The 57,671-nt window shown below is 59.2% G+C and carries 48 protein-coding genes and 1 riboswitch (2 of these 49 running past the window's edge); of the genes, 31 read left to right on the top strand and 17 right to left on the bottom strand.

The window, feature by feature from the left end:
• Together AB9K35_RS14835 and AB9K35_RS14830 are read left to right on the top strand one after the other, a co-directional pair.
• Positions 1-341, top strand: partial view of an EamA family transporter gene (locus tag AB9K35_RS14835; protein WP_369927209.1) — the 3' end only. Its footprint begins 562 nt before the window's first position; only the last 341 of its 903 coding nucleotides appear in the window; its start codon lies beyond the left edge, outside the window; the stop codon is at positions 339-341.
• 37 nt (positions 342-378) lie between these two features.
• Complete coding sequence (locus AB9K35_RS14830; RefSeq protein WP_369927207.1) at positions 379-999, top strand: inner membrane-spanning protein YciB; 621 nt, start codon at positions 379-381, stop codon at positions 997-999.
• Positions 1,000-1,129: 130 nt separating this feature from the next.
• Here the strand turns inward: AB9K35_RS14830 and AB9K35_RS14825 are convergent, their stop codons facing one another.
• Both AB9K35_RS14825 and AB9K35_RS14820 read right to left on the bottom strand, forming a co-directional pair.
• Positions 1,130-1,813: a glutathione S-transferase N-terminal domain-containing protein gene (locus tag AB9K35_RS14825; protein WP_369927205.1), complete on the bottom strand. Its 684-nt coding sequence runs from the start codon at positions 1,811-1,813 to the stop codon at positions 1,130-1,132.
• Complete coding sequence (locus tag AB9K35_RS14820) at positions 1,714-2,781, bottom strand: DUF726 domain-containing protein (protein ID WP_369927203.1); 1,068 nt, start codon at positions 2,779-2,781, stop codon at positions 1,714-1,716. The genes AB9K35_RS14825 and AB9K35_RS14820 overlap by 100 nt, the downstream gene beginning before the upstream one ends.
• Before the next feature lie 137 nt (positions 2,782-2,918).
• Positions 2,919-2,997: riboswitch (SAM riboswitch) on the top strand.
• A gap of 59 nt (positions 2,998-3,056) precedes the next feature.
• Here AB9K35_RS14820 and metZ point away from each other — a divergent pair.
• The 18 genes from metZ (at position 3,057) to AB9K35_RS14730 (ending at position 24,788) form a co-directional block, all read left to right on the top strand.
• Complete coding sequence (gene metZ, locus AB9K35_RS14815) at positions 3,057-4,247, top strand: O-succinylhomoserine sulfhydrylase (RefSeq protein WP_369927201.1); 1,191 nt, start codon at positions 3,057-3,059, stop codon at positions 4,245-4,247.
• Positions 4,248-4,375: 128 nt separating this feature from the next.
• The gene (gene folE2, locus AB9K35_RS14810; protein ID WP_369927199.1) at positions 4,376-5,479 is read left to right on the top strand and encodes a GTP cyclohydrolase FolE2; all 1,104 of its coding nucleotides are present in this window, start codon (positions 4,376-4,378) and stop codon (positions 5,477-5,479) included.
• A gap of 231 nt (positions 5,480-5,710) precedes the next feature.
• Positions 5,711-6,499 carry a hypothetical protein gene (locus AB9K35_RS14805; protein WP_369927197.1) on the top strand — a complete coding sequence of 263 codons (789 nt, stop codon included), beginning with the start codon at positions 5,711-5,713 and terminating at the stop codon, positions 6,497-6,499.
• A gap of 47 nt (positions 6,500-6,546) precedes the next feature.
• Positions 6,547-7,995: a TrkH family potassium uptake protein gene (locus AB9K35_RS14800; RefSeq protein ID WP_369927195.1), complete on the top strand. Its 1,449-nt coding sequence runs from the start codon at positions 6,547-6,549 to the stop codon at positions 7,993-7,995.
• 168 nt (positions 7,996-8,163) lie between these two features.
• Positions 8,164-9,402 carry an aspartate kinase gene (locus AB9K35_RS14795; RefSeq protein WP_222454013.1) on the top strand — a complete coding sequence of 413 codons (1,239 nt, stop codon included), beginning with the start codon at positions 8,164-8,166 and terminating at the stop codon, positions 9,400-9,402.
• A gap of 301 nt (positions 9,403-9,703) precedes the next feature.
• Positions 9,704-11,944, top strand: coding sequence for a phosphoenolpyruvate--protein phosphotransferase (gene ptsP, locus AB9K35_RS14790; protein WP_222454012.1), 2,241 nt, complete (start codon positions 9,704-9,706; stop codon positions 11,942-11,944).
• 148 nt (positions 11,945-12,092) lie between these two features.
• Positions 12,093-14,387, top strand: coding sequence for a bifunctional salicylyl-CoA 5-hydroxylase/oxidoreductase (locus AB9K35_RS14785; RefSeq protein ID WP_369927192.1), 2,295 nt, complete (start codon positions 12,093-12,095; stop codon positions 14,385-14,387).
• Complete coding sequence (locus tag AB9K35_RS14780; RefSeq protein ID WP_369927190.1) at positions 14,384-15,109, top strand: SDR family NAD(P)-dependent oxidoreductase; 726 nt, start codon at positions 14,384-14,386, stop codon at positions 15,107-15,109. Before AB9K35_RS14785 ends, AB9K35_RS14780 begins: the two co-directional genes overlap by 4 nt.
• On the top strand, positions 15,106-15,558 hold the full coding sequence (locus AB9K35_RS14775; RefSeq protein ID WP_222454009.1) for a MarR family transcriptional regulator: 453 nt from the start codon (positions 15,106-15,108) through the stop codon (positions 15,556-15,558). Before AB9K35_RS14780 ends, AB9K35_RS14775 begins: the two co-directional genes overlap by 4 nt.
• Positions 15,555-16,361, top strand: a complete 807-nt coding sequence (locus AB9K35_RS14770) for an enoyl-CoA hydratase family protein (RefSeq protein WP_369927188.1) — start codon at positions 15,555-15,557, stop codon at positions 16,359-16,361. Before AB9K35_RS14775 ends, AB9K35_RS14770 begins: the two co-directional genes overlap by 4 nt.
• 110 nt (positions 16,362-16,471) lie before the next feature.
• Positions 16,472-17,632 (top strand): acyl-CoA dehydrogenase family protein, encoded by a 1,161-nt coding sequence (locus AB9K35_RS14765; RefSeq protein WP_369927186.1) that lies wholly within the window; start codon positions 16,472-16,474, stop codon positions 17,630-17,632.
• A gap of 1 nt (position 17,633) precedes the next feature.
• Positions 17,634-19,247: an AMP-binding protein gene (locus AB9K35_RS14760; protein ID WP_369927184.1), complete on the top strand. Its 1,614-nt coding sequence runs from the start codon at positions 17,634-17,636 to the stop codon at positions 19,245-19,247.
• Between the two features lie 579 nt (positions 19,248-19,826).
• Entirely contained in the window at positions 19,827-20,690 is an 864-nt protein-coding gene (locus AB9K35_RS14755; RefSeq protein WP_369927182.1) for a hypothetical protein, read from the top strand.
• Positions 20,691-20,925: 235 nt separating this feature from the next.
• The gene (locus AB9K35_RS14750) at positions 20,926-21,228 is read left to right on the top strand and encodes a helix-turn-helix domain-containing protein (RefSeq protein WP_058260762.1); all 303 of its coding nucleotides are present in this window, start codon (positions 20,926-20,928) and stop codon (positions 21,226-21,228) included.
• The gene (locus AB9K35_RS14745; RefSeq protein ID WP_369927180.1) at positions 21,221-22,441 is read left to right on the top strand and encodes a type II toxin-antitoxin system HipA family toxin; all 1,221 of its coding nucleotides are present in this window, start codon (positions 21,221-21,223) and stop codon (positions 22,439-22,441) included. Before AB9K35_RS14750 ends, AB9K35_RS14745 begins: the two co-directional genes overlap by 8 nt.
• Before the next feature lie 87 nt (positions 22,442-22,528).
• A complete protein-coding gene (locus AB9K35_RS14740; protein ID WP_369927178.1) occupies positions 22,529-23,602 on the top strand; it encodes a hypothetical protein in 1,074 nt (357 codons plus the stop codon).
• A 251-nt stretch (positions 23,603-23,853) separates the two neighbouring features.
• On the top strand, positions 23,854-24,051 hold the full coding sequence (locus tag AB9K35_RS14735) for a hypothetical protein (protein ID WP_091845792.1): 198 nt from the start codon (positions 23,854-23,856) through the stop codon (positions 24,049-24,051).
• A 206-nt stretch (positions 24,052-24,257) separates the two neighbouring features.
• Positions 24,258-24,788: a uracil-DNA glycosylase family protein gene (locus AB9K35_RS14730; RefSeq protein WP_369927176.1), complete on the top strand. Its 531-nt coding sequence runs from the start codon at positions 24,258-24,260 to the stop codon at positions 24,786-24,788.
• A 186-nt stretch (positions 24,789-24,974) separates the two neighbouring features.
• Here AB9K35_RS14730 and AB9K35_RS14725 read toward each other — a convergent pair whose 3' ends face one another.
• From AB9K35_RS14725 to AB9K35_RS14690, 8 genes are read right to left on the bottom strand one after another with little or no spacing between them, the layout of a single operon-like run.
• Positions 24,975-26,111 (bottom strand): DUF4268 domain-containing protein, encoded by a 1,137-nt coding sequence (locus tag AB9K35_RS14725; RefSeq protein WP_369927174.1) that lies wholly within the window; start codon positions 26,109-26,111, stop codon positions 24,975-24,977.
• A gap of 39 nt (positions 26,112-26,150) precedes the next feature.
• Positions 26,151-28,226, bottom strand: coding sequence for a BREX system Lon protease-like protein BrxL (gene brxL / locus AB9K35_RS14720; RefSeq protein ID WP_369927172.1), 2,076 nt, complete (start codon positions 28,224-28,226; stop codon positions 26,151-26,153).
• A 9-nt stretch (positions 28,227-28,235) separates the two neighbouring features.
• Complete coding sequence (pglZ, locus tag AB9K35_RS14715; RefSeq protein ID WP_369927170.1) at positions 28,236-30,731, bottom strand: BREX-1 system phosphatase PglZ type A; 2,496 nt, start codon at positions 30,729-30,731, stop codon at positions 28,236-28,238.
• A complete protein-coding gene (gene pglX, locus AB9K35_RS14710; RefSeq protein WP_369927168.1) occupies positions 30,728-34,165 on the bottom strand; it encodes a BREX-1 system adenine-specific DNA-methyltransferase PglX in 3,438 nt (1,145 codons plus the stop codon). The genes pglZ and pglX overlap by 4 nt, the downstream gene beginning before the upstream one ends.
• Positions 34,165-37,683, bottom strand: a complete 3,519-nt coding sequence (gene brxC, locus AB9K35_RS14705; RefSeq protein ID WP_369927167.1) for a BREX system P-loop protein BrxC — start codon at positions 37,681-37,683, stop codon at positions 34,165-34,167. Before brxC ends, pglX begins: the two co-directional genes overlap by 1 nt.
• A gap of 4 nt (positions 37,684-37,687) precedes the next feature.
• A complete protein-coding gene (locus tag AB9K35_RS14700) occupies positions 37,688-38,290 on the bottom strand; it encodes a BREX protein BrxB domain-containing protein (RefSeq protein ID WP_168577143.1) in 603 nt (200 codons plus the stop codon).
• A gap of 1 nt (position 38,291) precedes the next feature.
• The gene (locus AB9K35_RS14695; RefSeq protein WP_027259559.1) at positions 38,292-38,906 is read right to left on the bottom strand and encodes a DUF1819 family protein; all 615 of its coding nucleotides are present in this window, start codon (positions 38,904-38,906) and stop codon (positions 38,292-38,294) included.
• The gene (locus AB9K35_RS14690; RefSeq protein ID WP_369927164.1) at positions 38,903-39,775 is read right to left on the bottom strand and encodes a WYL domain-containing protein; all 873 of its coding nucleotides are present in this window, start codon (positions 39,773-39,775) and stop codon (positions 38,903-38,905) included. The genes AB9K35_RS14695 and AB9K35_RS14690 overlap by 4 nt, the downstream gene beginning before the upstream one ends.
• 570 nt (positions 39,776-40,345) lie before the next feature.
• Between AB9K35_RS14690 and AB9K35_RS14685 the strand changes: the two genes are divergently transcribed.
• The 11 genes from AB9K35_RS14685 (at position 40,346) to AB9K35_RS14635 (ending at position 52,254) form a co-directional block, all read left to right on the top strand.
• Positions 40,346-41,224, top strand: a complete 879-nt coding sequence (locus tag AB9K35_RS14685) for an ArdC family protein (protein WP_369927163.1) — start codon at positions 40,346-40,348, stop codon at positions 41,222-41,224.
• Positions 41,225-41,847: 623 nt separating this feature from the next.
• Complete coding sequence (locus AB9K35_RS14680; protein ID WP_170349233.1) at positions 41,848-42,156, top strand: hypothetical protein; 309 nt, start codon at positions 41,848-41,850, stop codon at positions 42,154-42,156.
• Entirely contained in the window at positions 42,153-42,356 is a 204-nt protein-coding gene (locus tag AB9K35_RS14675; protein WP_282094172.1) for a hypothetical protein, read from the top strand. The genes AB9K35_RS14680 and AB9K35_RS14675 overlap by 4 nt, the downstream gene beginning before the upstream one ends.
• On the top strand, positions 42,353-42,577 hold the full coding sequence (locus tag AB9K35_RS14670) for a hypothetical protein (protein ID WP_369927160.1): 225 nt from the start codon (positions 42,353-42,355) through the stop codon (positions 42,575-42,577). Before AB9K35_RS14675 ends, AB9K35_RS14670 begins: the two co-directional genes overlap by 4 nt.
• Positions 42,564-42,845, top strand: coding sequence for a hypothetical protein (locus AB9K35_RS14665; RefSeq protein WP_369927158.1), 282 nt, complete (start codon positions 42,564-42,566; stop codon positions 42,843-42,845). Before AB9K35_RS14670 ends, AB9K35_RS14665 begins: the two co-directional genes overlap by 14 nt.
• Positions 42,846-43,019: 174 nt before the next feature.
• Positions 43,020-43,610 carry a hypothetical protein gene (locus tag AB9K35_RS14660; RefSeq protein WP_369927156.1) on the top strand — a complete coding sequence of 197 codons (591 nt, stop codon included), beginning with the start codon at positions 43,020-43,022 and terminating at the stop codon, positions 43,608-43,610.
• Positions 43,597-45,405 carry a relaxase/mobilization nuclease domain-containing protein gene (locus tag AB9K35_RS14655; RefSeq protein WP_369927154.1) on the top strand — a complete coding sequence of 603 codons (1,809 nt, stop codon included), beginning with the start codon at positions 43,597-43,599 and terminating at the stop codon, positions 45,403-45,405. The genes AB9K35_RS14660 and AB9K35_RS14655 overlap by 14 nt, the downstream gene beginning before the upstream one ends.
• Positions 45,398-47,290, top strand: a complete 1,893-nt coding sequence (locus AB9K35_RS14650; RefSeq protein ID WP_369927153.1) for a type IV secretory system conjugative DNA transfer family protein — start codon at positions 45,398-45,400, stop codon at positions 47,288-47,290. Before AB9K35_RS14655 ends, AB9K35_RS14650 begins: the two co-directional genes overlap by 8 nt.
• Positions 47,291-47,574: 284 nt before the next feature.
• Entirely contained in the window at positions 47,575-48,384 is an 810-nt protein-coding gene (locus AB9K35_RS14645) for a Hachiman antiphage defense system protein HamA (protein ID WP_369927151.1), read from the top strand.
• 46 nt (positions 48,385-48,430) lie between these two features.
• Positions 48,431-51,490, top strand: coding sequence for a DEAD/DEAH box helicase (locus tag AB9K35_RS14640; protein ID WP_369927149.1), 3,060 nt, complete (start codon positions 48,431-48,433; stop codon positions 51,488-51,490).
• Positions 51,491-51,792: 302 nt separating this feature from the next.
• The gene (locus AB9K35_RS14635) at positions 51,793-52,254 is read left to right on the top strand and encodes a hypothetical protein (RefSeq protein ID WP_369927148.1); all 462 of its coding nucleotides are present in this window, start codon (positions 51,793-51,795) and stop codon (positions 52,252-52,254) included.
• A gap of 70 nt (positions 52,255-52,324) precedes the next feature.
• Here AB9K35_RS14635 and AB9K35_RS14630 read toward each other — a convergent pair whose 3' ends face one another.
• The 7 genes in view from AB9K35_RS14630 to AB9K35_RS14600 are tightly spaced (at most 20 nt apart) and all read right to left on the bottom strand, a layout consistent with a single transcriptional unit that may run on beyond the window.
• On the bottom strand, positions 52,325-53,323 hold the full coding sequence (locus tag AB9K35_RS14630; protein WP_369927146.1) for a type IV secretion system protein: 999 nt from the start codon (positions 53,321-53,323) through the stop codon (positions 52,325-52,327).
• Positions 53,324-53,343: 20 nt separating this feature from the next.
• A complete protein-coding gene (locus tag AB9K35_RS14625) occupies positions 53,344-53,520 on the bottom strand; it encodes a DUF4177 domain-containing protein (RefSeq protein WP_369927144.1) in 177 nt (58 codons plus the stop codon).
• A complete protein-coding gene (locus AB9K35_RS14620; protein ID WP_369927142.1) occupies positions 53,513-54,508 on the bottom strand; it encodes an ATPase, T2SS/T4P/T4SS family in 996 nt (331 codons plus the stop codon). Before AB9K35_RS14620 ends, AB9K35_RS14625 begins: the two co-directional genes overlap by 8 nt.
• 2 nt (positions 54,509-54,510) lie before the next feature.
• Positions 54,511-55,824, bottom strand: a complete 1,314-nt coding sequence (locus AB9K35_RS14615; RefSeq protein ID WP_369927140.1) for a TrbI/VirB10 family protein — start codon at positions 55,822-55,824, stop codon at positions 54,511-54,513.
• Positions 55,817-56,512, bottom strand: a complete 696-nt coding sequence (locus tag AB9K35_RS14610) for a TrbG/VirB9 family P-type conjugative transfer protein (RefSeq protein ID WP_369927138.1) — start codon at positions 56,510-56,512, stop codon at positions 55,817-55,819. The genes AB9K35_RS14615 and AB9K35_RS14610 overlap by 8 nt, the downstream gene beginning before the upstream one ends.
• Before the next feature lie 3 nt (positions 56,513-56,515).
• Positions 56,516-57,166 (bottom strand): virB8 family protein, encoded by a 651-nt coding sequence (locus AB9K35_RS14605; protein ID WP_369927136.1) that lies wholly within the window; start codon positions 57,164-57,166, stop codon positions 56,516-56,518.
• Positions 57,167-57,170: 4 nt separating this feature from the next.
• On the bottom strand, positions 57,171-57,671 hold the 3' portion of the coding sequence (locus tag AB9K35_RS14600) for a type IV secretion system protein (protein WP_369927134.1). 279 nt of this gene lie beyond the right edge of the window; 501 of the gene's 780 nt are visible here — the last part of the coding sequence; its start codon lies beyond the right edge, outside the window; it ends in the stop codon at positions 57,171-57,173.

The raw sequence follows: 57,671 nt of genomic DNA, 5'->3' as shown, positions 1-57,671 counted from the left end.
CGGATCCTTTCACCTTCCTTGCCTGGTTCTTCATGATCGACGGGCTGGTGTTTCCCGTCATCGCGCTGGTCCGCTGGCGGGGCATGGCTGCGCCGCCGGTGCCGGGGCCGCTTCTGGTCAAGGGTTTCTTCGGCGGGCTGGTGGCCTTTGCCTCCTTTGGCTCGGTGATGCTGGCGACGCGGCTGGACAAGGTGGGCGAGGCGGCCGTGCTGCGCGAGACCTCCACCGTGTTTGCCGCCCTGATCGGCTGGCTGGTGCTGAAGGAGACCGTCGGGCCGCGCCGGATTGCGCTGATGGCTTTGATCGCGCTGGGCGCCGTGATAGTGGAAATGGGCGGCTGAGCGCCGCCGCCGCAACAGACACAGGACAGGACGCCAGATGGCTGAAAAGAAGATCAACCCGACGCTGAAGATGATACTGGAATTCGGTCCGGTTGTGCTGTTCTTCGTTGGCTATCTGAAGCTCAAGGACGAGATCTTTTTGATCGGCGGCGAGGAGTACAATGGCTTCATCGTCATCACCGCCGCTTTCATCCCGCTGATGGTGGCCTCAACGCTGGCGCTGTGGAAGCTGACCGGGCATCTGTCGCGGATGCAGTTTGCGACGCTGGTGCTGGTGGTCCTGTTCGGCGGCATGTCGGTTTGGTTCAACGACGACCGTTTCATCAAGATGAAGCCGACGATGCTGTATCTGTTGTTCGGCGGCCTTCTGGGCATCGGGCTGTTGCGCGGCCAAAGCTGGCTGAAGGTGGTGATGGAAGAGGTGATGCCGCTGGAGCAGGAAGGCTGGATGATCCTGACCCGCCGCCTCTGCGCCTTCTTCTTTGCGCTGGCGGTGGCGAATGAGCTGATCTGGCGCTTCCAGAGCGAAGAGGCCTGGGTCTATTTCAAGACCTTCGGTCTGCCGATTGCGATGTTCGGCTTCTTCATGTTCCAGGGGCCGCTGTTTCAGAAATACGGGCCGGACGAGGACGAGGAAAACACCGGTCCGGCGGAGTAACCCGCAACAGGGGAGCGCTCCCGCGCCCTGGCCTCATCGGGGATGAGGCCACAGGCCTTGGGCGTGGCAGCCCGCCTGCGGCGGGCTGCGCCAGCGCGTGCCGCAGGCGGGGGGCGATGACCCTAATCGGTCACTTGCCGAACAGCACCTGCTGCGCCCTGGTGTCGGAGCGGTCGCCGCGCAGATCGGCATGCAGCGCCCGCCCGGCGATGACACCGGGGCGGGACCACATCTGCTCCAGCCAGCGGGCCATGTTCGGCTTGTCGTCGAGGGTCTGCTGCTGGCCTTCCCACAAAGAGGCCCAGGGCCAGATTGCCATGTCGGCAATGGTGATGTCCGGCCCGACGACATATTCGTTGTCCGCCAATTGCCGGTCCAGCACGCCGTACAGCCGCGCCACCTCGTCCCGGTAGCGGTCCTGGGCATAGGGCAGCGGCTCGGGCGCGTATTTCAGGAAATGATGCGCCTGGCCCGCCATCGGCCCGAGCCCGCCCATCTGCCACATCAGCCATTGCTCCACCGCCAGCCGCGTGCGGTCGTCGCTGCCGTAGAAACGCCCGGTCTTGCGGGCGAGATACATCAGGATCGCGCCGCTTTCGAACAGTGACACCGGGCGGCCGCCGGGGCCGTCCGGGTCGGTGATCGCGGGCATCTTGTTGTTGGGCGACAGCGCCAGGAACGCGGGGGCGAACTGGTCGCCCTTGGCGATATCGATCAGCGTGGTGTCATAGGGCAGGCCCATTTCCTCCAGCGCGATGGAGATCTTCCAGCCGTTGGGGGTGGGCCAGTAGTAGAGTTGAATGGCTGACTGCATCTGGGCGCTCCTGCTCGTTGCCGTGCGCCTAGAGGATCACAGCTGGTGCCAGGCGGGCAAGGGGGCGGCGAAGGGGCGCAGCGCAAACAGCCGTGACCAGCGGCGTGCCGAGCGCGGCGGGCAGGCCGGGCGCAGGCGTTGCAGGGGCGTCTCCTGTGGTTGGCGCAGCAGGTGGCGGTAAACCGCAGCGTGCCGGGGCGCGTGAAGGACGACCAGTGGCAGATCCGATGTTGTGGCTGGGCGATGGCATAGCCCAGCGTGCGCAGATGGCTCAGCGTGTCCGCGTCGTCCAGCGGCAGCGTGACGGCATTGGCCGCATTGAGACCATGGCCGATGGCGTGGTCGCCACGCGTCGGCAGCCGGGTCAGCCGTTCGAACAGAAAATCGAACGGGTCGTTCTCGCGGCTGGTGATGTTGATGAACTCGGCCGAGCGCCCGGCGGGCGTGTCTAGGGCGGTTGCGGTGCGGCTTTGAAAGCTGGCCCCGAACAGCGAGATGATGCGGCCGATGGCGCCCTGCGGCAGATGGTGCAGCATTTCCAGGGCGACCTCGATCCCCAGCGAATGCCCGATCACATGCACCGGCCGCCGCGGATCCTGCCGGTGCAGCAGGGCGCAGACCTGTGCCAGGGCCTGCCCGGCGCGGGCCGCGCTGGCCTGGGCCTGTCGCAGGGTACCGCAGGCGTTCCAGCCAAAGGCAATGCCAAGGCCTTCGTCGGCATGGCCGAGCCCGAAGCCCAGCTGGCGCGGCCAGGAGGGTGCGCGCCAAGGCAGATGCGCAGGCTCGAGCGAGAGCAGGTGGCGGTGGGGGCAGTTGCTGCGGCCGCCGGGGCGATAGTTGTAGCCGTGAATCATCACGATCACCGGCCCGTCACCCGCTGTGGCGCGCTGCAGCAGGCTCTCGAGCGGTGCGGGAGAGCCGTGCAGCTCGGCTGTCTGCCCGCGGGCATTTATGCGGATCAAGGCCATCTTCGGCTCCCGGCTCCTGAATTTTGCCGAACCCTAACCCCGGGGCGTGACCGGCAGGTGACGATCCGGTAACGGTCGTATGACGCACGGCGCAGCTGCTACAGCTTGACTGGTTGCGCCTGCGCGCGTACATGCGGGCCATCTATCGTGGCGATTTGTTACCGGATTGCGGGCCACGTAAAACATACCCGCTAAAGAGGTCAGGACGTGAAGGACCCCCTTTCGCTTGGCCGAACGGGGGTTTTTTATGCGCCGCGGGCGCGAGGAGACAGAAGATGAGCGACAACTGGAACACCCGCACCAAGCTGGTCCATGGCGGTAGTCGCCGCAGCCAGTACAACGAGGTGAGCGAGGCGATCTTCCTGACGCAGGGCTTTGTCTACGACAACGCCGAACAGGCCGAGGCGCGGTTTGTCGAAACCGGCCCGGACGAGTTCATCTATGCCCGCTACGGCAACCCGACCGTCGACATGTTCGAAAAGCGCATCGCGGCGCTTGAGGGGGCGGAGGACGCCTTTGCCACGGCCTCGGGCATGGCGGCGGTCAATGGCGCGCTGACCTCGGTACTGAAGGCGGGGGATCACGTGGTCTCGGCCCGGGCGCTGTTCGGGTCCTGCCTGTATATCCTGGAAAATATCCTGGCGCGGTATGGTGTCGAGGTGACCTTCGTCGATGGCACCGATCTGGAGCAGTGGCGTGCGGCGGTGCGGCCCGACACCAAGGCGGTGTTCTTTGAATCGATGTCGAACCCGACGCTGGAAGTGATCGACATCGCCGCGGTGGCCGAGATCGCCCATGCCGTGGGCGCACTGGTGATCGTCGACAACGTGTTCTCGACCCCGGTGTTCTCGCGCGCGATCGAACAGGGCGCCGATGTGGTGGTCTATTCCGCGACCAAGCATATCGACGGCCAGGGCCGGGTGCTGGGCGGCGTGGTGCTGGGCACCAAGGACTTCATCCGCGGCACGCTGGAACCCTACATGAAGCACACCGGCGGCTCGCTGAGCCCGTTCAACGCCTGGGTGCTGCTGAAGGGGCTGGAGACGATCTCCCTGCGGGTGAACGCCCAGGCCGACAGCGCGCTGAAGATTGCCGAGGCGTTGGAGGGGCATCCGGCCCTGGCGCGCACGATCTATCCGGGGCTGCCGGGCCATGCGCAAAACGCGCTGGTGCAGACCCAGCTGGGCGGCAAGGGCGGCACAGTGCTGTCGCTGGATCTGAAGGGCGGCAAGGAGGCGGCCTTCCGCTTTCTGAACGCGATGACGATCCCGGTGATCTCCAACAACCTTGGCGATGCGAAATCCATCGCCACCCATCCCGCGACCACCACCCACCAGCGGCTCAGCGATGAGCTGAAGGCCGAACTGGGGATCACGCCGGGGCTGGTGCGCCTGTCGGTCGGGCTGGAGGATGCAGCCGACCTGATTGCCGACCTCACGCAGGCGCTTGAGGCGGCGCAGGGGTGAGCCGAACGTCCGTTCAGGCGCAGGTTTTGCCGCATTTGACTGATCCGTTTTGAGTTTTGCGGCGTAAAGGTATAATTGCATTGTCTGCAGGCGCCGCCGGGCGCCTGCCAGAGTAGGGAAACGCGCCGATGAACATTCACACCCGCGACAACGCACAAACCCCGGATCGTGAGGCCGCCGCCGCCGCGCTGGACGTGCTGCGCGCCTGGGCCGGGACCGCGACCGAAACCGAGATCGCCCAGCTGGATCCGGCGGTGGCCCGGCTGCTGCCCGAGCGCGCGACGGCCAACTACCCGGATCTGTCGCGGCACTATCCTGAGGATTTCAACGCGGACGACATCTATCGCGCGTCCTTGCCGGATCTGCAGAACGGGCCAACCAGCCTGATCCGTGGCGCGCAGGAGCAGATCCAGCACGTTGGCATTTCCAACTTTCGCCTGCCGATCCGGTTCCACACCCGCGACAATGGCGATCTGATGCTCGAAACCAGCGTGACCGGCACAGTGTCTCTGGACGCCAGCAAGAAGGGCATCAACATGTCCCGGATCATGCGCAGTTTTTACAAGCACGCCGAGCGCACCTTCAGCTTCGAGGTGATGGCAGCGGCGTTGGACGACTACCTGAGCGATCTCGACAGCCCGGATGCGCGGTTGCAGATGCGGTTTTCCTTCCCGGTCAAGGTGCAGAGCCTGCGGTCGGGGCTCAGCGGGTATCAGTATTACGATTTCGCGCTGGAGCTGGTGGACCATGACGGCGTGCGCGAAAAGATCATTCACCTCGACTACGTCTATTCCTCGACGTGCCCCTGTTCGCTGGAACTGTCTGAGCATGCCCGACAGGCCCGCGGGCAGCTGGCAACGCCGCATTCTCAGCGCTCTGTTGCGCGGATCTCGGTGCAGGTCGAGCCGGACGCGGGCTGCCTGTGGTTCGAGGATCTCATCGAGCTGTGCCGCCAGGCGGTGCCCACCGAGACGCAGGTGATGGTCAAGCGCGAGGACGAGCAGGCCTTTGCAGAGTTGAACGCCGCCAACCCGATCTTTGTCGAGGATGCCGCGCGGCTGTTCTGCGAGGCCCTGCAGGGCGATGCGCGGATCGGCGATTTCCGGGTCATTGCCAGCCACCAGGAAAGCTTGCACAGCCATGACGCCGTCAGCGTCCTGACGCAGGGCGCACTGTTCAAGGCAACCAGCATGGACCCGCGGTTGTTTGCCAGCCTGATCCACAAGGGCTGACCGTCGGCGGTCGGCCCTTGCGGTGATTATCAGGGCGTAGGCAGGACACTGCCACGTCCAATGCTGCGCTGCCGCATTTTTTATGCTGCCGTGCAGAATATCATGTTAGCCTTGTGAGCGAATCCCCTGAAACGACCTTTGGGGGAGGGCGCCTGTGCGCCCAGCCGGGCTGGTGGACCGGATGCCTGAGGGGCCGGTTCTTCAGCTGACGCCGCAAGCGAGGAGTATCAGATGACAGGTTTTCACCAGATGGCCGGGATGGCGATGCGAGCGCATGAATGGGCCGGTACCGCGGCGGGTTTCCAGTTGAAACTGTGGCGGCAGGCCACGGAACTGGCGGTACAGGCACCGTTTCATCAGCTGCGCGTGGCGCAGAGCCTGATGGCGGCGCAGCAGCGGTTGCTGCAAGGTGGCCCGGCTGCCGCGCCGCAAGAGGAGACGACGGCCCCGACGCCGACCGAGGCTGGCCGCGCCGCCGAGACCAGCGTGGAGCCGTCGGACCGGCCGAAGGCCGAGACAGCCAAGGCCGCTGAAGTAAAGCGCGCGCCCCGCAAAACTGCGTCCTCCAAAACTGCGACCAATAAAACCGCAACCACCAAAACCGCGACCGGCACGTCCGCGACCAGCGAGTCCACCACGGCAAAGCCCGCTCGGCGCAAGGCACCCGCTCGCCCGACCAGCAGCAAACCCGCCACCGCCGCCGCGGAACAGGCGCCTGCGGTCACACCCAAAGACGCGGCAAAACCCGCGGCGTCGACGCCGCCGTCTGGCAAGTCAGAGCCAGCAGCCAAGGCACCGGTGACGACCCCGCGCGCATCGGCGACGACGTCCGAGGCGAAGGCTACGGGACCGGCAACCTTTCCGCCCTCGCGTCGCACGGGTGGCCACAGCGAAGGTGGCGAGTCGGCGACCGCTGCGAAGCGTCCGCGCCAACCGGCCAAGCCGCCGCAAATGCCGCAGAGCACGGGCCGCGCCACACGATCCGGCGAGTCTGACGACAAGGGGGGCAGCGGCAAATAACGCCGCAGTCTTGACACTTAGCGCGTGGGAGGCCAACGCTTCGCCGCATGTTGGATTTCCGCCCGGTCGGGTATGTCATTGGCCTGTTGGTCGTAATTTTGGGAGCCATGATGCTGTTCCCGCTGCTGGTCGATCTGATGGACGGCCGCGGGGAATGGCATGTGTTCCTGGAGAGCGCCATCTTCACCATCCTGGTGGGGGGGCTGCTGTCGCTGAGCTGCGCCAATGGCGTGCGCGAGGGACTGAGCATCCGCCAGACCTTCTTGTTGACCACGACGGTCTGGGTGGCGCTGCCCTTGTTCGGGGCGATCCCGCTGATGCTGGGCGCGACCGATCTGCGGTTCGTTGACGCCTTCTTCGAGGCGATGTCGGGGCTGACCACCACCGGATCCACGGTGATCTCCGGGCTTGATGGGCTGCCGCGCGGCCTGCTGCTGTGGCGGGGCATCCTGCAATGGCTGGGCGGTATCGGCATCATCGTCGTGGCGATGGTCTTCCTGCCCGAGCTGCGGGTCGGCGGCATGCAGATTTTCCGCTCCGAAGCCTTTGACACGATGGGGAAGATCCTGCCGCGTGCGCAGGCGATCGCCAAGCAGATCTCGCTGATCTACGTGTCGCTGACGATGGCCTGCGTGCTGGTTTACATGGTGCTGGGGATGAGCGCCTTCGACGCGCTGGTGCATGCGCTGACCACGATGTCGACGGGCGGGTTTTCGAATTACGATGCCTCCTTCGGCACGTTTTCGGGCCCGGCGGAATATGCGGCCTCCTTTTTCATGATCGCGGCGGCGCTGCCCTTTGTGCGCTATGTGCAGCTGATCAACGGCCATGGGCAGCCGCTGTTGCGCGACAGCCAGATCCGCGTGTTCATGGCAACCATCGCGATCCTGGTGGTGGTGACCACCGGCGTGCTGCTCACCGTGTTTCCGCACCATCCGGAACAGGCGTTCCGCGAGGCGCTGTTCAACATTACCTCGATCATCTCGGGGACGGGATATGCCAGCGTGGACTACATGCAGTGGGGCAATTTCCTGATCATGGTGTTCTTCTTCATCGGGCTGATCGGTGGCTGCGCGGGCTCGACCGCCTGTTCGGTGAAGATCTTCCGCTACCAGCTGCTGTTTGCCTCGATCCGGGCGCAGATCCAGCGCATCCGCTCGCCGCATGGGGTGTTCCCGACCCGGTATGACGGGCGGGTGGTGGACGCCGAGGTGCTGAGTTCGGTGATCTCGTTTTTCATGTTCTTCGTCGTCACGGTAGGGCTGGTCGCCTGGGGGCTGGCGCTGACGGGGCTGGATTTCGTGACCTCCGTATCCGGCGCGGCGACGGCCGTGGCCAATATCGGACCGGGCCTCGGTGACACCATCGGGCCTGCCGGAAATTTCTCGACCCTGAACGATCCGGCCAAGTGGCTCCTGATCGCGGCGATGCTGATCGGGCGGCTGGAGCTGATGGCGGTCTACGCGATGCTGACGGTGCGCTTCTGGCGCAGCTGATTTGCGGAAATTGCGCAAGGCTGCCGTTGTGGCGGTTTGCCGCGGTGCAAAACGCGCTGTTGCGCGCAGCTTCCTTGCCCTCGGGGGCTGCCCGCTCTTGCCCTTGGGCGGGGGGTCGCATATGAGGCTCGGGATCGAAACCCGCAAGCGCAGGGAGACCCGTTCCGCATGCCCGTACTTGTGATGAAATTCGGCGGCACATCCGTCGCCAACCTGGACCGAATTCGACGTGCCGCCAAACGCGTCGGCGTCGAGGTGGCCAAGGGCTATGACGTGATCGTCATCGTCTCTGCCATGTCCGGCAAGACCAACGAGCTGGTGGGCTGGGTCGACGAGACCTCGCCGCTGTATGACGCCCGCGAATATGACGCCGTGGTGTCCTCGGGCGAGAATGTCACCGCCGGCCTGATGGCGCTGACGCTGCAGGAGATGGATATCCCGGCGCGCAGCTGGCAGGGCTGGCAGGTGCCGCTCAAGACCAACTCCGCCCACAGCCAGGCCCGGATCGAGGAGATCCCGCCGGAGAACATCAACGCCAAGTTTGCCGAGGGCATGAAGGTGGCGGTGGTTGCGGGCTTTCAGGGCATCAGCCCCGAAGGGCGCATCACCACCTTGGGGCGCGGCGGTTCCGACACCACGGCCGTGGCGTTCGCGGCGGCTTTTGACGCGGAGCGCTGTGACATCTACACCGATGTGGACGGGGTCTACACCACCGACCCGCGGATTTGCGACAAGGCGCGCAAGCTGGACAAGATCGCCTTTGAAGAGATGCTGGAGCTGGCCTCGCTGGGGGCCAAGGTGCTGCAAACCCGCTCGGTTGAACTGGCAATGCGCTACAAGGTGAAATTGCGCGTGCTGTCGAGCTTTGAGGAACAGTCCGACGAGGCCGGAACCCTGGTCTGCGACGAGGAGGAAATCATGGAATCCAATGTTGTGGCCGGTGTGGCCTATTCCCGTGACGAAGCCAAGCTGACCGTGCAGTCGGTGGCGGACCGTCCCGGCATCGCGGCAACCATCTTCACCACGCTGTCCGACGCGGGTGTGAACGTTGACATGATCGTGCAGGACATCTCCGAAGAGGGCCGCACCGACATGACCTTCTCCTGCCCCACCGACCAGGTGGCGCGCGCTGAGCAAGCGCTGCTGGCGATCAAGGAAAAGGGCGAGCTGAACTATGCCGAGCTGCTGGCCGACAAGGATGTCGCCAAGGTGTCGGTGGTGGGCATCGGCATGCGCTCGCAATCCGGTGTCGCGGCCAAGATGTTCAAGGTGCTGTCGGACGAAGGCATCAACATCAAGGTCATCACCACCTCCGAGATCAAGATTTCGGTGCTGATCGACCGCAAGTACATGGAGCTGGCCGTCCAGGCGCTGCATGATGCGTTCGAGCTGGACAAGGCTGCCTAAGTTTCGGCACGCAAACGATTTTTCGTACAAAGCAAAGGCGTCCTGGGGGCGCCTTTGCCGTTTCAAGGGGCGCTTGCCCTGCCGCGTGCCCATTTTTCCGGCGGACCGTGATGTTAGCGGGCAAAGGGATAAAAACGCTTGGACTTTTCCCGTCAGGGTGGGAGAAGAGGGGGGAGGAGAGTGCGCTGGCGCACGTCTTTGGGCTGCGTGGCTGTAAACCTGTCCGCTCCTGAGGAGGTGATGATGCGCCGACGCGCAGGGATTATGCCCGGGAAAAGGGTGGGCCCGAGAAAGGGTGAGAATGGCTGATACGATGGAATCCGAAAGCCGGAAACTTCTGGTGCGTCTGCGTGAGGCGATGGCCGGCGATGATGCCGGGCAGGCGCGGCTTGACAAGATAACCCATCTGATTGCCGACAGCATGGGCACCGAGGTCTGCTCGGTCTACCTGTTTCGCGATGAGGAAACGCTGGAGCTCTGCGCGACCGAGGGTCTGCTGGCCGAATCCGTCCACCAGACCCGCATGCGCATCGGCGAAGGGCTGGTGGGGCGCGTGGCCAAATACGGCAAGGTGGTGAACACGCCGGATGCGCCCAACGCCAAAGGCTTTCGCTACATGCCGGAAACCGGTGAGGAGCGGTATTCCTCGTTCCTTGGCGTGCCGATCCAGCGGCTGGGCGAAATGCTGGGCGTGCTGGTCGTGCAGTCGAAGGAGGCGCGGGAGTTTTCGTCCGACGCGGTCTATGCGCTGGAGGTGGTGGCGATGGTCATCGCCGAGATGACCGAGCTGGGCGCCTTTGTCGGTGAGGGCGCGGCGTTGTCGCCCTTGCACCAGCAGGCGGTCCTGATTCACGGCACCTCGGCGCAGGAGGGAGCGGCCGAGGGCCATGTCTGGCTGCATGAGCCGCGCGTCATCGTGACCAACCCGATTGCCGACGATCCCAAGCGCGAGCTGGAGCGGCTCAACGAGGCCGTCGAAGAACTGCGCGTCGGGGTCGACAAGATGCTGGAGGTGTCGCGCAACGGCGACAAGGAACAGCTGCAAGTGCTTGAGGCCTATCGGATGTTTGCCAACTCCAAGGGTTGGATGCGGCGCATGGAAGAGGACATCGCCCGCGGGCTCAGCGCCGAGGCCGCGGTGGAAAAGGAACAGTCGCAGGCGCGGTCGAGAATGGCGCAGGTGCAGGATGCCTACCTGCGGGAGCGGTTGAGCGACCTTGATGACCTGTCCAACCGCCTGCTGCGGATCCTGACCGGGCAGGGCGCGGATACTGGTGCCGAGCTGCCGGAAAACCCGATCCTGATTGCCCGCAACATCGGCCCCGGCGACCTGTTGGAATACGGTCGGTCCCTGCGTGGGATCGTGCTGGAGGAGGGGTCTGTCGGCTCCCACGCGGCGATCGTGGCGCGGGCGCTGGCGATCCCGCTGGTGGTCAACGCCAAGCGGATCACCACCGAGGCGCTGAATGGCGACCACATCATGGTCGACGGCGATCAGGGCGTGGTGCATCTGCGTCCGGATGACACGGTGGTGGGGGCGTTTCGCGACAAGATCGCGATGCACACCAAGGCGCAGGAGCGTTACGCCTCGATCCGCAACACCCCGGCGATCACCACCGATGGTCAGCATATCAACATGGTGATGAACGCCGGTCTGATGGCGGACCTGCCGTCGCTCGAGGGCTCCGGCGCCGAGGGCGTGGGGCTGTTCCGCACCGAGTTGCAATTCCTGGTGCGCAACCAGATGCCGAAGCGTTCGGAGCTGGTGGCCCTGTACAAGCGGGTCCTGGATGCGGCGCATGGCAAGCCGGTGGTGTTCCGGACACTCGACATCGGGTCGGACAAGGTGCTGCCCTACATGAAGCCAACGGATGAGCCGAACCCGGCGTTGGGCTGGCGGGCGATCCGGGTCGGGCTGGACAAGCCCGGCGTGATGCGGATGCAGCTGCAGGCGCTGTTTCGCGCGGCCGAGGGGCGGCCGCTGTCGATCATGTTCCCCTTCGTGGCCCAGTTCGAGGAATACCGTGCCGCCAAGGCCGAGGTCGACAAGACCATCGAGCGCGAGCGGATTCTCGGCCATGCGCTGCCTTCGGAGCTGAAGGTGGGCGCGATGCTGGAAACCCCGTCGCTGGCCTATGCGCCGCAAAAGTTCTTTGACGAGGTGAGCTTCCTGTCGATTGGCGGCAATGACCTCAAACAGTTCTTCTTTGCGGCCGACCGCGAGAACGAGCGGGTGCGCAAACGGTATGACACGCTGAACGTCAGCTTTCTGAGCTTCATCGAACAGATCGTCGAACGCTGCGCGATTTCGGGAACCCCGCTGAGCTTCTGCGGCGAGGATGCGGGACGCCCGGTCGAAGCCGTCTGCCTGGCGGCCATGGGTATCCGCACGCTGTCGATGCGCCCGGCGTCGATCGGGCCGGTAAAATCGCTGTTGCTGCGGGTCGACCTGGAGAAGATCCGCAAGATCATCGCCGAAGCCCGTCAGCGCGGAGAGCAATCCGTGCGTCCTGCGGTGATGCAGTACCTGCGCGAGCTTTAAGCAATGACCCTTGTGCGCGGCTGCTTTTCAGGCAGCCGTGGCAGCCCCGTGCGCGCATATTTCAAACCTAAAACTTTAGGCTTGAAATTTATTTCCGCAGCGGCCTATCCTCTGGGAAACGGTTTAAGGCTGAGCGGGAGGGATGCGCATGAAAGTCGCCTGTCTGGGAGGCGGTCCTGCGGGGCTGTATTTTGCGATCTCATTGAAACTTCGCCAGCCCGAGGCGGAGGTGACGGTGATCGAGCGCAACCGCGCCGATGACACCTTTGGCTGGGGTGTGGTGCTGTCGGATGACGCGCTGGAGAACCTGCGGGCCAACGATCCGCAAAGCGCCGAGGCGATCCGCGCGAATTTTGCCTATTGGGATGACATCGCGGTGGTGCACAACGGCACGCGCACGGTCTCCGGGGGGCACGGTTTTGCCGGCATCGGGCGCAAGAAGATGCTGCTGCTGTTGCAGGAGCGGGCGCGCGAGCTGGGGGTGGACCTGCAGTATGAAACCATCGCCAAGCCCGCGTCGGAGTATCAGAAAGACTATGATCTGGTGGTCGGCTGCGACGGGCTGAATTCCAGCGTTCGCAATGAGTTCGCGGAGCACTTTAAACCGCAGATCGACGTGCGCCCCTGCAAGTTCATCTGGCTGGGTACGCATCAGAAATTCGACGATGCCTTCACCTTCATCTTCGAGAAGACCAAGCACGGCTGGATGTGGATCCATGCCTACCAGTTCGACGACGACACCGCGACGGTGATCGTCGAATGCTCGGCCCAGACCTGGCAGAACTGGGGGTTCGAGGGGATGAGCAAGGAAGAGATCATCCGCACCTGCGAGGAGATCTTTGCCGATCATCTGGACGGCCATGCGCTGATGTCTAACGCGGCGCATCTGCGCGGGGCGGCTGTCTGGATCAACTTCCCGCGGGTGCTGTGCGAGAAGTGGTACCATGAAAACGTGGTGCTGCTGGGCGATGCCTCGGCCACGGCGCATTTCTCGATCGGGTCGGGCACGCGGCTGGCCTTTGACAGCGCGATTGCCCTGGCGGAGCTGGTCAGCACCGAACCCACGCTGGAGCGCGCCTTTGAGCGCTATCAGGACGAACGGCGGCTGGACGTGCTGCGGCTGCAGTCGGCGGCGCGCAACTCGCTGGAGTGGTTCGAGGAGGTGGAGCGCTACCTGGACATGGATCCGGTGCAGTTCAACTATTCGCTGCTGACCCGCTCGCAGCGGATTTCCCATGAAAACCTGCGCCTGCGCGATGCGGATTGGCTGCAAAGCGCCGAGAAGTGGTTCCAGACCAAGGCAGGTGCGCCCGCCGATGCGCCGGTGCGGCCGCCGATGTTCGCGCCGTTTAAACTGCGTGATATGGATCTGAAGAACCGCATCGTGGTTTCGCCCATGGCGCAGTACAAGGCCGTCGACGGCTGCCCGACCGACTGGCACCTGATCCACTATGGCGAGCGCGCCAAGGGTGGCGCCGGGCTGGTCTACACCGAGATGACCTGCGTGTCGGCGGAGGGGCGGATCACGCCGGGCTGTCCGGGGCTCTACGCGCCGGAGCATGAAGCCGCCTGGACCCGGCTGGTGGATTTCGTGCACGGAGAGACCAGCGCCAGGATCTGCTGCCAGATCGGCCATTCCGGGCGCAAGGGATCGACCCAGCTGGGCTGGGAGGAAATGGACGCGCCGCTGCCTGAGGGTAACTGGGAGACGGTTTCGGCCTCGGCGATCCCGTGGTCGGACAACAATCCCGCGCCGCGCGAGATTTCGCGGGCGGAGATGGACCAGATCCGCGATGAATTTGTTGCGGCCGCACAGATGGCAGAGCGCGCGGGCTTCGACATGATCGAACTCCACGCCGCGCACGGCTATCTGATCTCGTCCTTCATTTCGCCCAAATCCAACATCCGACAGGATGCCTACGGCGGCTCGCTGGAAAACCGGCTGCGCTACCCGCTGGAGGTGTTCCAGGCGATGCGCGCGGTCTGGCCAGAGGGCAAGCCGATGTCGGTGCGGATCTCTGCCAACGACTGGGTCGGCGACGAAGGCGTGACCCCGGAGGAAGCAGTCGAGATTGCGAAGGCCTTCACTGTCGCCGGTGCGGATATCATCGACGTCTCCGCCGGGCAGACCTCGGTTGATGCGCAGCCGGTCTACGGGCGCATGTTCCAGACGCCGTTCTCCGACCGCATCCGCAATGAGGCGGAAATTGCCACCATGGCGGTCGGCAACATCTATGAGGCGGACCACGCCAACTCGATCCTGATGGCGGGGCGGGCGGATCTGGTCTGCGTCGGGCGGCCGCATCTGGCCGACCCCTATTGGACGCTGCACGAGGCCGCGCGCATCGGCGACCGGCACGGGGACTGGCCGCTGCCCTATCACGCCGGGCGCGATCAGGCCTGGCGGCTGGCGGACCGCGAAGCGGAGGTGATCCGGGCATGACACGACGGGTTCTAGTGACAGGCGGCGGCACCGGCATCGGCCGGGCAATCGCTCATGCCTTTGCCGCCGAGGGGTGCGACGTCACCATCACCGGCCGCCGCCGCGCGCCGCTGGAAGCGGCGGCAGCGGGCCATCAGATGGAGATCCGCGAGGCGGATGTGACTGACGAGGCGCAGGTCAAGGCGCTGTTCGAAAATCCTTTCGACGTGGTCGTGGCCAATGCGGGCACGGGCGTGGCAGGGCGGATCGAGGATGTCGAGCTGGCGGATTGGCAGCACACGCTGACGGTAAACATGACCGGCACCTTCCTGACCTTCCGCGAGGCCTTGCGGGCGGGAATGGGGACAGGCGGGCGGCTGATCGCCATCGCCTCGACCGCGTCCTTGCAGGGCGGGGCGCAGATCCCGGCCTATGCGGCGTCGAAACACGGGGTGCTGGGGCTGGTGCGCTCGGTCGCGCAGGGGGTGGCCAAGCGGGGCATCACCTGCAACGCGATCTGTCCCGGATTTGTCAATACCGAAATGGCGGAAAGCGCGATCGCCGGGCTGATGGCCCGGCATGACATCCCGCGGGAGAAGGCGGTGAGAATGGTGGTTGGCGGCAACCCGATGCAGCGGCTGATCATGCCCGAAGAGGTCGCGGCCACGGCGGTGTTCCTGGCCTCGCCCGGTGCGTCCTCGGTCAACGGGCACGCGATGAGCGTGTCGGGAGGTGAGATTTGAGCACCACGTCCAAGGATCGGCTGCGGCTGTGGCTGAAAGTGCTGAAGGCGACCAAGGCGGTCGAGAGCAATGTGCGCGAGAACCTGCGGCGCGAGTTCGCCACCACGCTGCCGCGTTTTGACGTGATGGCAGCCTTGGTGCAGCACGAAAAAGGCTTGAAAATGAGTGAGCTGTCGGGGGTTCTGAAAGTCTCCAACGGCAATGTGACCGGCATCGTGGAGCGGCTGGTCGAAGATGGCCATGTGCAGCGCGAGAAGGTCGAAGGGGACCGCCGCGCCAACCTGGTGCGGCTGACGCCTGCGGGGCGGGCCGAGTTCGCCCGCCAGGCCGAGGCGCATGAAGGCTGGATCAACGCCGCCTTTGACGGGCTGACCGCAGATGAGGCGCAGGCGATTGCCGAGAGCCTGGACGCGGTTGCCCGGCGGCTGGAGAACGGAGAGAGAGCATGAAGGTAGACCGCACCCCGGAGCATTTCCTGTGCCGGATCGAGGATGGCATCGCCACCGTCTCGCTGAACCGGCCGGAGCGCAAGAACCCGCTGACGTTCGACAGCTATGCTGAGCTGCGCGACTGGTTCCGCGATCTGCATTATGATGACAGCGTCAATGCGGTGGTCTTTGCCTCCAATGGTGGCAATTTCTGCTCGGGCGGGGATGTGCATGACATCATCGGCCCGCTGACCAAGATGAGCATGAAGGAGCTTCTGGCCTTTACCCGCATGACCGGCGATCTGGTCAAGGCGATCGTGAACTGCGGCAAGCCGGTGATTGCGGCGATTGACGGCATCTGCGTGGGCGCAGGCGCGATCATCGCCATGGCGTCGGATATCCGCATTGCCACGCCCGAGGCCAAGACCGCGTTCCTGTTCACCCGGGTGGGGCTGGCGGGCTGCGACATGGGCGCCTGCGCGATCCTGCCGCGCATCATCGGCCAGGGCCGGGCTGCGGAGCTTCTGTACACCGGCCGCTCGATGAGTGCCGAGGAGGGCCATGCCTGGGGGTTCCACAACAAACTGGTGGCGGCGGATGAGCTGGAGGGTGAGGCGCAGAGCTGGGCCGCACGGATCGCGGCCGGGCCCAACTTTGGTCACATGATGACCAAGACGATGCTGGCGCAGGAATGGTCGATGTCGATCGAACAGGCGATCGAGGCCGAGGCGCAGGCGCAGGCGATCTGCATGCAGACGGCGGATTTCGAGCGCGCCTATCATGCCTTTGTGAACAAGGAAAAGCCGCTGTTTGAAGGCGACTGAGCCGCGGCACCGCCGGAACCTGCGCGGCAGTAGAGCGCGGGTGCCTCCGGCGGGAGTATTTGGGGAAAGATGAAACGGGCGCGCAGCCTGTTCACCGGGAGGAGACGCGGATGGCGGACAAGAGCTTTCTAACCTGGCCGTTCTTTGAAGACCGGCACCGTGCCCTGGCGGCGGAGCTGGACGATTGGGCCGGGGCGCATCTGGGGGGGATTGATCATTCCGACACGGATACGGCCTGCCGCTCGCTGGTGGCGGCGCTGGGCGCGGCGGGTTGGACCCGGCACAGCGGGGCAGAAGCGGGCGAGCAGCTGGATGTGCGCACGCTGTGCCTGATCCGCGAGACGCTGGCGCGCCATGACGGGCTGGCCGATTTTGCCTTTGCCATGCAGGGGCTGGGCACCGGGGCAATTTCGCTGTTCGGCACGCCGGAGCAGCAGGCGGAATGGTTGCCGCTGACGCGGGCGGGCAAGGCGATCTCGGCCTTCGCGCTGACCGAGCCGCAGTCGGGGTCGGATGTGGCGAACTCCACCATGACCGCGACGCTGGACGGCGATTTTTATGTGCTGAACGGCGAGAAGACCTGGATTTCCAACGGCGGCATCGCCGATGTCTACACGCTGTTTGCCCGCACGGGGGAAGCACCGGGCGCCAAGGGATTGAGCGCCTTTGTGGTGCCTGCGGGCCTGCCGGGGTTCGAGGTGGTGGAGCGTCAGCAGGTGATCGCGCCGCATCCCCTGGCGACCTTGCGCTTTACCGACTGCCGCATTCCGAAATCCGCCCTGCTGGGCCAGCCGGGGCAGGGCTTCAAGATCGCCATGTCGGTGCTGGATGTGTTCCGCTCCACCGTGGCGGCGGCGGCACTGGGCTTTGCCCGCCGCGCGCTGGATGAAGCGCTGGAGCGTGTCACCACCCGGCAGGTGCAGGGCGCGCCGCTGTTCGACTTGCAGATGGTGCAGGGCCATATCGCCGACATGGCGCTGGATGTGGACGCCGCGGCGCTGCTGGTCTACCGCGCCGCCTGGGCCAAGGACACCGGCGCTGCGCGGGTGACGCGCGAGGCCGCGATGGCCAAGCTGTTCTCCACCGACCAGGCGCAGCAAGTCATCGACAAGGCTGTGCAGTTGCATGGCGGCGACGGGGTCCGTTCGGGGCAGAAGGTGGAGGAACTCTACCGCGATATCCGTGCGCTGCGCATTTACGAGGGTGCATCAGACGTGCAGCGGGTGGTGATCGCGCGCCAGGCACTGGCCGCCTTTCAGGGAGGAAATTGAGATGCTGGGACCGACAGCGCATGTGGATACGTTCACCCGCGACAACCTGCCTCCGGCAGAGCAATGGCCGGAATTCCTGCTGGAGGGGTTCGACTATCCCGAATACCTGAATGCTGCAGTCGAGCTAACCGATGCGATGGTGGAGAAGGGGTTCGGCGACCGCACTGCACTGATCGGCAACGGGCGTTATCGCACCTACAAGGAACTGGCCGACTGGACCAACCGGCTGGCGCATGTGCTGACAGAGGACCTGGGTGTAAAGCCGGGCAACCGGGTGCTGATACGCTCGGCCAACAACCCGGCGATGGTGGCCTGCTGGCTGGCGGCGACCAAGGCGGGCGCGGTGGTGGTCAACACCATGCCGATGCTGCGCCGGGGCGAGCTGGCCAAGATCGTCGACAAGGCGGAGATCTCCCACGCCCTGTGCGACACCCGGCTGAAGGACGAACTGGTCGCCTGTGCCAAGGATTCGGAATTCCTGAAAACTGTGGTGGGGTTTGACGGCACCTCCAACCACGATGCGGAGCTGGACCGGCTGGCGCTGGAAAAACCGGTGAGTTATGAGGCGGTGAAGACGGGCCGGGACGATGTGGCGCTGCTGGGGTTCACCTCGGGCACCACGGGATCGCCCAAGGCGACGATGCATTTTCACCGCGACCTGTTGATGATCGCCGACGGCTATGCGCGCGAGGTGCTGGATGTGCAGCCCGAGGACGTGTTCGTGGGCTCGCCGCCGCTGGCCTTTACATTTGGCCTTGGCGGTCTGGCGATCTTTCCCTTGCGCTTCGGCGCGGCGGCGACGCTTTTGGAAAATGCCAGCCCGCCGAACCTGGTCGAGATCATCGAGAAATACCGCGCAACTGTCTGTTTTACCGCGCCAACCGCCTATCGCGTGATGCTGCGCGCGATGGAGGAGGGGGCGGATCTGTCCTCGCTCAGGGCGGCGGTCTCGGCCGGGGAAACCTTGCCCGCGCCGGTGTACCAGGAGTGGATGGAGAAGACCGGCAAGCCGATGCTGGATGGCATTGGGGCCACCGAGATGCTGCATATCTTCATCTCCAACCGTTTCAGCGATCACAAGCCCGCCTGCACCGGCAAACCGGTGAGCGGCTATGAGGTGAAGGTGCTGGACGCCGACGGCAATGAGGCCCCGCGCGGCGTGGTCGGCAGGCTGGCGGTGAAGGGGCCGACCGGCTGCCGATACTTGGCGGACGCGCGGCAGGCGGATTACGTGCAGGGCGGCTGGAACATCACCGGCGACAGTTTTGTCCAGGATGCCGAGGGGTATCTGCATTTTGCGGCCCGCAACGACGATATGATCGTGTCGGCGGGGTACAACATTGCCGGCCCGGAGGTCGAGGCAGCGCTGCTGGCACATCCGGCCGTGGCGGAATGCGCGGTGGTCGGCGCGCCGGACGAGGCGCGTGGCGAGATCGTGCAGGCACACGTGGTATTGGCCGAGGGCCATCAGCCGGGTGAAGAGCTTGTCAAGCTTCTTCAGGACCACGTGAAGGCAGAGATTGCCCCGTATAAATACCCGCGGTCCATCCTGTTCACCGATGCTCTGCCCAAAACCGAGACCGGCAAGATCCAGCGGTTCCGGTTGAAACAGTAAAGGTCCCCTCCGGTTTCATGCAGTTTTTCTTTCTGAGATGACGCAGAGATAGGCCGGGAAGGTTTTGCTGGCGGCGACCTGGGGCAATTTTACGCCTTTGCAGAGGTCGCCGCGGTGATCGCATACCGTTGCTATGCAGGGCGCTGGAGGTCCGGAGGTGCCACTTGCCGTGACTTCTAGGCGAAGAAACCTAGATTTCGCTGCGCTGAGCCGCAAGCAAAGTGTCCGCTCTGAGGAAGTGTTGTTCTTGACGTTTTGGGGGTTGGTTAAATCAGCGCAAGGGCTTGATTTTGTTTGGAGGCGAGTACCGGAATCGAACCGGTGTACACGGATTTGCAATCCGGAAAATTTCGTTGATATCAAAGGGAAAAATTGTAAACGGACTTGTTTCGTTCAGGGTCACTTTTCAATAGGTTACGAGGCCCAAGTAAACGGTTTTTCACACTCTCCCGCTCTGGCGAAAGGGCAAAGAAAAACCGCTGAGGGGGCGGCCACCCACCTCAACGGCATAGAAGAATATTTCCGTCCCAATGCTTACGGCATTTCCGGTCTAACCTCAACCCAATTGGCGGTGAGACCATGAGCTGGCGCATTGCAAATGAATGCGCCGAGCGCCGCTTTGGCAGCGCCGCGCGCAAGCAGATCATCATGTTCCTAGCCGACAAAGCGAGCGACGATGGCTCTGGTATCTGGTGTTCGAAGGGGACCATCCAGCGCCACACAGAGCTCAGCGAGAGCACGGTCAAGCGCACCATCATCGACTTCCTACGCGAAGGCATTCTGATTGAGACGGGACGGCGGCACTGCAAGAATGGCTACACCGTCATTTACCGCATCGTTCTGGAGCGCGTGGCCGCGCTCGAACCCACGGCGGAGCCCGAGATTGAGACGGGGGTCACTGTGAACCCCGTCCAGCCTGAACCCGGTACGGGGTCCACGGTGGACGGGGTACGGGGTTCACGGTGGACCCCAAACCACCCTAAAACCATCCATAAACCACCTACGCGCAGGCGCGAGGCGGCGGCGGAGGTTGAAGATCTTGAAGCTGAGAAGATCTTGGCGGCCTATCCCGAAGACAGGATCCGAGACCGGCGAACCAGTCTGCGCCTAATCGCTGCGGCCCTGAAGGCCGGTGTGAAGCCCGAAGACCTGCTTCAGGCGGTCAAAGCCTATGCGAAGGAAAGCGAGGGCTACACCCGCAGCAAGGTTTGTTTCTCGGACAACTGGTTCAAGATGCGGCGTTGGGAGAAGGGGCTGGCCCAGATCCAGGCCGACCGCGAGAAAGCGCGAGAGGCCGAAGCCAAGGGGCGCGCCAGCCTCGCCGAGTGGATCCACGAGCGCCATCCCTTGTGCCGCCACATCACCAACCGGCAGATCGAGGATTTGATCGCATCCAAGATGGTGACGCCTGAGCAGGTGCGGGCTGCGGGGCTGCAGGCGTGACTTTCGAGGGAAGGCAACGCAATCGTTTCGTTCGAGCAGACGCGTTGGATGAGTGCGGTTAGGTAACCGGATTGTGTGGCGTAATGGTAACTTTAACGCCCCCAATGTTATATTAAGTTAACATAAGATGCGGCTGGTGTAGCGGCGTTGGGTTATGGAGCTAAGCGATGAAATTTGACATTAATGTTTTCTCAGCGTAACATATTGGTGCTTAGTGTCGCTTGGAGATATCATTATGGCTGTTCCGATCAAAATGCCCAGGGCGGCGCGTAAGGAGCTCGTGGCACTTGGGGAAAACATTCGTGTTGCACGACTGCGCCGCAAACTGACCGCTGAGATTGTTGCGCAGCGTGCTGGCACAACGCGGCAGACCATCGCCAAGATCGAAAGCGGCAACCCCGCAGTGAAGATCGGCACTTACGTGGCCGTGTTGCAGGCGCTCGGCCTTCTGAAAGGTTGGGGGGATATCGACGATCCGGTTGGCGAGCAGATGGCCCTGGATGACCTCCCGCAGCGTGCGAGATTGAAAAATGGTTGAGGTCTGGATCGACTGGAAGGGGCTGAAACGGGTTGGCACGCTCCACCGCACAGCGGGGCGCGGCCGAGAGCGGGTGTCCTTTACCTATCATGACGGCTGGCTTGCCGACGAAAATGCCTTTGGGCTTTCGCCGGACATGCCTCTCGTCAGAGGGCAATTCGTGCCTGAGGCAGGGCAGGACATGCTTGCACCGCTTGGAGATTCTGCCCCCGACACCTGGGGCAGAACTGTGATGCGGCGCTATGAGGGGCGCATGGCAGAGGCCGAGGGGCGACGTCCGAGAGTGCTGCAAGAAACCGACTACCTGCTTGGGGTGAATGATGAGACCCGTTTGGGTGCGCTGCGCTTCAGGGTTGATGGCGACTTTCAAGCACGCGAAGGCATCGGCGTGCCTGCGCTCGTGAGCCTCGGGGATTTGCTTCATGCGTCTGAGCGCGTTCTGCGCGGGGAGGAGACCGCTGAGGACCTCAAAATGCTGTTTGCACCGGGAAGTTCTCTGGGCGGCGCTCGGCCAAAGGCCAGCATCCTTGACCAGCACGGCCGCCTGTCTGTCGCCAAGTTCCCGAAAGAGACCGACACCTATTGCGTGGAACGCTGGGAGGCCATAGCGCTGGAGCTGGCAAGGCGCGCTGGAATTACGGTCTCGGATCACACGCTTGAGATGGCTGGCGACAAGCCTGTTTTCCTGTCCCATCGGTTTGACCGGAACGAGGACGGCAGGATCCCGTTCATCTCAGCTATGGCGATGCTGGGCGGCAAGGATGGCGAAAGCTACAGCTATTTGGACCTGGCAGATATCATCACCTCAGAAAGCGTAACGCCCGACCAAGACCGCGAGGAACTCTACCGGCGGGTGGCCTTTTCCATTCTCGTGACGAACCTTGATGACCATATGCGCAATCATGGATTTCTGCGTGGGCGTGGCGGATGGCACCTTTCACCGGCCTACGACATCAACCCTGTGCCGAACCAACCGCGCGTGCTCAAAAGCTACGTTGATGACGATAATCCGGATGCCAGTATCGCCCTGCACCGCGCGCAACATGAATCCTATCTTCTCGAACATGGCGAGGCAGATCGTATCATTGCAGAGGTCGTAGAAGCGACTATCGCTTGGCGTGACGTTGCCCGTGCCTTGGGGGCTCCAGAGCGGGAGATCAGGGAGATGGCGACAGCCTTCGAGCACGAGGCAGCGGATCGGGCGCGAGCGTGAATTATGTTGATCGGCCAGCCTGCGGCTCTTGAGATGAGGGCGCAACTCCATTGGCCTCCAAAAAAATACTCTTGAAAGCGGATGCACATGAGCAGATCCAAATTTGAACCTAGTCTCGATACTGTTCGAAAGCTGTCGCTTTTCGTTTTGAACAGCTTGGCTGATCAGCCAAAAGAGTGGGTTGCTGTCGGCAAGGCTTATCAGGAACTGCACGGCTTTGGCGACGATCCGACCTTCAACCAGGTTTTCGTGCGTCTCTTCACTGTGATGAGAGACGAAATGTGGGTCGGGTCTCCGCAGGAAGGACCGAAATTCACGGTCGGCCTGACCTTCAAAGGGCAAACCGTCATCCGCCACGAGGCGGAAATAGACTTGATCTACAAGCGACACTTTCATTCATGGGCAAAGATTATCGAAGCAGCTGCTAGAAAGCGGCGGCATCTCGATCAACAGCGGGCAGCCAAAGAGCAAAAAGTCCAAAAGATGCAGGAAAAGGCGAAATCAAAAGAAGCTCGCAGAAAAGAAGAGGTGAAGCGACAAGCAAAAGCTCGTCAGAAGCGAGAGATGTCATCACTCGTCGAAAGCGGAAAAAGAATTCGCTCTTCCCTGTCCAAGTCAAACAATGAGCAACTCCTAAACCTGTGGAAGGCAAACACATCACGTGCGGCCAATTCGACAGGTCAAAAGAAAAACGAACACCTCTTGATTGTTTCCGCCGTCGAAAAGGAGTGGAGGCGAAGGGTCCGAGATCTGCCCGAGGTGGAAGCGTTCAAATGGCCAACCACAGATGTGGGAAGCGGTCATGGTGGTGGCGATTTCGAGAGGGCTGAGGAAAGCTTTCTGAAAGTGCTCGGATATACCGTCGGGAAAACAAATGGCTTGCCAGCATCAACACGGCAGTTGATCCTGGACCGCTGCTTCTCGGGGCATCTTCCACCAGTCGAAGGGATTTCGGCGCTTCGTATGTGGGGCGAACCAAAGTCTGCTTTGAGGCTTAGAAAAATCGCTTATCACATTGCCGGTCTAGCGAAAAACTTCAAGAAAATGCAGTCACGTGGCTACGAGGATGCGATTTCGGATTGGGAAGACGATCTGAAGTACATGCATGATAAATACTACGTCCGTCATTTTGGTTTCAGTTGGCCAGGCCGTGGTCTCTAGTTCTGGTTCTTTTTTGAGGCTTTTGTAAGTTACGCAGCAGTATTTTGGGGATGCCAATTTTTCGTTCTCACTGTCGTGTTTCCGATTGCTGAACATAAGCGGGCAGTCGTGTCAGACGCGGGGCAGTCCCCACTTCAATCAGAAAATTCCCCTGCGCCAGCGCATTCCTCGCGAGGCAATTTTCTCGCTGACAGCCCCTTGGTGCCAGCTTTGGTCATGTTAATCGAAACATTCAAAGTGAGGATCGAAAAATGGCTACTCAAACTCTGAAACTGAACGTCAAATCCGGCGAAAAAGACGGCAAGAACTTCTGGGACCGCTGCGGCGTCCTCTTCGTCAACACCGACGACAGCGGCAACATCACCTCGATCAACGTCAAACACAGCATGTTCCCCGATGTCGAAATGGTCGCCTTCCCACGCCGCGATGAAGAACCGGTCAACGAGTGACCTTAGCGCCAGGGCGGGTTTCCCGCCCTGGCTTTCTTCTGGGGCGACAGAACTAATCTGTAGTTCGGCTTTCAGGTGAAATTTCGTGGGCATGGCCGATTGATTTCTGCCGTATTCACTTCGCTATCGGCTGGACTGTAAGGACGTATTCGCACCACGTCGCCGGTGCCCTTGGGTTCCCGATCATGGTCAGCTAGGTTTTCGAGATGTGTAGGAACGCCGCTGATTTCAGATTTGTCGATGTACATCCAAGAGTACTGCTGGTCGGGGCCTGTCCTGGACGTGAAGAAGAACGGGACGGACGGCCTTTCGCAGGGCAGTCCGGACAAAATCTTGAAATCATGCTGCGACGCTTGCAGGTCCTGCATCCGCTGGTTTTTCCATCGCCGCAACTAGATGCCTACAGCTTAGTCAATGCACATTCACTGCCAAGATATCCCGAGCGCGAGGGATATGATGGGAGCACGCAGCCACGCAGACAGGACGTTCTGGCACCCGAGAACCGGGCTAGGCTCATTGCCCGTTTGCAACGCGTTCAGCCCGAAATCATCGTTTATCTGGGAAAGGCGGCACAGTTCGCCCACGAAGTGTTTGAAGAGCATATTCCTGACATAAGAGCCTACCGAACAGGGCACCCATCAACCCAAGCCTGGAATACTCCGCGCCAATATCGAGGCATGCCGCGAGAAGAAAAAATTCGCCGCTGGGCTGAAGACCAATTCGCTGCAGTTGAGTGAAGCCGGCGGACGGCCCAAAGCGTGCGAAATTGGGCTGCCTCTGTTCTGAGGTCGAAATCCCGATAGGATCCCCGACGTCGAAATGGTCCCCTTTCCGCGCCGGGACGAAGATCCGGTCACCGAGTGACCTGAGCGCCAGGGCGGGTTTCCCGTCCTGGCCTTCATCGCTGAAAAAAAGGTTGCCAGCTAGGTCGCTTCGTCTTGAGAGCGGACCTGCGGGTTTAGTCGCGAAAGCGGTTCGCTGAAAGCCGCTTCCAGTTTTTGGATATGAGCCGCAAGCCAACCAATCATCTCGGGCCATGCTTCCCGGTTGAAACCGTCAAAGGGTTGAGCGTAGACGATGCGGCTTGCCTTCTTGTCATCCATGCGTCGCCAATCAAGCTCAGCACCGAACGCCGCCTCGATCGCATCTTTCTGTCCATATAATTGATCGAACAGCCATTTGTTCTCTGCGGTTTCTGACCGCTGCAAGCTTATCTCGACCCGCGCTTCATCTCTCGAGAAGATCATCTGATAGGGGCAAGACCGGGTCCCAGATCCTGCGCTGAGCCAATGATCCTTGGTAGGGCTGATATTCTGGTAAAGTGTAACGCCGTCGACACGCAGCTGTTCAAGGGCCGCTTCCCAGAAGTCCAAGCGCAGTTTATGCCGCTTCTTCTGTGTGTCCTGAATGGCTTTCTCTTCGTTTTCTTTGCTAGACATTCCGATCATGAAGTCTGCCGCCTCAGGCGTAGGTATGATCTGCTGAATGTCGACCATCAGCTCGTCGCCAAACGAATATGGGGTCACCTTGAAGCATTGTGCGCGAATTCCGCGGCTAAGGAGCCACAGCACCGTTGCCGTGACCTCGCGCCGAAAATTGGCTGCGATGAAGATCATCCTTTGGTCATTACCGGGGTTCAGGACGGTCTCTTCCAACTCCTCGACCTCCATGAACTCACAGATCCGCACGGCCGCATTGCCACCGCCCGCATAGCGGTCGAGGTATTGCTGATAGATGTCGACGATCTGCGTCTTGGTCAGGCCCGAGACATAGGCGGTGTATTTCAGCGCCTGCCAGGTGACATCCCTGCCGCTGTCATCAAGCTTGTTCTCGATCACAACGAGGTTGCCGTCCTTGTCGAGCGCCAAGAGATCCAGGTGTTCGCGGGTTTCATCAAACCCGTCGAACTCCTTCTGAATGATCAGCAATTCTTCACCGAGGGCGTCAGGCTGGTTCGCCAGCCACTCCTGCAGATGGTCGCGCTCGCGCAGGTTCAACTCAGAAAAGCGCTTTTGGGATAGGCGGGACAAACGGTTTTGGTTCAAATCAACGCGGAACATGGCTTGGCTCTTTTATGAAATATCTACTCAGTTTCACCGTTAGTCTTGCCGCACATAGGTCACATAGAAGTTCTTCAGCATGCGGTGCTCCTGCAGGCGGTCACCTAGGCTGAACCCGTCACGTCGCATAGGCGCTTGGAAAATATCTAGACCGCGATCAAGTACGATTTTCCAGCCGGTATCGGTGACGATATCTCTCGAGTGCGCGGTCCCTGAACCATCAAATGCCCAGGTGAAATCAACGCCCGAACCAATGCATGCCTCGGTAATGCTCTCCAGCAATTCGCGTTGCTTTTGCACGTTTCCGTCATCAGGCCCGGTGACAAGATGGATGGCCACTTGATCTTCCAACGCCTTGCGTTGAATGACCATTTCGACGAATTCCATCATGTTCTTGATCTGGTAAAAATAGCGAATGTAGGGGTCTGTCACCACGATCCGAGATGCACCGTCCAGATAGGGCCCAAACAGTTTATCGTAGCTGACGCCCTTTCGGTTTTCGGCGAATACGTGGTGCCCCTCTTCGGTGCGCGGCTTGGCGGGCGCTGAGGTCTCCGATGTTTCGCCCGGCACATGTTCGACTTCGATGACGTCATCATCGACTGCATCAGTGGATTGGTCCTGCTGCTTTGGGTCTAAGGCAGGTTTCAGATAGTAGAATTGGGGGAACTCTTGCTCTTCGACGGTTTGGACGCGCCGCTTTTCCCCGTCAGAGCCAGTGTAGAAGAAGTCGACATCTGGATAGGTCGCATCGATCCGAAACAGTTGGTCCTTTACGCGCTTTCGACTTTCAAGTGCGAGCTGCAAGAGCTCTTCAACGTCATCGGCTGTTTCATCTCCGGCAGGGAAAATCACCTTCAGGAAGCCCGACATGGTCTTGTAGACGGCGTCCCGATCACGGGTTGAAATCTTCTCGCTGACTTTGAAATGCAGGTCCGGCCGGTTGGAGAAGTCTTCTTGGCGCAAATGGCGAAGGATCTCGGCGAGGTAGTCGACAATGAACCCGTAGCCAGTGGTGAACATCTCGCCTCGGATCACGTCGATCTCCCAGCCAGGCAGATAAGCGTGGAGGCGGTCAATGAATGCAGAGTCATGGAACTGGGGCGGCAGGGCTTCGAACAAGTCGCTGTTCTTGAGCATGAATGGCACATTGTGGTCTGTGTTGCCGACAAACGCGAAGCTCGCTTCTGCCCCCATGGGGTTAACCCCGCGCGAGAAGGTCTTGTTTGCCATGTAGTTTTTCATGATATCGACCAAGGCTTTGTTCGCGGTTTTCTCGCGTCCCGCAAATTCATCAAAGGCCACGACATCCCAGTAGCCGACCAGTCCGATCCGCCCATTCGAGTTGTTTACAAACAGCTTCGGGATGGTCACTTCGCCGCCAGAGATCAGCTGGCCGTGTGGCGAAAACTCAGAGTAGATATGCGATTTACCCGTACCCTTTGGGCCAAGTTCGATGATGTTGTAATTTCGCTCGACGAAGGGGATCAGGCGCATCAGCTGCAGGAGCTTGCTTCGGCGGCCGAAGGCTTCAGGATTGAAGCCGATCGACTGCATCAGGAGATCGATCCACTCTTCTTTGGAAAATTGCGCGCGCGCCTCCTTGTACCCCTCGTAATCGACCTTTGCGATCTGAATGGGTTTGATGGTCTCGAGCACCCACGGAGATGTTCTTGCGTCCTCTGAAAACTCGTATTGGACATCGGCAATACACCATACGCCGGTCACAAGCAGCTTTGGGTGCGCTTTGACCGTTCCGCTATCCACCGCAACCTTTTTGATGCCCAGGTTGTCGAACGTGGCTTCGTAACTGTCTGTTTTTTCGTTCAGTGAGACGCTGATCTGATCGATGACCTTGTAGCGACCCTTTTCCTTGATCGTGGATTGGATCAGTCCCGCTTCGCTTCTGTGAACGTAGTGCTTTCTAAGGATTTCTTTGACGGTTTCGATGCCGCTCTCGATCGATGCTTCGTCGTCAGTCGCACAGTACTGCCCAAGCAGGTATTCGAGGACATATGTTGGAACGATTGCGTTGCCTTTGACCGCTTTAACAAGGTCTTTGCGGACCACGTAGCCCGCGAAATGCTCGTTAATCTTTTCGTCGAGTGCGCTCATGATAGGTCCTTAAAAGTCGAAATCTGTCGATATGCCACGACGCAGTTGGAAACGGTGGCTTGTGTAATCTTCGAAGTGGCTCGTTTTGCCGATACGTTCGCGAAGCTTGAGGAAGACGTCCTGGTTGTTGAACCGATCAGCATCGCGAGAAAGCAGGAACTTGATGGGCAGCTCCCGTTCGCGCGCATTTTGCGAGGTGTAGTCAAAGGTCAGCGGGTGCTCATCTGAGATGAGCGTGCCGTCCGAAGCGTAAATCCCAGCAAGAACATTACGCTGTTGCTGCTTCTCTGAAACTGGCTGAGTTTGATAGAGAGTGACGGCCGTTTGGCCGGAAGAGATCAAGCTTTTTCCAGTGACGATGATCTGCACTTCAACTTTTTCAACATCGGCTTCGCGTCGTTTGCCGACACGGAGTACGGGAACAATGACCTCTTGAAGCGTGGCCCCGCCATGTACGAACCGGCTTCCCGCTCCCTTGACGCGCATACGATTGATCGAATTGGGCAACAGAACGTCCAAGTTGCCTGATAGACCCAGATTTGAGGATAAAAACTTCTTCATTCCAGATGTCGCATCCAGGTCTCGCCCGATGATAAATCGACGATTTTTAACAAGGATTTCCGCACCAGCGGGAGCCGCTACCGAAAAGTCAGTCTCATCTAATGCCCGGTGCTGATAGATGAAGCCATGATCCGCCGTCACAAGGATGTTGGAAAAGTTGGCCGTCGTAAGCTTGCGGACCAGTTTGGTCAGATCCTCGACAGCGACTTCTGCAGCCTCTGTCACGCGTTCCTCAGTGGCGAGCTTGTCGCCAACGATGTCGATCCTGTTGTGGTAGAGGTAGAGAATGTCATGATCGCGGAAAATCTCTTTTCCGTCGTCCGCCTTCAAGCTCATGAAATCATCGGCCTTCATGGCTTTGACACGGTCTCCGGCACGCCCCATGCCCAGAACCTTTTCGCGGTTAGCGGTTCCCTGAGTAGGCAAGCCAAACGAAGACACGTTGCCGTCCTCCGACAGCTCCAGATCCTTGTTCGGTAAGAGCGCAGCCATGCCGAGTTGCGTGTAGCTGGGCAGTGCAGAAATCATCGGCTTTAGGTCGGCGTCGAACCGGTTCAGCTTGCGGATCTCGCGCAGGGCTTCTTCTGCAACCTCATAGCGCAACGCGTCAGAGATGATCACAACCACCTTCTGATCGCGGCGGCGGAATTCGGCGGCCTGGTCCATATAGAAATCGGTCTGATGCGCAAATCCCGATATCTTCCAATCGCTCAGTCCAGCGATCTGATCTTGCCAGGCGTCATTGACGGCAGACAGGAAGTTGGTCGTGTAGCGGTTCTCTACGCTTTCGAACAACGCGCTAAGCAGAGAGGACTGACCGCTCTTTTGCATATGATAGATGAATTTGCGGTAGAGTTGGTCGATCTTGTACCAATGCGAAACATAGCGCTTCACCCCCTCAGCGGGGGAGGTCATGGTCAGGTTCGCCTCAGCCAACGCTTGCTGGAATTCTGTGGCATAGCCGATGGCTTGATAAATATCCTCATAGGTCGGGTACCAATGGCTTTGCCGCCTCTCTCGCACGGTCTTCAGCACCTCGGCCGACGATACCGTCTGGCTCGCCATCTCACGCACCAGAGAGCGAATGATCTGCCGGTCGATCTCTTCAAAATGGTCGATGGCACGCAAGGCCTTGATGTCGCGCTCTTGCACGTCTTCTGGGATCCGCAGGATTTCCTGGTACTTCCCACTCAGCGTTTCAAACGCCTGCGCCCCCAGCCGATTGTTCTTCCAGCGGCGGAATACAAGAAGCGCCTCGCCGTTCAGCTTGCCATCTTCGCCCAAGGCGCGGGCATAGCAGGACTGGAACAGTGTGATCGCGAAATCCTCAAAGTCAGGCGCATTGCTGACATAGCCGTAGGCATTCTCAACCTGCTTCCAGAAGAACTCTGTCAGACCGGACCGCTCCATCAGGCGCATGGCGTCATCACGCTCGTCTGCAAGCTCGGCCAGCAGCTCCTCGATGACTGTGTCTAGGGCACCTTCCGCCCCGGCGCAGACGGCCAGCATGCGGCGCTGCACGTCTGTCTTCGTGTCCGACGGCGTGATCATCTGTTTCAGCGCTTCGATGCGGCCCTTGGCGCGGTAAAATTCCATGTGGTCGCGTACAACGTCTTCGAATTGCAGCGGCAGGCCCAGTTCAGCTAGCCAGATCGCCGCTTGATCGGCCTTGAAGACACCGCAGGCGAAATAGAGATCCAGCAGCCAATTGTTGGCCATCTCGGGCGCGGGGCCGTCGTGGAACACCAGAAACTTCTGTTTTGGCTCTTGCCGCAGCATGCGGTATTTCAGACCGAACTCGTTGTTCGCGATCTCGATCTTTTCCACATCCGGCAGATCCACGGCGTCATATTCGGCCCGCATGTCGCGCGCGGCGTCGTACCAGAAGACGATCCGGTGATCGATGAACAGCCGCTCTAGGCCCGCCTTGATCCGGTCCGTCATGACAGCCCCGCAATCTTCTTCAAGGCCGTGCCGAACTTCGGATAGTTCGCCTTCACCCCGTCATCCAAGTCGATCTCGATCTTCTGCTGCGCCAGCGGGAAGATCACGTCGCGTTCCCATTCGTTCAGCTCGTCGATCTGTTTGGCCACCGCCGCCACATCCTTCAACGCCTTGGTCTTCTGGCCCTGCGTCGCCGTCGGATCATCGGACAGCTTTTCCAGCCGGGTGCGTTCGCCCTCCAGCTTGGTGATGAACTCGCGCAGGTAGTCGTTGAGCAGCACCGACACGGTGTCGGGCCGATAGCGGTGCATGTAGATCAGTGCGTTGAACGTGCCCTTGGGGGAGGAGACCATCCAGTAGATCGGGCGCTTTTTGTAGCGCTTCACGTGATCGGTGTAGAAATCCTTGGTGAAATACTTGCGGATGTCTTTGCCAAGGCTGTCCTCGATGAATTTCAGGTTCTCGCGGAAATGCGCCTCGCCGAAACTCACGCGCAGGAACAGGCGGAAGCGTTCGGTGATGTCGTCGGGGAACCAGTTATCGTCCAGCACGGGGATGACGTTGTCTTCGTCCGGCATGAATTGCGGCTCGGGGATGCGGGCGAAGTAATCCTCCAGCCGCTCGCCTTGATTGGCGAGGACCAGGCCCGGCGCGTCGAGGCTGTAGCGCCCGAACATGCAGCCCACGGCATAGGACAGGAACTCGGCCATGGTTTCGGCGCGCAGGCGCGTCTCGCGCTCCTCCTCGGAGCCCTTCACGCCATAGCGATAGGCGGGGTTGCAGGTGAGGGTGATCTCGTTCAGCGGCACCTCGGGGGGCAGCTCGTCTTGCAGGCCATATGCGTCGATGAAGATGCGGTTGTTCTCTTCCTCCAGCGCTTTCATCTCGTCCGTCATGGACTGCCAGTGGGCGCGCAGGCGGGCATAGGTGGCCTCCAGCGTTCCGGCCCGGTGTTCGGGCGAGAGCAGCGGGAGCGTGGTGAAATCCCAGGAGGTTTCGTAGGCGTCCCAGTCGGATTTGCTGAGTTCAGCAAGGCATTCAGTTGATGCAGATATTTCGCGATACTGGGCGCTTGAAAAAGGTAGGCGGCGAACATCGTCAACCTGCAAATTCAATGTTGAATTCAGTATATTTAGAATGAAGTTAGCCACCCGTGAGTTAAGGAAGCTCAGTGTTGGTAGAAGCTGGCCTTCATCTTCAAAGAATATGCTCGAACCACCTTTGTCGAAGGTAGCGTAATCTGGCAAAATTCGAAAACTGCGTGAGCCAGAAGTTACGAGCGTCCATGTGATCCCCGGCCGAAACTGCAAATACTCTGGGATGATCCTTGCTGAAGAGTGCTTACGATAATGACTACGAGCCTCCTGAGACCAATCAACAATCGTGTCCAAATTTCCATACCAACGTCGGAATTCGCCGCCCTTTGCATAGTGTCGCCATTTGGATCCGATCTTTGATTTATTAACCTCCCATATGCTCTTGGTGTAGCGATCGTTATTGGCGGTAATGTTTTGCCCTTCAGAAACCGAGTTTTCATAGATTTGCGGAAACTTGCCGTATGCAAATTCGAGCTTGTCGCTCACCCAATAGGCAATTGGAGAGCCGGGAATGTTAAGAAAATTCTTCGTCGATGCCTGTGAAAGGCGTTCATTTTCTGTGGGAAAGCTGTAGGGAACAAAGGCTGCATCCATTTCATAGTAACGAGTGCAAGAGTAGCTCCCGGAGAAATCTGGATCACTTGCCGCCTTGTATACAAATGCACTTGTTCCGAAGCTTATGCCCATCGCTGTGCCGCCTTTGCCAAGGTAGGGCATGTGAACCAAAGATCGGATCGAGCCAACTGAAAGCAGTTTTTTCCTCAGGTTTCCGTATGTCGAAAGAAACATCCAACTTTCCATGGTTACCAGCGCGGAATAACCCTTTGACTTTACCAAGAAGTTGGCACGTTCAATAAAGCACGCGAACGTATCGAGTTTGCTATCCGCGTAGTGCATTTTGGCAAAGTCGGAAAGCTCAGCATTCATTCCGCGCCCGCCCATATAAGGCGGGTTGGCCACCACCACGTGATACTTCGGCGACAGCGCCTCGGCCATGCGCAGCACGGTGACGACGCGCTCCTGCACCTCCTTCAGCAGCAGATCCCCTCCGAAATCCCGCGCCGCCACCACTCGCAGCGTCTCGGCCGGGTCGCGCAGCTTCGGCACGATCAGCGAGCCGAAGTTCTTGGCTTGCTCGAACTGCAACAGCGTCTCGCGGAACTCGTCCGTGAACAGGTCGCGCCCCACCACGGCGGCCACGTCCTGCATCTCGGCCGGGCTGAAGGTCACGTTCTGCAACACGCAGATGTCGGGTTTTGCCTCCATCCGCAGGAACCGCCGCCGCCCCAGCCGCGCCGCGGCCTTCATCGCCAGCGCAAAGGCCGCCAGCGCGCCCGCACGGTCGTCGATCTCCACCCCCGTCAGGTTGTGCGTCAGGATCAGCGCGGGGATCTCGGTCGCGTCATATCCCTCTTCCTCGTAGATGGCGTAGAGCAGGTCAAAGGCATAGGTCAGCATATGCCCCGAGCCCGCCGCCGGATCGCAGATGCGGATCTCTTCCGGCTTGGTGATGCGCAGGAAATCCGTCTCAGGCTCTTCTGGCGCGATGTAATAGTCCATCTTGGCCGCCAGCCCGCTTTGCGGATTGTTGAGCAGCCAAAGCCGCCCCAGCGAGTTCTCAACCAGGTAGCGGACGATCCAATGCGGGGTGAAGAGCTGCGTCGCGGCGGGGATGTTCTCGGCGGTGATCTTCTGGTTCTTCTTGAGGCCCGCGAAGACCTGATCCTTCTTCTCGGAGATGTAGAACTGGTAGAGCCAGCCGATGATCTCGACGTCCTGACAGGCGTCCTCGGTCATGACCTTGCGCAGTTCGGCGAGGATAGAGGTCTGGGACAGCAGATCCTCGGGCATCAGCAGTTCGGTGTAGTCGTCGATCTGTTCGAACAGGAACGGCATGGGGCCGTGCCACTGGTTGCAGGTATGGACGAGCAGGAGGCGGTATGCCTCGGCCTGCGGGTCATGGGACGGCGTGCGCCCGTCGAGGAGGGACTGGATGGTCGTGGGGGCACCGTCCGGCAGGTTACCCGCCATCGCCTCTGAGAGCAGTTCCGGCCGCGTGGCCCCGTCAGCGGGGGAGACGGTGCGGACCTGCGTGTAGCCGTTCGCATCCATGAAACGCAGGGCGGTGAAGCGGTTGAACCACGTGTAGGCGACCTGTTCGATGACCTGCTGTTTGTCGGCCTTGTTGATGGCGTTTTCGAGGTCTTTGATGGCTTCGGGGGCCTCACGCCGTGCGGCGCTGCCTTCGGCCAGCACGACGTCGAGCTTGGAGGTGACCTGATCGATCAGCAGGTTGCGGGCGGCCTGGGCAAATTTCTTGAGCGCGTTGGTATCCATTACACAATAACTTTCTTACCCGCGCGGATTTCGGCCAGCAGGGTCTTTTTCATTTCTTCAAGGTACTGGTCGACGTCGGCCTCATCGGTCAGCAGCGTCTTGGGAGCTGCGACCTTCAGCTGCGAGGCCAGGACCGTTGTGGGGGGCTGCGGTGCGGGCGCTGGCCGGTCCGACATGCCGGGCTGTGGTTCGGGTGCAGGTGCCGGGCGCGCGAGGCGGTCGAGTTCGGTGACAACGTCCGACAGCAGGTTTGTGCGCGCGCCATTGGCCCGGTCGCGCAGTACGGGGATCAGCGTGACCGTATCAAGACCTGCCTTGTGGCTTTCAATGCGCGTGGTGATGCGGGCCTGTTTGTCCGGGTCGAGCGCCTGGAAGTCCGGCATTTGTGCGATCTTAACTGAGACGTCTTCGACCTCTGCGATGACGGCTTTGCGTTCCTCAAGCACCTTGAGTTCGACCTTGTTTTTCAGATCAAACAGGTCGGATTTGAGGTTCTGGATCGACGACCCTTTAAAGCAGGCCGGATCCTCCAATGCAGCGCGCACCTTCGCCCCAGCATCAGGATCGACATAGTCGATGTTGGCAGATTGGCTGGCGAGCATATCGCGGGCATCGTCGTAGATACCCTTTTGCGCGCCCCCCATGAAGGACTTCACCTTGTCCAGGATATCCTCCTTCGCGTTCAGAAGGTCATCCTCGCGCTTGGGCGCGTCAGAAATATACCAGTTCGCTGGTTTGCCCTTCATGCCCCGCAGCAGTTCATGGAACGGCTCGAGCGCGGTTAGGAAAGGGTAGCGGTGTGACTGGCGAACAAGCCCGTCTACCTCGGCTTCGAGCGTATCGATGCTTGTAGCCCACTCCGCACCCAAACCACGCGCATCTGTTCCCGATGAGGGGTGCGCAAAGAGCTCCTGATAAAGTTCCTTCGCTCGACGAATTTCTGCAGCGGAGAATTCCGTCTGAGGGGTCAATAGTATGTTCGGAAGCGCGTGACTGTTGTTCAACGCCTTGGCAAGATCCAATCCTTCCTTGATGGCGCTGTCGACACGCGCTTCGATCTTACCTTTGGCGACCAAGCTGCCCGCTAGGCAAAGGACTGCGGTAACTGGCCAGCCGTAGGGTTTGGATGTGAACCGATCAGCCAGATATTTGACGGAGACCTTAACCCCGTTGCGTGCCTGCGCGTTGATGAAGCTGAGGACGTCTTGTTCGGCTTCGTTGATACCTGTGCCGTCAGAACCGAAGAGCCCGCTTTCCGATTGTACCGCTTTGTTGATATCGGCCTCAGTATAGCAGACGCCGCGCAGCATCGGGAGATTGGTGTAGACTTTGTCGACCAGGGACTGGAATGCCTTGCTTATGCGCTCTTGAGCATCCTCTCCACCGATCTCCAATTCGTCACCCCTGACGAAGAGTCGGGCGCTTCCCATCAATTTGCGAAGCCGCATTTCAAGGTCTTTTGCGCGGCGGCCGTTTTGTTCGCCTTTTTCTGCGACGATACGGTCGCGGCCCGGCTGCGGAGAACCGCTGCGGGACTGCCGGATGAACTTGTCCGTTTGCTTAAACAGGATCAGGTCGCGGACGAAGTTGGCATCTGGCTTCATGGCAACCGCGAGCTCTTCCCGAGACATGGTTTTCATTCGAATGCCATCGGGGCTTTCAACCTCGTCGCTGAGGGGCGAAACGAGATTGATTGCCAGTTCGTACTCGCGACCAACCGCGTGATCATCAAGCTTCCGGGTAAAGGAATATTCGCTGTTAGTTGCGAGATGCTTGATCTTGCGATGACGCAGAATGGTATCGAATGCGAGGGTTTCGAGTTCTTTTGAGAGCTCAGAAGGGTCTATTTCGAGGGCTTTGATTTCAGCTTCGACATCCTTTTCTTCGTTCGTCAGGAACTCGTAGACCTCGCCGTTCCGCTGGATATAGGTTTCCCTTTCCAGACGGCTCAATGCTTCCTCGATCTTGCGGCGTTGGCCCGTCTGGTCCGCCTCAAACTCTGACAGCAGCAGAATTCCGATGTTTCGAACCGACGGTTTGAAGCCTTTGACGTATTTGACGAGGAACAAGGATTTCAAAACCCGAACGGCAAAAGGATCGTCCAGGTTTTTTTCGGCAATCTGAATACTCTGTTGAACCGAAGATTTCAGTGCGGTGCGGATTCCTTCGAACATGAGATCGAAAGTGGCCAGCCCTCCGACTTCTTTGTCTTTCAGCTTCTTAGAGACCTCTTGGAAAACGCCCAACATCGAACGCTCACCGACCGAGCTGTGTTTGCCTTCAAATGCGTTGTGCTCCGACAAAGACGTGATCGCCATTTGGAAGAGGTCATACTGATAGGGAGGGAAAGGATAGCTTGAGATGAAGTGCTCGCGATCCCGGTAGTTTTTGAGCTTCATCGAGCCGTCAGCAAAATCGAACAGGGTCTTGAGGTTGTTTTCTTCGCGGTCATGAAGGTTGCCAAGCGTAACTTGCCCTTCCGACGTCTTGGCGAGCAGGCGGCGCTGGATCACTTCGGCGACATCGGCCGAGTTCAGCGGCATGCGGTTGCTGAAGCGGGCCTGGATTTTTGAGAAGTCATTCTCTTGCTGTTGCGTCATGTCGCCGATAACCGACGCCATGTCTTGCTGCGCAGTTACTATGATCCACGCCTGCCCTTTGCATTTGGTGTTAAGGCTCTCTGCGATGGTTTGCAGGTTGGTCATGAGCTTTACATTGTCCGCAATATATTGGCCGACTTCGTCAACGAAGAAGTTGAGCCGGAAACCCTTGGGCTGGTCATCGATCCAAGCTTTGACTGTGCCAGCGAAGTCCTCAATCGAGACACGTGTGTCCTTCCGGTATTGGCTCAGGATGTCTTTTGCATCTGAAGGATCACCACCGGTTGCTTCTGCAAACGCTGTCGCAATGTTCTTGGCTTCGAGTAGCGCCTGTTCCCGACCGCGCTCCCAGTCTTTCCCGGCAGCGCTTCGAAAAGCTTCTTTGAATGCCTCGAATTGCCCACGCCCCTGCAAGTCGCGTTCGAATTGCGCGATATGAGGCTGTTTGCCATAGAACCCGCAGGCTTCGTCAAAGACCTTTTGGAAGACAGATAGAAGCGCATCTACATCCGTTTTCGAGATCACATCTGCCTTCTGGTCGATATTGAACAAGATCGATTTCGACGGGATGGAAACGGCCTTGTTGAGTGCGCCTGCCAGCATTGGCTCGCCTTTGAGCTTTTCAGCGAAGATCTCGTGAGCAGTTTTGCCGTCGACCTCACGATTTTCGAGCAGTAGCGCCAGCATCTTCAGCAAGTGCGACTTACCAGAGCCAAAGAAGCCAGAGATCCAGACGCCATTTGAAGTGTCATAGTTGTTGTAGGCTTCGAGGAACTGCTCCAGCCGTTGGCCGATTTCTCCTGTGATGACGTACTCATCAAGTTCGATGCGAAGGCTTGCCTCGTCGTCGGCCTTGATGACGCCGTCAATGGCGCGATCAACGGGTTTCTCAAAAATATCTTTCAGCAGCTGGGCCATGGGCTTAGACCTCGTAATTCAGAATGTTGAAGGCGCGGTAATACTTGTCGTCATGAAGCTGACCAAAGAGATCCAATGACGCGCCAGTCGCCAAAGCATGGGTGTAGCTTCCTGGGAAGAAGAGAACGGTTGGTGCTTCTTTCGCAGTGCTTTGTAGGTTGTTCAGCACGTTGTGAGAGCGGATGTAAGGGTATACCTCACCAACGCCTGACAAGAAAATGACGTCATGTGGGGTCGCTCGGATCGCCTGGCCAATATGCGGGATCAGATGAGCCTGTGGGTCCAAGACGCCTTGTAGAAGCTCCTTGATCTCACCCTTGCTACTGTCGGCCTCAATTTCAAGAACCTGCTCTAAGATCCCGCGCTCTGAAAGTATTTCGAGCGCGAGATCGTAGAGGTTCAGGTCCAACACTCGAGTACCGGAGTGCTGAATTCGGGTCACAAGATCTTCACGATCCTCAACCATGGTGAGCCCTTCCTCGGCGGGAAAGGGATAGATGAAAAATGGCACTTCATTCCCTAGGCCTTGTTTGGTCAGGAAGCGTTCACTCGTGATCACGCGGTAGAGGTGCTCGGCCCGCTCTTTCCGGTTTAGTTCTCGTTTCAAATTAAGCTCCCTCAACCGGAACGCTGGGGAAAATGGCCAGCTCGCCGGGGTTGTGGTCTTCAATCATGTGTTTCAAACGTGTGGAAATAATCGCGGTTTGAATGCGATCATCTTCTGAAATGATCCCGGCTTCACGCATCATGCGAAACATGATTTGACGAAGTTTCAGGCGGGTCGACCGACTTAATCCGGCCAGTCCTTCATCCCATTCAGCTTTTGCCTCAAAAAGAATGTCAAAGCTTTCGAGCGGTAAATCGAGTTGGTAAGATAGGTATCGCTCTCTCACCACTTCCACCGCAAATTCACGAACGAACCGATATGCGCGGCATGTGGCGATCCACAACATCGCCTGCTGTTCGGAACGGTCAGCCTCTTCCACAAGGTAAGCGCGTTCCTCATCTGTAAGAGTAAGCAGGCGATTAGAAATTTCGCGCAACGATCGACGGTTCGATGCTGATTTCGGTAGGCTGGTTGTGCCTTCCTCCATGGCTCTGAGAATTGTGTCTTCCCAGGCTTCACCGTCTTCATGCAAGCGCGCGACTTCCAGGCTTTCGTTCAGGAAGAGCCCGCCGGTGCTGAATGACATCTTGTAGTCTTGTCTCGCGAAAGCACTCATCGCCGCCCCCTTTCGAGAGCAGCGCGGACTTCTCCGTCATTGATCAAAACTATGTGCTGATCCTGTGGGGCGCGGATACTAGGATCAACGTCAAGGCCAAGCCGCTTTAGATTGTAGAACAACAGGCACTTTCGCACTGAAAGTTCTGCCGCCCCGTCATTCATTGCATAGTCGAGCTCGACAATCCTGCGTTGGTTTTCAGACAGGCCAGGGTGCGGTGCGATTTTGAGCGTTATTGTTTGGTGCCAGTCTTCATCTGTACCGGCGTCGACATCTGATTGTTCCCCCAATGCGCTTTTCAGTATGCGTCCGAGAACAAAGTCTTTGAAGACCTGGTCTTTTGAGCATAGCGCTCTCGCATGCCAACGAAATCCGTCATGTGCGAGGGCATGAGGAATGATAACGCGATCTTCTGGATCGGGGGACGACATCGACTGATAGCTTATTTGCAGCTCTTTGCCCTGTTCACAGGCTAATAAGACGTTGCGAAGTGTTAGCGCGCTAAGTCCGCGCCCAGGCACAGTGGTTGCCAGAATGTCCGGCTGATAGACAATCCAGTCTGCAGTGGGGACTGAACCGCCCCGTGAGATCGACAGGAGATCATCAAGATACTCTGACGGATCAAGCGCAGTGTAGTGTTCTTCGAACTTCGGGCCCAGAACGTAGGTCTTGGCCGTTTTATCGTAGATGATGTGTTCGGGATGATCATTGATGTAGCTATTGAGGTCTTTCGAAGCTTGAGCCCGACTAAGGCCCATAACGTCCATCAGATCCGCAAGGCCGACACGTCCACGCCAAAAGACCCTGTGCTCAATGAATGCACGGCGATCCTGCTGCCATCGTGAAAGACTATTCGATTCGCTTGTCATAGCTTAAGTCTAGTTCAACCTAGAGGATGGGTCTACATTTAAGAACCATATACTCAGCGGACCGTCTGCGATATCTTGTAATTCTGTCAGCGGGTTGTGGGACTGCTTTGGCTTTGTATCGCGCGCGGCCTGGGAAGTATCGCATGGTTTCAGAAGAACCCGCGCTTAAGCGCGCGGGCAACATCTCCCAGTAGACTGCACCGAGGCTCAACGGGCCGTTGGCCCGCTCACCCCGATCCAGACATCATCAAGTTTGTTTGGTCCGCCCAACATCCCTGACCGTGGCGGTCAACCTTAGTCCATCCCCAAAATCAGCCACCAATTTCCCCTGTCTCGCGGGCGAGCCATTCCTCGCGGGGAAAATTGGCGTCTGATTTTGGCGCAGACATTTTCTTCGCAAATGTGGCCGATTGACAGCCCCGTTCAGGGCCGTGGGTCGGGCTTTGCCCTCTCCCACTCTGTTCCGCCGAATACATGCGTATTCGGTCAGATCAGGTGGCCGAGGCGCAGCCCATCGGCGGAAGGGGGCGCGAAGCCTCACCCGCGTCACTTTGATCGAGGAGGCCACAAATGGCACCGAAGTTTGATGTTTATGCCCATGTCACCGACACCATTATTGCCGAGATCGAGGCAGGCACGCCGCCGTGGCGCAAGCCGTGGACCGGAAGCGCGTCCGGTATTGCCTTGCCAACACGGCACAACGGCGAGGAGTATCGCGGGATCAACATCCTGATGCTCTGGGTCATGGCGGCCAAGCACGGGTATGTTTCCAGCCGCTGGATGACCTACAAACAGGCGCAGGAACTGGGCGGACAGGTCCGCAAAGGTGAAACGTCGTCGACCGTGGTCAAATACGGGACGTTCACCCGAGAGAACGAATTGGGCATTGAGGAAGAACTGCCCTATGCGCGCGCTTACCGCGTCTTCAACGCGGATCAGATCGAAGGTTTGCCGGAGGATTACTACATCCGGCCCGAGGCCCCGCGCGATCTTGGCACTGAGGCCGATCCCGAGCTTGAGTCGTTTTTTGCTCGCACGGGTGCGGAGATCGTGACCACCGATGAGCCGCGAGCCTATTACAGCCCGGCCAAGGATCACATCCATATGCCGCCCGTAGCGACCTTTCATAGTGCGAAAGGGTATTTTGCGACCCTTGCCCATGAATCAATCCATTGGACCGGTAGCGAAAAGCGGCTGGAGCGGATCAAGAAATTTGCGAACCGCGAAGCCTATGCCTTTGAGGAGTTGGTGGCGGAAATCGGCGCTTGTTTCCTTGGTGCCCAGATTGGCGTCGCGCCGGAATTCGACCAAAGCGCCGCCTATGTCGAAGGTTGGTTGAAAGCGCTCAAAGAGGACAAACGGGCGATTTTTCGTGCGGCGTCCGAGGCGCAGAAAGCCGCCGATTTTGTCCTAGCAGCCGCAGGTCAATCGAAAGCGGCCGCAGCATGAGCGGCCCCGCAATCTTACCCCCGATGACGTGCCGCAAATGCGGCGCGTCAAATCCGGTGATCTTTCTTGCGCCGGTCATCGTGAAAGGCAGTTGCTCCTGTATTTGCTTGGATTGCGCCGAGGCCCGTTCGTGGCTCGATCCGGACGGCAACTTGAAGTCTGGTGTTGAGCTTTGAGCACCTGCGCCCCGCCTCATGTGGCGGGGCGCAGGCACTTTCAACGAGATGCAAAATTGTGGCCCGTGCTGCTGCGCACGGGCCGCTCTGAGAAACGGACTGTGCGGAGGATCGACCGGCTTTCAGCCCGCTCACCTCCTTCAGGCTTCTTTCAATTTGATTAGTCCGCCCAACATCCCCGTCGCGTCCCGTCAATGGGCAAGCGCCGCGTGGCCGCGTCGTCAAAGCCTGCAACCCGTGTCCTCGCGCAGGGCGCGCTGCGGGCCGCACCAGTTGCTGGCTTTGACCCATTGACTGGCCTCTCCAGGGCCGTGGGTCGGGCTGTGCCCCCACCCACTCTGTTCCGCCGAATACATGCGTATTCGGTCAGATCAGATTGGCCGGTGTGCAGCCCATCGGCGGAAGGGGAGCCAAGCCCCAACCGCAGCACCCAAGAGGAGGCCACAAATGGCTCATAAATATCAGCCCCCGAAATTCTGGACCTGCGACTGTGATCGCACGACCGGCGGTCACATCATCGACGGGCTCTATAGCACCTGCGTCTATTGCGGGAAGCATCGGCACGAACTGAAGGAGATCGTTGTTCCGTCAGGTTTGGGCGGCGTGTTTTGTGTCGAGATCCTCAGCGTCGAGGATGATTGCGCCAAGGTGAAGGTGGTCAAAAGCTCGAACGGCTTTGACGCGCTGCCGCCCTTCACGGTGCCGTTCAAAGACATTGCCCCGCGCTGGAAACACAAGGCGGGAGAAATCCGATGATCCCTGACTTTCACAGCGATGATTTTGCGACCGCACGTCTGGAAGACACCGTCAGCTTGCGAAGCGCCGCCCGTGAGGCGCGCGCCACGCTTTACGCGGTGTTGAACCGGCTGGAGCTGAACGATCTGGACGGTGAAGAGCAGCCCTATATCGACGATTGCCTTGGGGCTCTCGCAATCCTTGAGGAGGCGTTGCGATGACCTTGGAGGAGATCAAAGCAACAGTGGACGCGGGCAACCGCGTTCACTGGATCAACAGCGGATATTTGGTGACGCGAGATGACCTCGGGCAATACCTCATCACCTTCACACAGAATGGGTCAGCTATCGGCTTGACCAGTCGGGATGGCACCCGCCTGAATGGCGAGCCTGACGAATTTTCCATCGGGGAAAGTGCAGAGGTTCGCCATGAAGTATTCTGACATCAGGCAAGCGGCCCGAGAGGGCCGCGCCAGCGTGCATCTTCATGGGTTCTGCAATCTGCCCGATGGCGGGCTGGAGTATTGTGATGATCCAGCACTGATTGATGGCTGGGCCATCTATGTCCGAGTTGAGACCCCGGACGACCCGCAACAGCCCTTTGATCTGCACGAGCTGCCCGACCATCAAACCTATGCCAGCGCCGAAGGCGCGGCCCGCACAATAGCGCTGCAACTCCTTGGCGATGCTGAGGCGTGGAACCACGACTAGTGGTGCCATGCCTTGCGCATGTGGCCGGGCTTTGCCCGGCGGTCGCAGACTGTGGCTGCTCCAAACGGAATACAGGCAGTTGATACAATATTATAATATTGAATCAATTATGGCGAAATGCCATAACAGGGCTGCCTGTATGATGCTGGCAAGAAATAGGGGTGATTACTTCACATGGGCCGACCGCGCGCACCACGGCACAAGCGACTGACGCAAAACCAGCGTTTTGCCATCGTGCGCAAGCGTGCCGAAGGGGCGCCGATCGAGGATCTGGCCCGCGAATTCGGCGTCACGACCCGCAGCATCTTTTACACCTTGAAGGCTGATCAAAGTCGCAAGCTTGATGCGCGCGTGCGCTCTGAACTGGTGAATGTCCGGCTGACGCCAAAGGAGCTGGCGAGCTTCGATGCGGTGCTGACACGGCACGATATCGCCAGCCGGGCGGAGGGCTTGCGGCGGTTGATCCACGCGTCAAACGATCTCTTTGTTCCTGACGATGAACTGGCCAATCAGATGCAGGGTCTGTCGGCCTCGCTCAACCGCACTGGCAACAACATCAACCAGATTGCGCAGCGCCTGAACGAGGCAAAGCGCCTGGGCAAGACGCCGCCTTATGGCAATTCTGCCCATGCGCAAGTTCGCGCATTGGCCGGGCTGATCTTCGACATCGCAGACCAGGTTCAAGACATGGCACAGCGCCGCCGCAGCGCGCTGTCCGGCGAGGTTGCCCGCGTTCTGGGAGGCTTTGCCGATGGCCCGGAATAGCGCCGTCGCCGCCGCCCAGGAGGCCTTCTTTGACCGCGACTGGAGCCGCATTCGTGGCAGCGTTCCACGCGCCCGTGCCAAGCAGATGGCGCGCGCCGCCATGGGGCATTCCCCCGCGATCTTTAAAGCCATTCGCGACGGCGGCACACACAACAAAACGCAGCTGCGCAACCAGCTGGAATACCTGACCACCAAGTCGAGCTTTATCATCGACAGCCGTGGCACCTATGACGGTCAGAGCATTCTGTCAGTCAAAGAGGTAGAGCAGGTCACGCGCCGGTTTTCCGCACAATGGAATGAGGGGTTCCATCCCAAGCTGGGGCACACTTCTCATCTGTTGATGGCCTTCCCGATCGGCACGCGTGGCGAAGATGTTGCCGAGATCACGCGCGAGATTTGCGAGCGGTTCTTTCAGGGCAGGGGCAGCCACTTTGACTACATCGCCGCCGTGCACGAGGATAGGGACCACCCGCATGCCCACATCGTTCTGAACCGGCGCAGCAAGGACGGTGAGTTCTTCTTTCTGAAGGAAGGGCACCACTTCAACTACGACAGTTTTCGCGAGGCGATGGTCGAGGTGTCGGACCGCTATGGGCTGAGGCTTGAGGCGACGCGAAAGCTAGAGCGCGGGATCACGACGCAGAGGCCGAGCGATGTAGAGCAGCGTCGCGCAGAAGCCGCCGGTGAGAAGCCCACCGAGCGTGAGCGCGTCGGGCCAGAGCTTGAACGTGCCTTGGCTGAGGTGGCGCACAATGCGCGGCTCTATCGGGGTCTGGCGGCCGAGGCCTCGCGCGAGAACCAGCATGACATTGCAGCGGCCTTGGATAGGGCCGCGACGCTCTTGGCTGAGGGCAATCCAATTGAAGCAGATGGAAAGGTATATGGCATGGCCGAAGAACAGCAATCGTTTGATGAGGTCGTGGACGCCTTTCACGACAAGATCAACCAAGCCGAACGCATTGTCGCTGAAGCTCCGATCGATCGGCGCGCCGCGCTGGAGCATGAGCTGAACGACATCTATCGTTCACTGTCGCATCTCAGCCCAATGGGAACGCAGTCCCACACCTTGCTCGAAGACGCGTCCAAAAGTGGGGTTTATTCGGCTACGAACATTCAGGCAGAGGCCCAAGGTACGTTGCAGGATTCAGCGCTCGTCGAACGCCTTCAAGAGGCTTTGAGAGGCACCGGCATTGACGCGCAGGATATTACGCGTCGCGTCGAAATAGGCGCGGGCAATGCCGCACTGGAGCGGCAATGGCTTGGCCAGGATTTGAAGGCGATTGCCGAGAAGGAAGGCTTTGACCTGTCACGCGCCGATGACCTCGAGAAAGCGATTGACCGCCTCGACCAGGTGCACAGTGGTCTGGGCCGTTTGTTGGCCGATGCTGAGGTTCTCAAGGACAGTGGGGCGGTGGAGACCGAACGGCAGGAAGCCATAGTCGACAGGTTGCCGCCGACCACTTCTGACATCCTGAGCCGTATGAGGGACGACCCAACAGCTGATCCTTTCCACAGCGATCTAGAACGCGAGACCTTGCGTGCCGAGCTGGAGGAACTGGTCGGTGAAGAGGGTACCCCGGACTTGGCGATTGGCGATGAGACCACGCTGGAGGAAAATATCGAAGACCGCCTGGACCGGCTCTATGCGACCAAGGCATATCTCCAGAGCGATGCCGCTCTGGCGAACAGCATGGCGATGGAACACGTCCTAGATGAAATCGCCAATGAAGAAATTGATGTTCAACGCGAGCGGCATGTTGATGCCGACGGCGAAAAGGGTGTGACGCATGGGTAAGACGCGGATCGCACTTGGCGTCATGAGCTTTGCTCTTCTCGGCGCGGTGCTGGGGTATGTTCTGGCGTCGGCCTTTCTGACGTTCCGCTGGTTCGGGGTCGGGGTGGATATCGATTTCCTGATGTTGGCGCGCAGTTATGGAGTTCTTCGATCTACCCATCCGGGCGAGATGCAGATCGTTCACTTGATCGTCGGGATTAGTACCGGTGCCGGTGTCTTGCTCAGCGCTGTGCTGATGAACGACGCACTGACCAAGTTCGGTGAAACCCACTGGCAGCACATGTCCGAGATGAGGCGCAACGGCTTCTTCGGCAAGCCTGGCCACGGCTTTGTCCTCGGCAAAATGGGCAAGCCTAAGAGTCGGAAGCCGTTTGTCATGTCCAAGGTTTTTCCCCATGCCCTGATCGTGGCCCCAACCGGACGCGGCAAAACGACGGGGTTCGTCATCCCGAACCTTCTTACCTATCAGGGCAGTGCGGTGGTGCTCGACGTCAAGGGCGAAAATTTCGAGGCGACGGCGCGCCACAGGGCCGCGCAGGGCGACAAGGTGTTCCGGTTCGCGCCAACAGATTGGAAAGATGGCCGCTCGCACCGGTACAATCCCTTGCTACGCATATCGGCGCTGGAAAACGTCGACCGCCAGCAGATGGAGCTGCAACTTCTGGCTTCGCTGTTCCTGCAGGCTGACAACGACCGCGTCCAAGGCCTTCTCGATGGCGGTATCGATCTGTTCGTGGCGGCAGGGCTTTTGGCGTTCGAGCGAAAGCAGCCGACTCTGGGCGAAATCTATCGCATCACTGCATCGGGCGGGGACAAGCAGAAGGAGTATCGCCGCCGCGCCGACGAAGTGGTCAATCCCGCTGCCAAGCTAATCTTCATGCGCATGGCCTCGACCAACAACGACACGCTCACCTCTTATCTGTCGCTCTTGATGACGTCCGGCCTGAAGCAGTGGTCAAACCCCGCCGTCGACCGTGCGACCGCAACGTCAGACTTCGATTTCCGCGACATCCGAAAGACACCGTTCACGGTCTATCTTGTGGTCGAACCGCTTATGGTGAAACCCCTCGCTCCGCTGATCCGATTGTTCTTCTCGGACTTGCTGGCATCACTGCAGGACCATGAACCTGGAAAGGACGAGCCTTGGCCGGTGATGATTATGCTCGATGAGTTCAACCGCTTGGGCAAAATGCCGATCGTGCTCGACAGCATCGAAACCCTGCGATCCTACCGCGCCAACCTCGCAATCGTCACACAGACGATCCCGGCTTTGGACGAAATCTACGGAGAAAATGCCCGCCGTGCCCTGCAGGGCAACGCGGGTATCAAGCTCTATCTGACCCCTTCAGATGAAAAGACCATCGAAGAGCTCAGCAAAGCCGTCGGCAAAACAACCAAGCGCGTTGTGACCCGTTCGCGATCAGTCGGCCGTAACCCCTTCGCCGGGCGCAGCATGTCTGAACGGACCGAAGAAACCGCGTTGCTGCCAGAGGACGAGGCTCGGCGCATGGATCTTGACGACATCGTTTTGGTCGTCGACGCGCAAATGCCTGTCCGCGCCAAGCGGATCAAATACTATGACGACCGGTTCTTTAAGCAGATATTCGACAAGCAGACAGGCGATCTGCCATCTCCCTCGGCAGGAGACCAGATGCGCGGGCTGCAAGGGCAGATCAAGGCACTGGAAGCTAAGATTGGAGCGCTTGAGATGCCGAAAGCGGTTTCAGATGACGGATTTAAAGGCGGAGGAAAGCGCCGAGAAGAGATCGATGATTTGGCTAACGCAGAGCGGGGGGTGACGCCCGGCGATCAGCCCGGTTTGGGAGAGTATCGGGAAGGTACTGAACGTGTGGAAAGATTTATGGAAGAGGCGGCTGAAAGATGAATGACGCATTGCGGGGCACCATCGTGCTGCCGTGCTAAACGGCAACTGAAAACCGTGCTAGCAAGTTCAAACCACGAAAGTGGGCATAGCGGTTAACGGAGTCGGTCAACAATTTGGCTACGTTCCGGCCGCTTACAGCAGTACGACAGGGAGAGTCTGGAACTTGCTCTGGGCAAGCTACCACCTTCATAAAGCAAAAAGCTTGCTCTATTTTGGGTTGTTTTATCGATGTGAATTCATGACGCTGAGGCGGACCAAGAGATTTAGAGAAAGAATCAATAAATTTGACAGTACCTGATCATATCGCATGGCTACATAATACCGGCGAAACTGTTGTGACGGTAGACGGCCGCGAAGTTGAAATCTGGGTTTTACAGCACGCCGATAACCCATCGATCCTATCGAATTGGGCCACCCACTACCGAAACCACTACTGCCGCGATGAAGATCTGCCTGATCTGGTCGCGGATACGGGACTATCGAACGCCGACTTTCTGACCTGCATCAAGTTTCCAGACACGGCAGCGGCCCCTGGACCCAGTACGCGCGCGGGTGACTTCGGTGAAATCCTGGTGGCGGATTTTGTCGAATACGTCCTGGGGTACTGGTGCCCTCGGCAAGGTCGATTTGAGGATCGTGAAAACCGTAATGTGCCTTCCAACGGCACAGATGTGATCGGGTTCCGCTTTATTGAAGACGAGCCAAGTCCCGACGACGAATTGCTGGTTATCGAGTCGAAAGCCGGATTTCGGCCAACGGTTATCAATCGCCTACAACAGGCGATCAATGATTCCAGCAAGGACCTTGTCCGTGAAGCGATGTCATTGAGCGCCATCAAACAGAGACTACTCAAGATTAACCGCGATGATGCCTTGAAGGTTGGGCGTTTTCAGAACCAGGCTGACAAGCCGTTCAAGCGAACCAATGCCGCAGTTGCTGTGCTGGACAATGAGATATTCAACGATATGGCGCTTGACGAGTCAGACGCATCGGAACACCCGAACGGGGACAATCTCCGGCTAATTGTCATTCGAGGAACATCGATGATGGACCTCGTACACGCACTTTATGCGAGGGCTGCAAATGAGGCCTGAGCGGGAATCGCGACTAATCCTTTCCGCCGTTCAAGCGCGCGCGAAAATGTATGAGTTTCGTGCAGCCGAAGAGGATCATGTCCCGTTCAGGCGAGCGCCAGAGACGCTCTTCCCATTGGCTGTTGGTATTCTGCATGACGCAGCAGGCGCTATCGCCGACCTTTTTGTAGATCGGTCAGAAGGTCCTGTCATCCCCTCCGCTTGGGAAGAGGATGATGGTTCGATTGCGCAGATGATCCGGTTCTCGGCGTCGTTCTTTGACGCGTATTTAGAGTCGCAGCTGAATGCCGAACTCACAACCGAGTTCTCGACGCTCTGTGGGGCATCCTATTACCTAGCAGACAGTGTTGGAAGTGCCGTGGTTGTCGCCCAAAGGTCCGAAGCACCCTCTTTAGAACTAGGGCATGGCCTTTCACGGGTGGCTTGGCATATCCTTCGGGGCGACGTCAGTCCCGTCGAGGGGGAAGCTAAACATGCCGAATTCGGCAATCGTCTGCTTACCGCTATGACTCGGCACTTCAGCCTTGAAATAGACGCCCAAGAGGAAATCCGCTCTTTGTGTGCTGAATTGCGGGTAAGTGTTTATGATAACGGATCGGCCCGTGAAGTCGTTTACGCGGATATCGTAACGGCACTCTGCGCGCGCAAGCTGGAGAACGCAGCTCGCACAATTCTGCCACCATCATCGGGCTTGCCGCATGATTTGTGGGCCCAAGCTTTACGTAAGCCGCGCTTTCCCAAAGAGCTATGGCCAGCTCAGAGAAGGATTGCAGAGGCTGGCCTACTAAAAGGAAACTCTGGCGTCGTGCAGATGCCCACAAGTGCGGGCAAAACGCGCGCGACCGAGTTGATCATCAGGTCAGTTTTTTTATCGGGGCGCTCGAACTTGGCTGTGATTGTCGCCCCGTTTCGTTCGCTATGTAACGATATTCGTTCCGATATGGTGGGGGCGTTTGTGGGAGAGGACGTCGCTATCGACGAAGTCTCAGACTCATTTTTGCTCGATGTCGATCTCGCAGGAGTTCTTGCGAAGCGATCGGTTATGATCGTGACACCAGAAAAGATGCTCTACATGCTAAGGCGAGCGCCCGAACTTGCGGAGAGAATCGGCCTCGTTATCTATGATGAGGGCCACCAGTTCGAAGGCTTCGCACGCGGTCCGACCTACGAGTTGCTGCTTTCATCGTTGCGGATGACTTTGCAACAGGAAGCGCAGGTGGTCCTGATTTCTGCCGTCATTGGCAATGCGCCGGTTATAGCAGAATGGCTTGTCGACGACGCCAATGCGGTGATCAGCGGTGAGGGTTTGCTACCGACCACCAAGAGCATCGCCTTTGCAAGTTGGCAATTCGAACGCGGGCTTTTGCGATATGTGAGTCCAGACGATCCTGAACAGCAAGAGTTTTTTGTCCCTCGCGTCGTGACACAAACCAATCTTGCCCTAAAGCCTCGTGAGCGCGTAGCACGCGTTTTCCCGAAACGGGGCGGTACTGGCGAGAGTGCGGAGGTCGGATTGTATTTGGGACTGCACTTGGTCGAGCGCGGCAGTGTGGCACTGTTTTGCGGAACCAAGGAATCCGTCATTTCACTATGTGGACGGGCAGCGGATATATTTGATCGGGGAGTCGCACTATCGCGCCCACTTGATGTTTCCGACGCGGCCGAGATCGCGCGTCTCTCGCACCTCGCAAAACTAAACCTCGGCGAGGACCAAGATGTGACCCAAGCGTCAGAGTTGGGGATTCTTGCTCATCACGGCAACACTCCGCAGGGACTGCGTCTCTCAGTCGAACATGCCATGAAGGAAGGGCACGCAAAATTTGTTATTTGCACCTCGACGCTGGCGCAAGGCGTCAATTTTCCAATTCGGTACCTTATCGTCTCGGCAACCCAGCAGGGCAAAGAGAAGATAAAGGTGCGCGACTTCCACAACCTTATGGGCAGAGCCGGACGGGCCGGAATGCACACAGAGGGTAGTGTAATTTTTTCGGCACCATCTATTTACGATCAGCGGGGCAATATCGATGGGCGCTGGCGTTGGAATTCCACCAAGAATCTCCTGGATCCCACACGCGCCGAGCCATCGCGCAGCAGCATCCTGAACTTGTTCGATGATTACGAACAGACCGCCAGGCTCCGGCTCACTTTTCAAGTGGGTTGGCTGGACCTTGCCTTTGCAACGCATTCCGACATCGACGCTGCAGTAACCTCGATCAAACGGAGATTTGATTGGGTCGACATTGATAGATTCAAAACTTTCGTCGCCGATCGCGCACGCGCCATTCAGCGCATTGCCACCTATCTAGCGGCTTACGTGGATTTTTCGAGCGACCAAGCAGGCGAACGGATCGACGAACTTACCCGCAACACGTTGGCATGGCACTTGGCTGACGAAGCCACGCGCGAAAACCTTCTCGAAGTTTTCCACATGACTGGGAGAGCTATCAAGGAAGCTGGTGACGATGCTCTACGCGCTTTGATCAGAAAATCTCCACTTCCACCTGCAGACGTTTTTGCTCTACGTGATTGGACAAACGCTAACATTCAAGCGCTTGTGGATGCGGCAGAACGTGGTGAACTTGTCGATGCAGTCTTTGTGGAGGTCCGTCAATACGTCACCTCCAAAGCCCTGACCAAGCTCACTGACCAAAACCAAATCCTGCCCACATTGAAGGCATGGATGGCTGGTGAGTCATTTGACACTATTGGGCAGGCGCTGCGTGCTGCCAATGTTCGGACTAGCAATCGGCATATTACAGCAAACCATGTAGTGGCCATCTGCGAAGGCGGTTTTGGGTTCGATCTCGCAATGGTCGTGGCATCGATTGCCGACCTCGTTGAACCTCGAGATCCAACCCTCCACGAACAGCTGCTGTTGCTTCAGCGGCAGATAAAGAATGGACTGAGCAACACAACAGCGCTCGCCTTTTATGAAGCTGGTTTCAAGGATCGCGTGGTTGCTCAGGCACTGGCAACCTCATTTGGTGATATAAACGATCGCCATGGTGTCCGTCGTGTTTGCCGCGATCAGCAAGACGAGTTGAATACGGTTCTCGATGCGTTCCCAGCATATTTCCAAAGTGTTGTGGAAGAACTGCGGCGTTGAGTTGAGCACGTCAAGCAGAACCGCTGGTTTCGTACTTGCGGCAGTTGAAATACTGCTCCCCCCCACGAATGACGCGGGAGGGCTTCGTGCGGGCTTTCGCGCTTGAAAATGGAGGTCGTTAAGTGGCGAAAGCACTTGAAACCCATCTTGTGAAAACGTATTTCTGGTTTGAGTTGCCGCCCCAGCCTCCCCCCTCCGACGGGAAAGTATTCAACATGCAGGGTTTGAAATAGAGCTTTTTCTGTTCGAGCGCACACATAAGGAGGGATTGTGTATTTTTGCTCGCAATAGGAGAAACTCAAATGAACCTATCTGCACCGATCAATGAACTTAGACGCAAGGCAAGGCTGTTGCGCCGCTCTGAGGATATCCCGCTCAATCAAGCGTATGCGCGTATCGCCAACGAAGAAGGCTATGCGAGCTGGGGGCTCTTAATCCGCGACTATGAAGCGCAGAAGCCAAAGCCGAATGCGCGACCTCGGACAGGCTATCAGATCACTTCGCTGCCAGTCGATGACGGCTACCGTAGAGAAGCGATAGAGCTGGCCAACAGCACATTTGAAATGGTGATAAGTCGGATTGAGCCCGATAACCCAGTGGAAACGCGGCGGCTCTGGGATGCGGCAGAGTACGTCGATCATCACCATTTAAGCTCTGATATGCTTCCAATTGATAGCGAATACGCCCTTTCTTTGATCGAAGCGTTTCTGGTCCATTACGTAATCGATCTCGCTGTTCAAGCAGATCGTAAGGCGGAAGCTTAACTTAGACCAACCTTTGGTTGGGGGGGGTATGTTCCCCCAGCCTGCTATGAATGGCGGGTACGGGCCGATTTCACTCCAACCGCTTCGCCCGTTCAGCAACCCTCTGAACCATCGAAACAGTCGCACCACCAGCCTGCCGCATCCCAGCCCCAGCGATCTCAGCATTCGACCTCGTCCCAAACCGCGCCCGTGCCCGTGAGCCCTTGGTTCCGATCAAGCCCTTTGCGAACCCACCAGGGCCGGGAATGCTTGGCGGTCCGGCCATCATGAAATTGCCTGAGATTGAGCGGACGATCAGCGGGGTGGCGATGATCATGCCGCCTGCGAGGAACATCATCATGAAAAAGGGTACCAGCGCGCCGATGTTGCTCGCGCCGGAAGGATCTCCGAGTTCGGTCATCAGCGAGCGCGACATTCCGATGACCGTCGAAAACACGCCCGCGATCACGAGGGGGTAGAGCGCGTAGGACACCGTGCTGGACAGCCAGCGATGGAAATAGTCCTTGCTGACATCAAAAAGCGAAAGCGCGATCATGATCGGGGCGATGCCGATCATGAAGGTCAGCATGATCTTCGCGAAAATCAGAACAAGCCCGCAGAGCGCGCCGATGACGCCTAGGAGGAATGCGCCGATCGCGCCGATGAGGGCTCCGGCCATCCAATGCATGTTGTCACCGGCCGCGTTCAGGTAGTCGCCAAACTCCTCGATGAGGTCGTCAAAGGCCCCGGCAAAGTAGGATGCACCTGCGCCGCCGCCGCCGAGCCCTGCCACCATGCCGCCTGCGAGCTGGTCGATCCCGTTGATGAGGGCGCTGGCCACCGCGTTGAATTGGACCCAATTCATCGCAAAGAGGGTGATGAGCATAAGCTTGAGGGCGAACCAGAAGGCAGTCCGCCCATCCATGGATTTGTACTGAAACACCATGTTGAGGAAGACGCCGATCACGGCGAGCGTCGAAGCCACGGCAATGACGCCGCCCAGCTGTCCGGCGACGTTGCCAAAGGTGGTTTGGGCCGCGTCTTCCAGAAAGCTGTCGGTTGTCTCAACCATCCAGGTGACGACGCCCATGGGATCCCCCTCGGTTAGGTTTAGGCGCTCGCGCCGGTGCGACGTTTCAGGAAGCTCTTCAGGATGTGCTCGCCGTCAAAATCCGGCACGACGGAGACTAACTCCCAACCATCCTGACCAAGGGCCGTCAGCTGCGCTTCGATCTTCGGTGGCTTTGTCTTGGCGGTGTTGATCTGTTCAATCTTGTATTCAAACATGGGCTGTTTCCTTTGAATGGGCCGGATCAACCGGCAGGTAGAATTCGGTGATGCCGCGCGCGCCTTCATGGCGTCCGGCCTGGATAATCACATCTATTGAGCGGGTGATGTAGCCGTTCATGTCCTGATAGGTCATGGGCAAGTCGGTTTTCAGGGCGGCGATGGCGAGGCGCTGCACGGCCAGCTGAGGGGTTTCCGCATGCAGGGTGGTGAGTGAGCCACCATGGCCGGTGTTGATCGCCTCGAGGAAGGTCATGGCCTCTTTGCCGCGTACTTCGCCCAAGACGATACGGTCCGGCCGCATGCGCAGGGTGGAGGTCAGCAGGACATCAGCGCTGCGCGTGGCTTCATCGCGGTCACACATCAGGGTGACGACATTGGGCTGCGTTGGGCGTAGCTCGGCGGCTTCTTCGATGGTGATGATACGCTCGTCGGTGGGCACGAAAGAGAGGATCTTGCGTGCTGTGACGGTCTTGCCGGTGGAGGTTCCGCCGGACACAATCATATTGAGCTTGTGGGTGACGCAGAACTTGATCGCGGCGTCGATGTCGCCGGTGGCCACGACATCGCGCAGCTCGGCATTGCGCTTGCGTCGTGCTCCTTCGTTGCTGCGCTCTTTTCCGAAGAGATAGGACAGCTTGATCTGCTCCAATGGCAGGTCGGCGAAGAACCGTAGGGAAATCGCGTAACCGCCATCAACGGCGGGGGGCTGGGTGACTTGCGCGCGGATTGGGCGGTCACGGTAGGTGATGCTGACCGAGACGATAGGCTTGGTCCGGCTGAGCGTGGTGTTCGCGGCAGAAGCAATCTGATTGCCCAAGTCTTTGATCTCGTTCGGTGAGAGCCGTCGATTGATGGACCGCATGAAGTGATCGCCCTGAAACTCGGCCCACAGCGAGCCGTCAGGGTTGATGCAAAGTTCGATCAACTTGGGATCACGCGCCTCGGGGATCTTGTCCATCGAGCTTTGCAGATAGCTGGCCGCCATAATTAAAAAATCTCCAGATCACGATCGACCATCACGGTGACACGGGCACCTTGATCGACATAGATCACGGGCGAGACGGAGAGATATTCGCCAATCACGCTTTGCGCGCTGTCTTGCAGGTCTTCGCCAATGCCTTCCAAGACATCAGAGGCGATCTCATCTTCGGTATTCTGGGCTGCCACGGCGGGCAAGGCTCCGATCAGCGAAATCAGGGCGGCTGACCCGAACCGAGTGCCAAAGCGGCTGTCGACAAAGCCGGTTGTGCCGGACCGCCCGAGTTCATCACCACCAAAAGCACTGATTTCAACGGTCTGGTTGCTGGGGAGAATGATCCGGTCCCAGGCGATCGTCACGCGTTGCTGTGCGATGTCGAGGCCGGATTGATACCGCCCGATCAGACGCGCACCGCGCGGAATCAGGATCTGCGTGCCGTCATAGGCATGGACATCTTCCGATACCATCGCGCGGACCTGACCGGCGAGCGAGCTGTCGATCGCCGTCTCCAACACGGCCTGGATCATCGTGCCTTGAACGATCGTGTTTGACGGGTTCACGATCAACTGGGCCTGTGTAACCTCGGCTGGTTCAGCGCCATTGCGGACAAAGTCTGTGTCGCCATCAAGTCGCCGTTGCTGTGCAGCGGTTTCATTGTTGCCGCTGCCCGAGCCGCCGAAAGCAATGATTGGGCTGGCGATACGGGCTTGCAGCTCTTCAAGCTCGGCTTGCCGCCGCCGTTCTAGCTCCTGAATGCGCAGCTCCTCGGCCGTGGGGCCGGTTGGTGCTAGCGTGCGCGGGGTTTCCAGGCGCGCGAGCTCAAGATCATTCTGCAGTCGCTGGATTTGTCGGGCACGTTCTTCCAACTCTTCGCGCAAAGCGGCTTGCGTTGCTGCTGCCTCGCTGCGCAGGGCATCGATCTCTGCTCCCAAGGTATCCAATGCTTGTGTGTCGACGGTAGGGGCTTCAGGTGCTGGCGCATTGCGCAGGGCTTCAAGTTCGGTGCGCATGGCGTCCATTTGCGCGCGCAGTTCGTCTGTTGCGTTGTCTGGTTCCGGTTCCGGCGGCGGGGTTGTGTCAATCGGTGCGGGCGTGGGCTCGAGCGTACCAAAACCCGGTCCGGCTGCTTGGAACTCATCAGGAGACGCAGTTTCCATGCTTTCGGGTTCAGAGCTGCCAGAAAGCAATAGTAAGAGCCCGCCAAGAGTCGCGATTGCCCCAATGCCTAAGGTGAGGGCGAAAAAAGATGGTCGCGTTTTTGGGTTTTGTGTTTTTCCTTCAAGCGCTTCAAGGCGTTTCTTAAGCTCAGCTGTTTCACTCATTGTGGTTTGCCTCGCTCATCTCTTGGACGCAGATTTCATCCTCGCCGAGCCTGAGAACCCATCGATCGCTGACACCTGACACACGGATCACACCATCAGGTCGGGCCAGAGCATTCACACTGCGCTCATTGCCAGCAGACCAGCGAAAGATTGCGGGCAACGGCGCGTTTGCGGCAAAGCGGAAATAGGTGAAAGTGCCGTCGTCCCAGATTTCGCGTGGGGTGATCTCGGATTGCGCGCTGACGCCATAGGCGTGGTTTGCTGGCGCGGTTGAAGCAACACCGGATTGCCGTGGTGAGGCCTCGGGATAGGTGAAGCGAATGACGTAAAAAGTCGGCGAACTCGCTTCGGTCACATTGAAATAGTAACTGCGCCGGTTGGTATAGACGGTGATGTTGGTATGTGCGCCGCGCGTGACGGGCTTGATCGCAAAAGCCTGACCGCCTGGCACGCCGTCCAAAAGGAAGCCTTCAGTGTCGCCCGCAATGATCGAGCGGATGGTCTCGCCTTGGCCGAATTCAATGCTGGTCACATGGGTCAGGCTGGTGCGGATGCGATAGACCTGCCCATCCTGATAGGTGGCGAGCCGGACGCGGGCATCATAGGGGCCTTGGCGCGGCTGGGTTTCTGCATAGGCAGTGCTAGCGAGTGAAATTAGGACGGCGAGGGTCAGGAACAGGCGGCGCATTGGTTACTCCAAACGATCCGAGCGGATCGCATATTCGGTGACAGTGAAGCCGAAGGGGTTCTGCCAGACATCATCGATCGACCGGCTATTCTCGGGCCGAAACTCAAACATCAGGGTTGCGGTGAAGAGCCCGTTTTGACTGCCACGCGGTGAATTTAGCCGCTTACGCAGACGCACCTGGGCACGGTTAGCGCTGATATGAGTGATCGACAGAACCTCAACATCAAGCCGCGCATCTGTGCCGTAGCTGTCCGGTGGATAGGCCTCATGGCCGCTGGTCCAAAGCGCGCGCAGCCCTGCAGCGGCCGCACCGTCCGACTGGTCCAGGACCCGCCGCACCCGCACGTCATTGTCGAGCTGATTGTATGTCTCTCGATCAATGACATAGCGGTAGACCTGTGCCTCGATGATAGCGGGGCGTTCCGTGAGTGAGACCGCTTCAACCATGGCATTGGGGAGGGCCATGCCGGTTTCGCTATCAAAGGGCACGATCATGGGCGGCGGGTCCGCGTCGAGCAGGGCCACGAGGGCGGCGGCGAGGCAACCTGCCATGCCAAACGCCATGCCTGTCAGCCCCAATTTCTGCCACATGAGCTCGCGTCGTCGTGCGCCGTAGACGAGCTCTTCTTCTATGATTTCTACCTCGCCGTTCATGCGATCAGTCCGCGCGCAGGTCTGGCAGGGTGAAGTCCATGTAGCGGCGCTCTTCGGCCAGCGTGGCGGCATCCACCACGCCGGATTGGCCCGCACCAACGGTCTGGATGGCTTCAAGCTCCCACATGCGCGTCATGGCAATGGCCAACTCTGCCGTGACGCGCGTGTTGTGATCGACGGCTTCCTTGAGCGTTTCCATGTCTGGGATCAGTGAGACCAGCTGCTCGACCCGTTCAAGAGATTGCGCGGCCTCGTCATAGCTGTTCTCGGCCGCCGCTGACATAACGGCCCCAGTGCCCGCCTGGCTGGCAATGCGTTCCGCCCCCGGATTGCCGCTGCTAGCCATGTCAGAGAGGGTGTCTTGGTCAAAACCTGCTTCCTCCAATGCTTGCGTCATGCGCCCTTCCATCTGAGGGGCCGCATTGCCGATAAGGCCGCTGAAGTCGCCGCTTTGGATTTGCCGTATGGTGCCAAGGAGATCGCCGAATTCTTGGTCTAGGAGGCC

The organism is Leisingera sp. XS_AS12, from assembly GCF_041224635.1.
In the GTDB taxonomy this organism is placed as follows: Bacteria; Pseudomonadota; Alphaproteobacteria; order Rhodobacterales; family Rhodobacteraceae; genus Leisingera.
This window is presented reverse-complemented; position numbering and strand designations above follow the sequence as displayed.

Bases quoted from the DNA above. Each gene is read 5' to 3' on its own strand.
- AB9K35_RS14830 (WP_369927207.1), top strand. From the start codon at position 379: ATGGCTGAAAAGAAGATCAACCCGACGCTGAAGATGATACTGGAATTC.
- AB9K35_RS14825 (WP_369927205.1), bottom strand. From the start codon at position 1,813: ATGCAGTCAGCCATTCAACTCTACTACTGGCCCACCCCCAACGGCTGG.
- AB9K35_RS14820 (WP_369927203.1), bottom strand. From the start codon at position 2,781: ATGGCCTTGATCCGCATAAATGCCCGCGGGCAGACAGCCGAGCTGCAC.
- metZ (WP_369927201.1), top strand. From the start codon at position 3,057: ATGAGCGACAACTGGAACACCCGCACCAAGCTGGTCCATGGCGGTAGT.
- folE2 (WP_369927199.1), top strand. From the start codon at position 4,376: ATGAACATTCACACCCGCGACAACGCACAAACCCCGGATCGTGAGGCC.
- AB9K35_RS14805 (WP_369927197.1), top strand. From the start codon at position 5,711: ATGACAGGTTTTCACCAGATGGCCGGGATGGCGATGCGAGCGCATGAA.
- AB9K35_RS14800 (WP_369927195.1), top strand. From the start codon at position 6,547: ATGTTGGATTTCCGCCCGGTCGGGTATGTCATTGGCCTGTTGGTCGTA.
- AB9K35_RS14795 (WP_222454013.1), top strand. From the start codon at position 8,164: ATGCCCGTACTTGTGATGAAATTCGGCGGCACATCCGTCGCCAACCTG.
- ptsP (WP_222454012.1), top strand. From the start codon at position 9,704: ATGGCTGATACGATGGAATCCGAAAGCCGGAAACTTCTGGTGCGTCTG.
- AB9K35_RS14785 (WP_369927192.1), top strand. From the start codon at position 12,093: ATGAAAGTCGCCTGTCTGGGAGGCGGTCCTGCGGGGCTGTATTTTGCG.
- AB9K35_RS14780 (WP_369927190.1), top strand. From the start codon at position 14,384: ATGACACGACGGGTTCTAGTGACAGGCGGCGGCACCGGCATCGGCCGG.
- AB9K35_RS14770 (WP_369927188.1), top strand. From the start codon at position 15,555: ATGAAGGTAGACCGCACCCCGGAGCATTTCCTGTGCCGGATCGAGGAT.
- AB9K35_RS14765 (WP_369927186.1), top strand. From the start codon at position 16,472: ATGGCGGACAAGAGCTTTCTAACCTGGCCGTTCTTTGAAGACCGGCAC.
- AB9K35_RS14760 (WP_369927184.1), top strand. From the start codon at position 17,634: ATGCTGGGACCGACAGCGCATGTGGATACGTTCACCCGCGACAACCTG.
- AB9K35_RS14755 (WP_369927182.1), top strand. From the start codon at position 19,827: ATGAGCTGGCGCATTGCAAATGAATGCGCCGAGCGCCGCTTTGGCAGC.
- AB9K35_RS14750 (WP_058260762.1), top strand. From the start codon at position 20,926: ATGGCTGTTCCGATCAAAATGCCCAGGGCGGCGCGTAAGGAGCTCGTG.
- AB9K35_RS14745 (WP_369927180.1), top strand. From the start codon at position 21,221: ATGGTTGAGGTCTGGATCGACTGGAAGGGGCTGAAACGGGTTGGCACG.
- AB9K35_RS14740 (WP_369927178.1), top strand. From the start codon at position 22,529: ATGAGCAGATCCAAATTTGAACCTAGTCTCGATACTGTTCGAAAGCTG.
- AB9K35_RS14735 (WP_091845792.1), top strand. From the start codon at position 23,854: ATGGCTACTCAAACTCTGAAACTGAACGTCAAATCCGGCGAAAAAGAC.
- AB9K35_RS14730 (WP_369927176.1), top strand. From the start codon at position 24,258: ATGTGTAGGAACGCCGCTGATTTCAGATTTGTCGATGTACATCCAAGA.
- AB9K35_RS14725 (WP_369927174.1), bottom strand. From the start codon at position 26,111: ATGTTCCGCGTTGATTTGAACCAAAACCGTTTGTCCCGCCTATCCCAA.
- brxL (WP_369927172.1), bottom strand. From the start codon at position 28,226: ATGAGCGCACTCGACGAAAAGATTAACGAGCATTTCGCGGGCTACGTG.
- pglZ (WP_369927170.1), bottom strand. From the start codon at position 30,731: ATGACGGACCGGATCAAGGCGGGCCTAGAGCGGCTGTTCATCGATCAC.
- pglX (WP_369927168.1), bottom strand. From the start codon at position 34,165: ATGGATACCAACGCGCTCAAGAAATTTGCCCAGGCCGCCCGCAACCTG.
- brxC (WP_369927167.1), bottom strand. From the start codon at position 37,683: ATGGCCCAGCTGCTGAAAGATATTTTTGAGAAACCCGTTGATCGCGCC.
- AB9K35_RS14695 (WP_027259559.1), bottom strand. From the start codon at position 38,906: ATGAGTGCTTTCGCGAGACAAGACTACAAGATGTCATTCAGCACCGGC.
- AB9K35_RS14690 (WP_369927164.1), bottom strand. From the start codon at position 39,775: ATGACAAGCGAATCGAATAGTCTTTCACGATGGCAGCAGGATCGCCGT.
- AB9K35_RS14685 (WP_369927163.1), top strand. From the start codon at position 40,346: ATGGCACCGAAGTTTGATGTTTATGCCCATGTCACCGACACCATTATT.
- AB9K35_RS14680 (WP_170349233.1), top strand. From the start codon at position 41,848: ATGGCTCATAAATATCAGCCCCCGAAATTCTGGACCTGCGACTGTGAT.
- AB9K35_RS14675 (WP_282094172.1), top strand. From the start codon at position 42,153: ATGATCCCTGACTTTCACAGCGATGATTTTGCGACCGCACGTCTGGAA.
- AB9K35_RS14670 (WP_369927160.1), top strand. From the start codon at position 42,353: ATGACCTTGGAGGAGATCAAAGCAACAGTGGACGCGGGCAACCGCGTT.
- AB9K35_RS14665 (WP_369927158.1), top strand. From the start codon at position 42,564: ATGAAGTATTCTGACATCAGGCAAGCGGCCCGAGAGGGCCGCGCCAGC.
- AB9K35_RS14660 (WP_369927156.1), top strand. From the start codon at position 43,020: ATGGGCCGACCGCGCGCACCACGGCACAAGCGACTGACGCAAAACCAG.
- AB9K35_RS14655 (WP_369927154.1), top strand. From the start codon at position 43,597: ATGGCCCGGAATAGCGCCGTCGCCGCCGCCCAGGAGGCCTTCTTTGAC.
- AB9K35_RS14650 (WP_369927153.1), top strand. From the start codon at position 45,398: ATGGGTAAGACGCGGATCGCACTTGGCGTCATGAGCTTTGCTCTTCTC.
- AB9K35_RS14640 (WP_369927149.1), top strand. From the start codon at position 48,431: ATGTATGAGTTTCGTGCAGCCGAAGAGGATCATGTCCCGTTCAGGCGA.
- AB9K35_RS14635 (WP_369927148.1), top strand. From the start codon at position 51,793: ATGAACCTATCTGCACCGATCAATGAACTTAGACGCAAGGCAAGGCTG.
- AB9K35_RS14630 (WP_369927146.1), bottom strand. From the start codon at position 53,323: ATGGGCGTCGTCACCTGGATGGTTGAGACAACCGACAGCTTTCTGGAA.
- AB9K35_RS14625 (WP_369927144.1), bottom strand. From the start codon at position 53,520: ATGTTTGAATACAAGATTGAACAGATCAACACCGCCAAGACAAAGCCA.
- AB9K35_RS14620 (WP_369927142.1), bottom strand. From the start codon at position 54,508: ATGGCGGCCAGCTATCTGCAAAGCTCGATGGACAAGATCCCCGAGGCG.
- AB9K35_RS14615 (WP_369927140.1), bottom strand. From the start codon at position 55,824: ATGAGTGAAACAGCTGAGCTTAAGAAACGCCTTGAAGCGCTTGAAGGA.
- AB9K35_RS14610 (WP_369927138.1), bottom strand. From the start codon at position 56,512: ATGCGCCGCCTGTTCCTGACCCTCGCCGTCCTAATTTCACTCGCTAGC.
- AB9K35_RS14605 (WP_369927136.1), bottom strand. From the start codon at position 57,166: ATGAACGGCGAGGTAGAAATCATAGAAGAAGAGCTCGTCTACGGCGCA.